Below are 57,671 nucleotides of genomic sequence, written 5' to 3'. Positions count from 1 at the left end.
TGGAAGGCAAAGCCATGCGCCACGCTCTGACCCCCGACAAGCGGATCATCAGCATCGATACCTACAAGACCATGCCGCATCCCCCGCAGCCCCTGACATGCCCGGGCATCGGGCCCGATGGCGCCCACTGCACCGCCCAGGCTGGCCCCAGGGCCATCGGCTCCCCCTACGTACGGCCCCACTTCTGGGCCAGGGGCCACATCGACGGATGTGACGAGGGCGCGGCCGCCACCACAGGCCGGCGCAGGGCGCGCCGTGACGGCTCCACCACCACGCGTACCAGGCACACTGGACCCGAACTGGTCATCATCGACCCAGATCCGACTAACTCACCCATGGACCCCAGGACCTCTACCCGCCCCAGCCCCGCGGCACGCAGGACCATGACCACAGCAACCCCTGCAAACCGCCGCTCCCGCCGCACCACCAGCCGCACCATGCGCCTGACCGCACTGCTCAAGCGCGCCATCAACAACCAGGTCGACCCCCGGGCCATCCTCGTGCTGCCTGACGGCACCAAGGGCCGCGCAAGCCGCATCCTCAGGCCGCTGAACACGATCACCGCCGCGGACAGTGGCCTGCACACCTGCCTGCACGGGCGCATCACCGGCTACCAGGAGTACATCGCCACCCGAAGCGTCTTCCTCCACATCCAACCCACCCCGGGCACGAGCCCCCGCCAGACGGCCGCCATCATGATCCGCGCCGACCAGGCCAGCGCCGTCCAGGACAATCTCGACACCAGCATCGGCAGCCTCGAAGGCCACCACGCCATCGCCATTGGCACCGTGCGCCTGGCCCGAACCGGCAGCCTCTACATCGAGCTGGACAACACCAGCTCCCTGGCACACCTGCCCAGCCGAGGCCCTGTAAACCGCTAACACCCCTCAATGGCCGCGACAACAACCGAGCGGTCCCACAGCTCACCCGGCACGATCGACAGGAACAACGCAGGCTCCAGGCCGCCACTATCGGCCCAGTCCCACGCCGCCCTGATCGCCTCCAGGCTCGGCATTCCGGGCACGCCGAAGAAGCCCTCATCCAAGCGGAAGTCATCACGCCGGACATCCTCAGCGAACCAGTCCTGCCCCGACGGCCACAGCCCCGCCACTGCGGGAAACGGAACCGAGAAATCGTTCTCCCAAGGAACGCACAGTGGACGCATCCACTCCGGTAACACCGGATACGCCTCAACCCGCTCACACCAGGCCTTCCAAGCTATGGCCAGAATTAAACAAGATCGTGTGCTGGCGTGATGTTTGGGAGGTGTTCGAAGTCGTAGTCGAAGGTGCGGGTGTTGATGTAGCCCATGAATGCGGTGTAGGTCTCCTCGGGGGTGTCTCTCTGGATGTTCGCGATTGTGCCTTTGGCGGTGTTCCAGACGTGCTCGACCGGATTGTGGTCGGGTGCGTAGGGCGGCAGGTAGATGAGCTTGAGGCTCTCGAGCCGGCCTCCGGGCTGAAGCTGCTCTCTTAGCGCTTTGGCGTGGTGGAACCCGGCATTGTCGAGAACCACGGCGATCTTGTCGTTATCGGTCTCGCGCACCAGGCGAGTCAGGCAGGAGAGGATCTTCTCGGTGTTCTGGTTGCCCTCGATGGGGTAGACCTTGACCTTCTTGGATCTCAGGGACAGTGCGCCGAAGAAGGAGCAGGCGTTGCGGGTGCGGTCCACGTAGATCTTCGTTCGTTTACCCTGGGGCAACCACATGCGGCGGGTCTCAGCCTCGTGCTCCACGCGCACCTCATCGGCCGCGTACACCTCCCACCCGTCGCTCAGGAGGTCTGCGACCTCGTCTTGGATCTGGGCCATCCGCTTGGTGATGGCCTCCTCGTCGCGGCGCTTGTCAAAGGGGTCGGGCAGCTTGAAGCTCATGCCCGCAAAGTGCATGAGCAGCCGGTAGGAGGAGTCCGACTCGTACTCCACGTCGAATCTGGTCCTCACCACGTCAGCCAGGGCGGGAACATCCCAGAAGTCCGCCTTGATGCCGGACTGTGACGGTGGCCGGCTCAGAACCTCTTTGAGCTGCTCCTTCTGCTCGCGGGTGAGCTTGGCCGCATTCTGATTTCCCTTATGACCGGTGACCACCGAATGCAGACGGCTGACACGCCAAGACGCCAACCACTCCTTAACAGTCCTCACCGTGCGCCCCACCATCTCCGCAATGAAATCCAGGTCAACGCCGTGCGAGGCGTAGAGAATAGCCTCAGCTTTCAACCGGATGAGAATGAGGGAGTCACCTCGCTTCTTCCACCTGATAAGGACCTGCTGCTCCTCGTCTGTCACAACCACGTGCATGAAGAAATTCTACAACGAAAGGTGCCGTCATATCCAGCCCAGAAAGCCCCGGAATACGGTTTTGTTTAATTTCGGCCATAGCGCCACATCTCCCACGCCTGTCAATCCCACCGAGCCAAATACTCATCATCCACACCAGCACCGTCTTCAGATGCTTCAGATGGTCAACCACCCAGCCCTCAACAACCTCAGCACCCATCACCGCACCCCAACCGGCGATGGCGCCGGCGCCGTATGTGCCGGGCATGCAGAAGGCCTCGGCACCTGCTGGTGCCGAGGCCCCTGGTCTCGTAGCGGGGACAGGATTCGAACCTGCGACCTCCGGGTTATGAGCCCGGCGAGCTACCGAACTGCTCCACCCCGCGTCGGCCCGGCCAACGTTACCGGCCCGAGAGCAGCCGATCAAACCCGATCGGCGTGCCCTTGCTCACCCACCTAGCTCACCCCGCTCGCTCACGAGGCCGCTGCGAACTGCTGCGAGCAGTGCCGGCCACTGGGGCGCCACTGGGGCGACCGCCCAGCAGGCCCCGGGGCCGCGCCCGCTGGCGCCTCCCCGGGGCCCCGGATGCGGTCAGCCTCCGTTCTGGATGCGCTCGCGCGCCTTCGTCGCCCGATCAATGGCATCGCTGAGCCGCTGCTGAGCCTCGCCATACGCCGTCCAGTCGCCCTCCTGAAGCGCCTTGTCCGCGTCGTCGATGGCGGTCTGGGCGTCGGACAGCGCCGTGTCCAGGTCGGCCTGGGGGTCACCCGAGCCCCCCGCATCGGAGGCAGGCGCACTGGCAGTGGCCGAGGGCGATGGCTGAGCGGCCGTCGGGCTCGGAGTGGGCTCGGCGGTCGCCCCGCCCGCGGTCGGATCGGAGCCGTCGGTGGCCTGACTGGTGTCATTGGCGGCCGCCGCATCGCCATCGACCGCCTCCTCACCGGTGGTGGCCCCCGAGTCCCCTCCGAAGACCTGGTCCAGCGCCCCGGACAGCGTGTCGGCGAAGCCCACGCTGTCGCCGAAGGACACCAGCACCTTGCGCAGCAGCGGGTACTGCGTCCCCTTGGAGGACTGGACGTAGACCGGCTGGACGTAGAGCAGTCCACCACCCACCGGCAGTGTCAGCAGATTGCCCTTGATGACCTCCGATCCCTGCTGCGAGAGCAGGTTCAGGGTCTGGGAGACCTCAGGATTGGAGTCGAAGATGTTCTGCACCTGACCCGGCCCCGAGACATTCGATGATCGCGGCAGCTCCAGGAGTCTGAGCTTGCCGTAGCCGGGATTGCGCTGGCCCGGCTTTCCCGTGGCGGTCTCGGAGTCCACCGCGAGGAAGCCGGTGAGCACGTTCCTGTTGGTATTGCCTCCGATGATGTACACGCTGGACAGGGAGAAGCTCGCCTTGTCCTGTCCGGGCATCTTCAAGGTCAGGTAGTAGGGCGCCTGGACATCCTCCGCCGAGGTGGTCGGGTCGTCGGGCACCTTCCAGAAGTCGCCCCCGGAGTAGAACTCGGCGGCATCCTTGACGTGGTAGCTGGCCATGATGGTGCGCTGGACGTTGAACAGGTCCTCGGGGTAGCGCATATGGGCCATGAGATCGGCGCTCATCTCGCTCATCGGCGTCACCGAGCCGGGGAACACCGAGGACCAGGCCTTGAGGATCGGGTCCTTGTCATCCCACTCGTAGAGCGTGACCGATCCGTCGTAGGCGTCGACGACGGCCTTGACCGAGTTGCGCACGTAGTTGGACTCCTCGGGCGCCCCCAGGAGAGAGGATTGCGGGTTGGCGGTATTGACCGCCTCATCCAGCGACTCGTGCTGGGAGTAGGGGTAGTTGTTCGTCGTGGTGTAGCCATCCAGAATCCACTTCACCCGCTTGGGGGTCTTGGGATCGTCGTCGTCATCGACAACCGCAGGATAGGGGTTGCCGTCCAGGGTCAGCCACGGCGCCACCTTCGCCACCCGCTGGGCGGGGTCGCGGTCGTAGAGGATCTGGGAGCCGTCGCGCACCTCCTGGGAGAAGAGGATGTTGGCCTGCTGGAACTTCACCGCGTACAGGAGGCGGTTGAAGGGGTTGGAGACACTCGGCCCGCCATTGCCGGCGAAGGTCGTGTTGACCTGCCCGGTCTTGGACTCATCGTCGGGGTAGTCCAGCTCGCGGGGCTTGCCGCCGTCGTCACCGCCCACAATGGAGTACGACGGCGAGGCCTGGCCGAAGTAGATCCGCGGCTCGTACTCGCCCAGGTCGCCGCGCGAGGGGATCCCGCCCTCCCAGAAGGAGGGGTAGCCGCCGGAGGCCACGGTGTTGCCGTAGGCGGTGACCACGCCGTAGCCGTGGGTGTACACGGTGTGCTCATTGACCCAGGTGCGCTGCCCGTCCCCCAGGCCACCGAGATTGAGCTCGCGCACCGCGATCACCGTGTCACGGCTGGCCGAGTCCACGGTGTAGCGGTCCACGTTCAATGAGTTGGGGAAGGAGTAGTACTGCTTGTTCTGCTGGAGCTGCTGGAAGGTGGGCGAGACGAGGCCGGGATCCAGCAGGCGGATGGAGGCCGTGGATTCCGCATCGGACTGGAGCTGGCCCGCCTCAGCGGTGGTGGCGGCGTCATAGGCGGTGGTCTCGATGCCGTCCAGGCCGTAGGCCGCCAGGGTCGCGTCGATATTGCGCTGGATATAGGTGGCCTCCTGGCGCTGGGCATTGGGGTCGACGACGAACTTCTGCACCACGGCCGGATAGGCGTAGCCCACCAGGAGGGCGGAGACGATCATGACCGCCACCCCCGTGATGGGCAGGCGCCAGGAGCTGGAGCGCACCGAGGCCGCGAAGAGCACGGCCACGGCCACGGCGATGGCCGCCAGGATCGCCTGGGACGGGATCACCGCATTGACATCGGTGTAGCCGGCGCCGTCGAACTTCGGGTTGGAGGCGTACAGGGCGGTGTACCGCCCCAGCCAGTAACTGGCCGCCTGCATGAGCACATAGGCCGTGAGGAACACCGTCAGGTCGATGCGCGCGGCCTTGGTGAAATGCGGGTTGCGGGTCAGGGAGATGCCGCCGTAGAGGTAGTGGACGGCCACGGAGATGAGCCCGGAGAAGACCACCACATTCGACAGGTAGCCCAGCACGGTGAGGATCACCGGGAGGATGAACACGTAGAAGGAGATATCGATGCCGAACTGCGGGTCCTTGATCCCGAAGGACTCCGAGTTCATCGCCAGCATCACCTCCTGCCACTTGGGGGCCAGCTCCCAGGCCGAGCTCAGCACCGCCAGCACCGCCGGAACGCCCCAGGTCAGCCGGCGTCGCATCGGCTCGATCGCCGTGCGGTAGGCCTCCAGATTGCGGGCCGACTCATCGCCGGGAATACCGATCTCGCGGGCGCGATAGGCCCGGGAGATGGCGCCGAGCACGACGCCGAACATCACGCCGAAGCCCACCAGGAACAGCACGGCGACCGAGATCCACCACGTCCAGATGACCCGGGCGAAGCCGACCTGGTCGTACCACAGCACCTCCGTCCAGGTCTGAGAGGCCGCGGCGATGATGAGGCCGACGGCGACCAGGATGATGATCGTCAGCGCCAGCGGGCCTGGGCGGCGCCTGGAGCCCCCGGTGGTTCTGGGCTTGCTCGGCGGCCGGGGAGGGCGCGGTGAGCGGAAGAAGGAGCCCTTGGCCTGCCGGGCGGCGCCCTGGCCGCTGGGCTTATCGGGGGGTGAGGTGCGCTCGGTGTTGTCGTTGGACTCGTCGTCGGGCCGGGTGCTCACGATCACGCTCCGTGTCTGGCTGGGTCATGACACTTGCCGGCCTGAGGCGACCAGCAGGGCCTATCGTCCCACAGCACCCTCCTGCCTTCGCAAACCGGGGGCGAGACGACGGGAGAATGATGGGAGGATGGAGTCATGAGCCACCGCCTGCCCCCGCATGATGACCCTGCGGCCCCGCGCCTGGCCGCCCTCGCCCGGGCGGTGGTGGACACCGAGGAGCATGTGGCCGCGGGCGGCTGGGACGCCCCGGCGAGGGTCTTCGCCCTGGTGCGCACTCGCGCGGCCCTGGAGGCGGACCCTGACCTGGCCGATCTCCTCGATGAGGACACCGTCCGCGCCGCCGCCCATGACGCCGAGCTGCTGACCGTCGTCGAGCAGGAAGATCTGCCCGGCGGCGAGCTCGAGGACCTCCTGGCCCAACTGGCCTGGCCGCATACGGTGGACGGGGTGGCGCTGAGCGTGGAGCGGATCATGCTGCCGCCCGCCGCCCAGGAGGAGGCCATCGCCCTTCCCGACGCCCACCAGCGGCTGGCCTTCCTCGCCGAGCACCCCGACCGCCAGGACATCCGCATGGTGGTGGGAGTCCTGCGCTCGGGCGAGGCCTGGTGCGCGCTGCGCTCGCACTCCCACGACTCCCCCTCGGATGTCTATCAGGGCGCTGACCTGGTCCCCGGCCTGATCGAGGCGCTGGCCTCCACTCTGGACTAGTCTGGCCTAGACCGGCCCGGCGCGAGCTCCGCGCGCCTCAGGCGCCGGCGCGCTCCCAGGCACGGCCCCCGCGGGAGTGCCCTCAGCCCTGTGCCTGCTCCTCCGGCCCGGGTCCGTCCTCACTGGCTCCGCCCTCATCGTCCTCGTTGGATTCCTCGCGCTCCTCGCGCACCCCGTCGGCATAGCCGAGCGTCCCATCGAGCAGGGAGGCCAGATCCGCATCCATCTGGGCGTCCATGTCCTGGGCCATGCGGCGCATGGTGAGGAAGTCCTGAGGATTGGCCAGCTCGGCGGCGGTGGGCATGACATCGGGGTGGCTCCAGAAGCCGTCGCGCTCGGCGCCGCCCGCCTCGGCGCCCAGGTGGGACCACAGCTCGGCGGCCTCCCGGGCCCGACGGGGCCGGAAGTCCAATCCGATGAGGCGGGCGAAGACCTGCTCGGCGGGCCCGCCCCTGGCTCGGCGCCGTCGGATCATCTCCGCCAGGGCCACCGCATGGGGCAGATGCGGGGCCACGGCCTGCGCGGTGACGACCTCCACCCAGCCCTCGACCAGGGCCAGGAGGGTCTCGAGCCGCTCCAGGGCCTCGCGCTGGGAGGCCGTCTCCTGGGGCGAGAACATCCCGCCCTCCAGGGCTGCGCGCAGCGCCTCGGGATCGTGGGGGTCGACCTGGGCGACGGCCGACTCCATGGCCTCGGTGTCGATGCGGATCTCGCGGGCATAGGCCTCGACCGCGCCCATGACCTGGCCGCGCAGCCAGGGGACATGCGCGTAGAGGCGGGCTGTGGCGGCCTCTCGCACCGCCAGGAACATGCGAGCCTCGGAGTGGTCGATCTCCAGCCCATCGGCGAAGGCCTCCACATTGGCCGGCAGCAGGGCCGTGCCCGGCTCGCGGGTCAGGGGAAGGCCGGTGTCGGTGGCCCCCACGGCCTCCTTGGCGAGCTCGCCCACCGCCTGGCCGACCTGCAGGCCGAAGGCGGTTCCGGCCATGGTTCGCAGGATCGAGCCGAGCGCTCCCATCTGCTGGGCCTCCCGGCCCAGCTCGGCGGGCATCTCCCGGATCTGCTTCTCCAGGGCGGCCGCCAGCGAGGAGGTGACGGCCTCGGCCACAGGGGCGCAGACCTGCTTCCACACCGGCAGGGTCCGCTCCACCCAGTCCGACCGGCTCCAGGCCTCCCGCTCCCCCGGGGCGGGCATGACGTCCGTGGCCGCATCCAGCCAGAGGTCGGCCACCTGCAGGCTCTGGCGGATGGTGCTGGCCTCGGCCGCGGTCACCGTGGGGTCGCCGTCGCTGCGCGCCCGCTGCAGGGCGAGGTCCTGGCCCATGGACCAGTTGACCGGCTCGGCCGGGGAGGCCTGGAACATCTGCTGGAACTGGGCCCGCATGGCCAGCAGCTGACCCGGGCTGAGCTGGGAGATGTCCCCCATCCCGGGCATCTGGGCGAGGGTCTGGGGGTCGACGCCGGCTGATCGCAGCGCTCCCACGGCCTCGGCCGCCATCGTGGGGCCGAACAGGGAGGCCAGCGTCTTCTCCAGCTCGTCGAAGGGGTCCGGGTCCTCGCTCATATGGCTCCTCTCGCGGTCAGGTCTCCGATGCGCCAAGGCCGTGCGGCGCGCGTCTGCTCGGGCAACACCCCGATTCTCTCCGGCATTCCTGGCCACGGCAATGGGCCGCCCGCACCCCGCGGCCTTCGCGTCGGGGCCAAGGGCGACGGCGTCGGCCCCGGCTCAGGGTACCGGTCTCGTTTCCGGCCCCGGAGTCAGCGGCGAGCGCGGGGGAGCCCAGGACTGCAGGGGATCGCGGGGGCTCGCAGGGCGGCTGCGCATGGGAGGTCACCCACACATGGGAGCGAGCATTGCGCTTCTCCCAGGCGGATGGCCCATGATGTGGGGTGTGACCGAGCCTGACCGCAACGAGCCGAGCCCGCAGCCCGCCGCCAGTGCCGAGCCGTCGGCCGATGAGATCGCCGAGAGCGCGGAGAACGCAGAGAGCACAGAGAACGCGGACAACGCCGAGAGCGCCCCGACAGCCCCGCCCAGGCGGCCGTGGTGGCGCAGGCGCCGTCGTCTCCTGGTGCAGCTGGGGGCCCTGGCGGTGGTGGTGGGGCTGATCGTGGCCGCCTTCACCGTCCCCATCAACCAGGTGGTCATCCAATCCCCCGGCCCCACCTGGAACGTGCTGGCCGACGGATCCCAGGAGGGCTCGGAGGACCTGCTGACCATTGAGGGCATGGAGACCTATCCGGCCAAGGGCGAGCTGCGGATGACGACGGTCACGGTCGCCGGCTGCCCCGGATACCCGGTTCACACCGCGGATGTCATCGCGGCCTGGTTCTCCTCCTCCAAGGCCATCCTGGACCGTGAGCAGGTCTGCCCCTCCAATGTCACGGCCGAGGAGATCGAGGCCACGAACCAGGCGGCCATGACCTCCTCCCAGGACTCCGCCGTGGTGGCGGCCCTCAGCGAGGCGGGGGTGGAGAACTCCATGACGCTGTCGGTCAACGGGGTCAGCGAGGAGCAGACCACCAGTGATCTCCAACCCGACGACGTCCTGGTGGCCCTGACGCCCCAGGGCGGCGAGCGCACGGCCATCACCTCATTCGCCCAGCTGCGCGAGCTGATGACCACCATCCCCGCGGGCACCCAAGTCACCCTCGACATCCTGCGCGACGGCAAGGCGACCACCGCCTCCCTGACCACCATCGAGCGCCCGGAGCCCGCGGACGGGCAGGAGACGCAGGGGCAGACCGGCGGATCGATGCTGGGCGTCGCCCTCCATATCGAGGTCAACTCCGATCTCACCGTCTCCTTCACCCTGTCCGACGTCGGGGGCTCAAGCGCCGGCCTCATGTTCGCCCTGGGGATCGTCGACGAGATCACGCCCGGGGACATGACCGGGGGCAAGTCCATCGCCGGGACGGGCTCCATCGACTTCGCCGGGCAGGTGGGGCCCATTGGGGGCATCCAGCAGAAGATGGCCGGGGCGGCCAACGACGGCGCCAAGTACTTCCTGGCCCCCGTGGCCAACTGTGACGAGGTCGTGGGCCATGAGCCCGAAGGCATGGAGGTCTACGCCGTCGAGACCATCCACGAGGGGACCACTGCGGTCAAGGCCATCGCCTCGGGCGACACCTCCGGGCTGTCGACCTGCCAGCAGCGCCTCGACGAGAAGGGCTGAGTCGCCTCACCCCTCTTCCTCCCCTGCCTCCACGCTCCTCCCGCGACCGAGTTATCCACAGGCGGGCCTAAGCGGTGGCCGGAGCGGTGCCGGCATGCCAGGCTCATGATGCGCCCCCGAGGGCGCGCAGGAGCGGGCAAGGAGGCCAGATGAGAATCCGCGGAGACAGTGCGGTGCTGTGGCGCCGGCAGGGCGAGTCCCAGATCGGCACCGAGCCGGGGAGCACCACCGTCCTGGAGCGCCTGAGCGACGCCGAGCAGCAGTTCCTCGACCAGCTGCCCGCCGCCCTGCGCTCGGGCAGCGTCTATCAGGCGGCTCGCCGATCCCGGATCCCGGTGGCGCGCGCCCGTGAGATCACCCGGGAGCTGGAGGAGCGTGGCGATCTCATCGGGGGCCCGCGGGTCGAGCTGCGCAATGATGACGACGCCTACTGGGATCGCCTGGGGGCCGATGCCAGGTCTCGCGGCTCGGCGCTGAGCAAGGCCGTGGTCGGCGTCGATGGGACCTGCGCACTGACCCAGGAGATCGCCCTGTGCCTGGCTGAGGCCGGGGTGGGCACCATCCTGTGTCCTCACGATCCCCGCAGCGGTGGTTTCAGCGAGCTTCTGTCTTCGCGATTCCCGGCTGTCAGCACGCGCGCCCAACTGCGGGTGCGCCCTGATGTCATCGCGAGCATTGAGCCCCATGTCATCGAGCCCCTGCGGGCGCGGCGCCTGGCCCAGGAGGGAGTGGCGCATCTGCCGGTGCTGGTCCGTGAGGTCAGCCTCAGGGTCGGGCCCGTGCTGTCCGCCGAGTCGGGCCTGTGCGCCACCTGCCTGGACCTGTGGGAGCGCGACGCCGACCCCTGCTGGCCGGCACTGGCCACCCAGATGCGCATCCTGGAACCCCCGAGGGTCGAGCGCCTTCTTCTCCACCAGGCCGCCACCATCGCGGCGCGCGCCGTGCTGGATATCCTCCTGGCCGACGGCGCATGCCGCTCAGGGCCGCCCGGCCCCGACTGGGGCTCGCACAGCGTGGAGATCACGGGCCTCGATCCGGTGGGCCTTCAGCGCTGCTGGCAGGCCCACCCCGACTGCCTGTGCTCCCAGCTGGCCTGACTCCGGCGCCACTCCCCCGGGGCGCCTACTCCCCCGGGGCGGTGGCGCGCACCACCGCCAGGACCTGCCCCCCGTACTCCTGGAGCTTGACGGCGCCCACGCCGCGGATGAGGGAGAGCTGGGGAAGGCTGGTGGGCTTGACCGTGGCGATGTCGCGCAGGGTGGCGTCGGCGAAGACCGTGTAGGCCGGCCGCGAGCGCTCCTTGGCCGCCACCGCCCGCCAGGCCCGCAGCTCCTCGAACAGGGCCAGGGTGGCCGGGTCGGCGCTGGCCTCGAAGTCGGCGGCGGCCTGCTTGGCGCCGGTGCGTCCCTTGCCGGTGGCCCTGGCGGTGCCGGGGGCCTCGGCCTTGGGCCACAGGCCCTCGAGGAAGCGGGAGGGCTTGCGCGAGGCCCGCCCCCCGGCGTTGCGGGCTCGGGCGTAGGAGATGACCAGGTGCTCGCGGGCGCGGGTGACCCCGACGTAGAGCAGGCGCCTCTCCTCCTCGATGGCGGCGGCGCCCTCGGCCAGGGAGATCGGCAGCAGGCCCTCGCAGGCGCCGATGAGCAGGACGGCGTCCCATTCCAGGCCCTTGGCCGCGTGGAGGGAGGACAGGGTCACGCCCTCGACCGTGGGGGCGTTCTGGACATCGGCCCTCTCGCGCAGCTCGGTGTGGAAGGCCTCCATGCTCGCGCCGCGGGTCTGGGCCAGATCGTCGGCCAGGGCGACGATGGCGTTGAGGGAGTCCCAGCGCTCGCGCACCGCTCCGCGCTGGGCGGGGGGCTCCTGGCTCCAGCCCTCGCGGGACAGGACCATGCGCACATCGGCCCCCAGGTCCCCGGTCAGGGACTCCTTCTCGGTGCGGGCGGCTCCCAGGATGGAGACCATGGCCCGCTTGACCTCCTGGCGCTCGAAGAACCGCTCGCCTCCGCGCACCAGGTAGCCGATGCCTGCCGAGGCCAGGGCCTGCTCGATGACCTCGGACTGGGAGTTGGTGCGGTACAGGACCGCGATCTCGCTGAGCGGCACCCCGGCCGAGCGCAGGCGCTGGACCTGGGTCACGACGCCCTGGGCCTCGGAGACGTCGTCGTCATGGGCCTCGAAGCGGACCGCTGGGCCGCTGGGCCGCTGGGCCACCAGCTCGACGGCGCCGGTGGGCAGGCGCAGGGCGCCGCCGCGACGGGATCGGGCCAGGACCTGGTTGGCCAGGGAGACCACCTGGGGGGTGGAGCGGTAGTCGCGGGTCAGGCGCACGGTGCGGGCGCCCTGGTAGCGGCTGGTGAAGCCGGTGAGGTAGTCGGGGGTGGCCCCGGTGAAGGAGTAGATGGTCTGGGAGACGTCCCCCACCACGCACAGCTGGCGGCGCCGGCCCAGCCACAGGTCCAGCAGGCGCTGCTGGAGGGGTGAGACGTCCTGGTACTCGTCGACCACGAAGTGCTTGTACTGGCTGCGCACCTGGGAGGCGATGTCCTCGCGGTCCAGCAGGATGCCGATCTGCAGGAGCAGGACGTCCTCGAAGTCGATGACGCCGCGCTCGGTCTTGGCCTTCTCGTAGAGGGCCAGCACCTGGGCGACGGTTGCGGGCTCGATCCCGGCCACGCCGGTCCTGCCGGCGGCGATGGCGGCCTGAGCGTAGTCCTCGGGGAGGGTGAGGGTGACCTTGGCCCATTCGACCTCGGCGGCCAGATCCCGCAGGGTGGCCCGGTCGGTGGCCAGGCCCAGGCGGCGGGCGGCGGCTCCGACCAGGGGCGCCTTGCCGGGCTGGATCTCGGGGCGGCGCCCGCCGATGGCGGTGGGCCAGAAGTAGGTGAGCTGGCGCAGCGCCGCGGAGTGGAAGGTGCGGGCCTGGACGCCGGGCACGCCCAGGTCGGCCAGGCGCGAGCGCATCTCCCCTGCGGCGCGGGAGGTGAAGGTCACGGCCAGGACCTGGGTGGTCTGGTAGGCGCCTGAGGCCACGCCGTGGGCGATGCGGTAGGTGATGGCGCGGGTCTTGCCGGTGCCGGCTCCGGCCAGGACGCACAGGGGGCCCTCCAGGTGCTCGGCAACCTCTCGCTGGTCGGGGTCCAGGGCGTCCAGGAGGCGCGCGGCCTGGCCGGGGCCCAGGGTGATCGGCGGGTCCGGGGCGGGGCGGGGGGCGGTCGGGCTCATCGGGGCACAGCCTGCCACGGCCCGCTGACATCCTCCCGCCGGCCTGATCCGCGGCTCGGCTCACGGCCCCGCCGGAGGCCTGGCCGGCCCGGGCCTCCGGCGGAGGCGGGCTGGGTGGGGGCAGGGGCCGGCGGGCTCAGGAGGCGGGTGGGGCGGGAATGGGGCCGCCGTACCAGTCCTCAATGAGGAGGCGCCCGATGGAGGTGGGGCCGGGCAGGATGATGCGGCGCTCGGCCACCGCCTGGGCGAGCTCGTCGCGCGAGACCATGAGGGCCCCGGTCACCTCCAGGCCGTCGGGGCGGGCGGCCTGGTCCCCCGGCTCCAGGTGGGCCCGGTAGCCAAGCATGAGGGAGCGGGGGAAGGGCCAGGGCTGGGAGGCGACGTACTCCACGTCGGTCACCGTCAGCCCAGTCTCCTCGGCCACCTCGCGGGCCACGGCGGCCTCCACGGTCTCCCCGGCCTCGACGAAGCCGGCGACCACGGAGTAGCGCCGCTCGGCCCAGGCGGCGTCGTGGACGAGCAGGAGGCGGTCGTCCTGATCGCGCGCGGCGACGATGACGGCCGGGTCGGTGCGGGGGAAGTGGGTGGCTCCGCAGCCGGTGGGCTGGGGGCAGAGCCGGGCCCAACCCGATTCGGTGATGAGGGTGGTCCCGCCGCAGGCCGGGCAGTGGGCGGAGCGGGCGTGCCAGGAGGCCAGGGCGGTGGCGGCGGTGGCCAGTCCGGCGTCCCGGTCGCTCAGTCCGGCGCCCACGGCGCGCAGCGCGGACAGGGGGTGGGTCTCCAGCAGCTCGCGCAGGTCGGGATGCTGCTCGGCGGCGCCCTCGGCGTCCGCCCCCGAGGTGGGCTCTGCGGCGGCCTCCGGGACCTCGAGGGCCGGCGGGACGACGACGGCCAGCCACTGGGCGCCCTCCTGCCCGCAGGCCTCATGCTCGCACCCCAGGTAGAGGGTGGTCAGGCCCGTCATGTCCAGGGCGGCGGCGGAGATGTCGGGGAGCCGGGAGGCGGCATGCCCTGTCCCCTCCCAGACATCCTGGGCGCCGGGGGCACGGGGCGGGGCAAGTCCGTCGTCGGGCAGGTCGGGGTGCACGGCCGGCTGGGCCAGGGACACCCGGCCGCGGGCGTCGACGAGCAGGATCCTGGTGTCGGGGTCGGCCGCGAGGGCGAACAGCAGCCCCGGGTCGCTGCGGCGGGTGGCGGCCCGGTCGGTGGTCGAGCGCGCCAGGGCCAGGCGTTGGTTCTGCATGCCGCCACCCTAACCCCGCCCCTCTGGGAGTCGGCCTGAGTGATGCTGTTACCCACCTACGAGATGGAGTCCTGCTCAGCGGCGCTAGGGTGGGAGGGTGCCGATCCCTGAGCGCGTCTACCTCGACCATGCCGCCTCCTCCCCCGTGCGCCCGGAGGTGGCCGCGCAGGTCGCCGAGGACCTGGCCGGGGGGCTGGGGGCCTGGGCCAATCCGAGTGCGCAGCATGCCTCGGGGCGGCGGGCCGGGGCCCTGCTGTCCCAGGCCCGGGCCCGCCTGGCGGCGGCGCTGGGGGTGGATCCCCATGAGGTGCTCTTCACCTCGGGGGGCACGGAGGCTGACGCCCTGGTGGTGGCGGGGAGGGCGCGCGCGGTTCCCGGGGGTCGGGTGGTGGTCAGCCCGATCGAGCACCCGGCGGTGGCTGATTCCGCGGCGGCTGCGGCTGCGCATCTGGGGGCGGAGGTCATCACACTGGCGGTCGATAGCGCCGGGCGGGTGGAGTTGGAGTCAGTGGCGCAGGCCGTGGCGGCTTCGCCCGGGCGGGCGGGGGCGAGCCTGGTCTCGGTGATGGCGGCCAACAATGAGACCGGCGTGGTTGAGGATGTGGCGGGGATCGTGGAGCGCGTGCGGATGGCGAGCGGGGCGGGGCCCGGCCAGGAGGGGCATGTGCCGGTCCACAGTGATGCGGTGGCGGCCGTGGGCAGGGCTCCTGTGGATTTCCATGGCTGGGGCCTGGATGCGATGAGCCTGTCCGGGCACAAGCTGGGGGGCCCGGTGGGGGTGGGCGCCCTGGTGCTGCGGCGCGAGACCCTCCTGGTGCCGCCCACCGGTGGGGGCGGCCAGGAGCGGGGGGTGCGCTCGGGGACGCAGGACGTGGTGGCGGCCCGGGCCCTGGCCCTGGCCGTGGAGCTGGCGGTGGCTGAGCAGGAGGCGGAGGCGGCGCGGCTGGGCGGGCTACGGCGCCGGCTCCTGGAGGGGGCCTGCGCCGTGGAGGGTGCGCATGCAACTCTGCCCGACGACGCTGTCTGCCTGCCCTCCACGGCTCACCTGTGGTTCGAGGGCGTGGATGCCGAGGCGCTGCTCATGGCGCTGGATCTGGCGGGAGTGGATGCCTCGGCGGGCTCTGCCTGCCATGCGGGGGTGGCCCGCCCCAGTCATGTGGCCCTGGCCATGGGCCTGGATGAGGAGGCCGCCCGGGCCACCCTGCGCTGCTCCCTGGGGCCCACGACGACGCCCCAGGACGTGGAGCGCTTCCTGCGGGTTCTGCCGGAGGCGGTGAAGGCCGCGAGGCGGGCAAGGGCGTCGCGGGGTTGAGGGAAGGTTCCAGTTCGTCGGTGCTCTGCTGAGCGGACCGCTGCTGCTGCGTGTACCCGACACTCACGGCGCGCTTGCGCGGCCGACGCCGAGGCCTTCTCCGCTGACGCACAACGGTTCGATCACGGTGGCTCGGCGCCACGACGAAGCAGTCATTTGTGTCGGTGCCCTGACCTAATCTTTGTCTGTCTCCAAGGAGGGAGCCCCATGAGCCTGTCCATTGCCGCCCAGCGCGTGTGGGCGAAGTCCGGCTATGACCCGGAACGCCAGCGATGGCTGCCTCTGTGGCTGCACCTGCTCGATGCTGCTGCAGTGGCGGAGCACCTGGCCCGTACCTGGATCGCTCCTGCGATCGCCGACCTGTTGGAGCGGGAGTTCTCCGGCTCCCAGTCCACCCTCTCACCCGCCGACGAGTTCTGCCTCCTCGCCTCCTGGCTCGCAGGCATCCACGATATCGGCAAGTGCACGCCCGCATTCTCCATGCAGGTCGGAGGTCTCGATGACCGCATGACAGAGGCAGGCCTGAGCCACGAAGCCATTGACCCCATGGAACGGCGCAAGGTCCCGCATGCCCTGGCCGGCCACCACATCGTGGAGTCCTGGCTCGTGGAGGATCTGGACTGGAACGTCGATTCAGCCCAGGCGCTGGCGTCGATCGTCGGGGCTCATCATGGCATCCCGGCAACATCCTCCGCCTTGAACGATCTCAAGGCCCGTCAGCCCCTTCTGGGTGGCGAGCGCTGGAGCCAAGTTCAACGCGAGTTGTTGGACCTGGCGACTGAGCGCACCGGAGCAGGCCCTCTCCTGGCGCATTGGGCACAGCGGAGGTGGTCGCAGACCTTCCTCGTCGAGCTCTCCGGCCTGGTCATCGTGACTGACTGGATCGCCTCCTGCGAGGACTACTTCCCGCTCATGCACCTGGATGACCTGGGCCTGGAGCACTTCCTGCCGACAGCGCACTCAGGTCGCGCCGCCCGAGGGATCGCCCGCCTGGAGATCCCCACCCCGTGGCGGCCACGCGATGACGGTGAGACCGCCGACACTCTCCTCGCCTCGCGCTTCAGCCTGCCGCCGGGAGCCAAGGCCACCGATGTCCAAGAACGCGCTGTCGATGCCGCTCGCTCGATGCCCCTCCCTGGGATACTCATCATTCAGGAGTCCACCGGTGGCGGCAAGACTGAGGCCGCCAAGTTAGCGGTCGAGATCCTCGCGGCTCGTACTGGCCGCTCCGGAGCCCTCTTCGCTCTTCCCACCCAGGCGACGACGGACGCCATGTTCGCGCGCGAACTCGACTGGCTGGAGCGCATTGAGGACGCGTATGCCGCAGACGGGGCGCCCTCCACGTTCGCTGTCAGTCTCCAGCACGGACGGGCTCGCCTCAATCGGCAAGCGGGGGCTCTGCGCCGCGCAGGGTGGCAGATTCACGACCGTCTCCTTGGCGGGCTCGGCGGCGACGCTCCGGATCACGGTTCCCCTCAACCGCGGGACATCGGCCGTGACGAGGACGCCGCGCGTCTTTCTCATGGGGATGCAGGAGTCCCGGGACGCCAGCGCGCGGATCTCGCCATCCTCGCCTGGTTCGCGGGCAGGAAGAAGTCCATGCTCTCAGACTTCGTCGTCACCACGGTGGACCATCTGCTCTTCGGTGCGATGCGCGCACCGCATCTCGCCCTCAGGCACCTCGGCCTGTCCCGCAAGGTCGTCATCGTCGACGAGGTCCACTCCTACTCCACGTACATGAACACCTACCTAGACCGTGCGCTGACGTGGCTGGCCGCATACGGGGTGCCCGTGGTGCTCCTGTCAGCCACGCTCTCCGAGGCACGATGCGCTGCCATGGTGGACGCCTATCAGCGTGGCCTCGAGCTCTCGGCGGGGAGGAAGCCGCCGAGGACGCCCCAGCCCAAGCCGATCAGCACACCCTTCCCCTGTCTCGTCACTGCTGGAACATCCGAGGTCCAGGTCATGCCCACGAATGCCTCCGGCCGCCGCAGCACGGTGCGCCTCAAGCGCCTCACCAGGGAACTGGACCTGCCCCTCCTTTTGAACGACGCCCTGGCCGACGGCGGCTGTGCGCTCATCGTGCGCAATACGGTCCGGCGTGCACAGGAGACATACGAGCATCTCCGCGAGGCCTTCGGCGAGGAGGTGAGTCTCCACCACGCCCGTTTCACCATCGGCGACCGGATGGCCAAGGACGCCGATCTGCTCCGCCGTTTTGGTCCACCGCGCTCTCACCCCGAGAGGCCTTACCGGTCGATTGTCGTGGCCACGCAGGTGGTGGAGCAATCCCTGGATGTTGACTTCGACCTCCTCATCACCGATCTCGCCCCCATCGATCTCATCCTCCAGCGCATGGGGCGCCTCCATCGTCATGATCGTTTGCGTCCACAGCGGTTGAGCACAGCCACTTGCTACATCGACTGGCTGCCGAACACGGGGAATCCAGCGCCGCGAATCGAACCCGGCGCGAAGGCCATCTACGGCGAACAGGACATGCTTCTCACGGCGGCCGCGCTGAACGCCATCCTGGACGGAACCGGCACTATCACTACTCCTGATGATATCCACGATCTCATCGAGGCCGTCTATGGGCTGGAAGTCTCCATACCACCCGCGTGGCAGGAGGCCGTCGTCACCGCCCGAGAGGCTGCAGCACGGGAACTCGCAGCCAAGCACGACGCAGCCAAGGGGTTCCTCCTCGGTGAGCCCAAACCCTCAGGCAGGAGGGCGGACCTGGTTGGCTGGTTGCACACCGCTGCCAGTGACAATGAGGAGAAGGGGCGCGCCCAGGTTCGCGATGGCGAGGACTCCCTGGAGGTCATCCTGGTCGACCTTCACCGCCTGGGCGGCCAGGAGGAACTCCGCACACTCCCGACCGCGGCCGAGGCGCCAGGGGTGATCATCCCCACCGACAGGAAGCCTGACCGCGATGTTGTGCGTGCCATGGTCATGTCGACGGTCCGGCTTCCCGCCGGCGTGACACGAGGGGCGAGCTTTGATCGGGCGATCGCTGAGCTCGAGATTCATGTCGTACCCCCTTGGCAGGATGATCGTGATCTGAGGGGGCAACTGGTCCTCCCCCTCGTCGACGGGCGCACCGAGCTCGCCGGAACACTACTGGAGTACGACTCATCAACTGGACTCAAGGAGATCCGCCCATGACATCGACCTTCAACCTCCTGGACGAGCCTTGGATCAAGGTCGTCCGGATAAACGGCACTCAGGATGAGGTCTCACTGCTCACCGTGTTCGCAGAAGCGGAGACCATCGCGGGTGTTCATGGCGAGATCGCCTCCCAGGATTTCGCGATCCTGCGGCTTCTGCTCGCCATCTGCCACCGCGCCATGGAAGGGCCTGCCGACCTCGATGCGTGGATAGAGCACTGGGATGACCCCTCCACTCTTGGCGAGGCGGCAGCGAGCTACCTCATGCGGTATCGAGACCGCTTCGACCTGCGTCACCCGACTCATCCCTTCTTCCAAGTGGCCGGGATCCATGCTGCCTCGGGCAAGACCTCTGGGCTGGAATCACTGGTCGTTGATGTTCCTAACGGTCACCCGTTCTTCACCACTCGCATCTCCGAGGGCTTGGATCGGATGACGTGGGCGGAGGCCGCCCGCTGGCTCATCCATGTCCATGCTTTCGATCCATCCGGGATCAGGTCGGGTGCCGTCGGCGACCCACAGGTCAAGGGCGGAAAGGGATATCCCATCGGGCCAGGATGGACCGGGCAGATCGGTGGGATCCACCTCGAAGGCAGCAACCTCGCCAGAACGCTCCTGCTCAACACGACCGCGACGGAACTCGTTCCTGATCTTGAGGACGTTGACCCCGACGCCGACCTACCGCCCTGGGAGCGGGATCAGGACGGGCCGGCCGGCACCGCAGACCTCCCCCTGAACGGCCCAGTCACCTGCTACACCTGGCAGACCAGAAGAGTGCTTCTTCATGGCGACGACACCTTCGTCACAGGCCTCTTCCTCGGCAACGGTGACAAGGCGACGCCGCAGAACCGCTACTCGTCGGAACCCATGACGGCATGGCGCTACTCTGATCCGCAGACGAAGAAGTTCAGGGCAACCGTCTTCATGCCGAGAAAGCACCCAACTGATCAAGCCTTCTGGCGAGGTCTTCCCTCCCTCGTATCTCAGCTCAGCCCCACCGTGTCAGTCAAGGGCAAGGAGGTCACTCGCTACCGCTCCCCCGGAGTCGTGGTTTTCTACCAGGAACTCATGCGCCGGAGGATCACGCCCAACTCGGGCTTGATCCCGTTGCATGCTGTTGGTATCACCTACGGGGCGCAGGAGGCTGTCGTCACTGAGCTGGTCGACGATGCTCTCAGCCTTCCTGCAGCGCTGCTCGATCCCGACTCGCAGGAGAGCCGCCGTCTGGCCGTCATTGTCCGCGACGCCATGGAGGAGACGGAGCAGGTGGCTTACGCCCTTCGTCGACTCGCCTCCAACCTTGACCTCGCCAGCGGCGGAAGTCCGGACACGGCATCTGCGGCAGGGGATCGTGCGCGTGCTGCCTTCTACCAGGTCATCGACGAGGAGTTCCCCCGCTGGCTCGCCCTGCTTGACGAGAGGGACCCGAACCGATCTCGCGAGGAGTGGCGTGACTACCTGCGTCGCGAGGCGCTTCGTCAGCAGAACGCTCTCGCCAACACGGTTCCGGAGACCGCGTTTGCCGGTCGAGGTGAGGGAAACGGGCGCATGGACGTCAGCCGCGCCCTGCTCTTCTTCCGACTGGCGCTCACCAAGGTCCTTCCCCGACCGCCCAGCTCCGCATCATCCGACCACCGCACAGAAGGGACACCCGCATGACAGCGCTAGCCACCAGTACCCCTGAGGAGATGGCGGGGGCCGCCCCACCGGGGAAGCACCGCGCTCGTGCCCTTGGTTCGGTCGGGAGCTTCGTCGCCGAGCAGATTGATGGCCCGCGCGGAATTCAGGCTCGCTACTTGAGGGACGAGTCCTCGGGCCGCGCTGATGTTGCCGCGCTCCGCCGCGCATCCAGCAAGGCTCCCGGTGAGATCGCGGAAGTGTGGACGCTCACCCAGGTGAAGGTGCCAGACTTTGCCGGCGACGAGCCCACCTGGGAGGAGGTTGCCGTCCATACCGCCATGACCTTGTATGCCGTTCACCAGCAATCCCGCACCACGGGGATGTTCCGCCGTGGGATGGGCCTTGGTCATGCGGCACGAGACCTGATCGGACCTCCAGACCAGGAGAATCCCTCCGCACGATCCCGATTCAACGCCCTTGTCACGGCCACCACGGTTGCCGAGCTGTGTCGGCACCTGCGGACCTTCGTCTCCCTGCTGCGCGCACACGAGATCCCTCTCGACCACGCCATGCTTGCCGACGATGTCGTCGGCTTCCAGCGACCGGGGGGCGCGAGGAAGGTTCGCTTGACCTGGTCACGACAGTACTCCCGGAGTCACAGCGCGGAGCTCGCCTCCCATGAAGCCGCATCTGACGGCGACCACAGCACCAGCACCTCATCCACTACACAATCGGAGAACTGATCATGAGTACTTTCGTCGACATTCACGTCATCCAGAGCGTCCCGCCGAGCTGTGTGAACCGGGATGACTCCGGATCTCCCAAGTCAGCGGTCTACGGCGGCATCCGCCGTCTGCGTGTGTCCAGCCAATCCTGGAAGCGAGCCACCCGGCTTCACTTCCAGAATCACCTCGATGCGACCGACCTCGGCACCCGCACCAAGCGAGTCGTCGAGGTTCTCGCCGCCAGGATCGCAGCGGAAGCACCGGACCTCGCCGAATCCGCCGTCGGCTTGGCAGAGGACGTGTTCGGTGCGGCCAAGATCAAGCTCACCCCACCGCGCAACAAGAAGGACGCGCCTAAGGAATCGGGGTACCTCATCTTCCTGTCCTCCAGTCAGATCTCGCGGCTCAGTGAACTCGCCATCGCCTCTGCCAGCACTGGCGACAAGCTGGATCCCAAGCAGGTCAAGAAGATCTTCAAGGAGGAGCACGCTATTGATGTCTCCTTGTTCGGACGGATGGTCGCTGACGACACCGACCTCAATGTGGATGCCGCCTGCCAGGTGGCCCACGCCATCTCCACCCACGCTGCTGAGAACGAGTACGACTTCTTCACCGCGGTGGATGACGCCAAGTTTACCGCTGAGGAGCAGGAGGACGCAGGTGCGGGCATGATGGGAACAGTGGAGTTCTCCTCGGCCACCATGTACCGCTACGCCACTGTCAACCTGGACATGCTGCGAGAGAATCTCGGCGACGATGAGGCCGTGATTCGCGCATTGGAGGCCTTCATTAACGGCTTCTGCCTGTCAATGCCCACCGGCAAGCAGAACACCTTCGCCAACCGCACAGTACCGGATCTCGTCACCGTGCAGATCCGGAACGACCAGCCGGTCTCACTTGTCGGTGCCTTCGAGGACGCTGTCACCAGGAAGGAGGGCGAGGGGTATGTGGCTCAGTCCGTGGAGGCGCTGGCCTCCTACGCCGCCAACGTCGAGCGCGCCTACGGTCTCGCTCCCTCACGCTCCTTCGTCGTCAGCCTCAAGGACTCCGATGCAGTCAGCTCACTGGGCGAGCGCGTCGCCTTCCCCGACCTGCCGTCCCGGGTGCGGAACGCAGTGACGCCAGGAGTGCTCGGACAGGAGCAGTCCTGATGGCTGTACTGCTCCTGCGCCTCGCAGGCCCCATGCAAGCCTGGGGGGTGAAATCGCGCTTTACCGTCCGGGACACCGAGCACGCGCCGTCCAAGAGCGGGGTCATTGGCATGCTGGCCGCAGCCCTTGGGCGTCGCCGCACGGACCCGATCGAGGATCTCTTGAGACTGCGCTTCGGAGTGCGCAAGGACCAGCCCGGCACGATCATCCGGGATTTCCACACGGCACGGACCCTAGACGGCAGGGAATCCATGCCCCTGTCCGAGCGCTACTATCTGGCTGATGCTGTCTTCCTTGCCGGCATCGAGGGCGACGAGGCCTTGCTGACCGGTCTCGATGAGGAACTCCGTCACCCGGTCTTTCCGCTCTACCTCGGGCGCCGGTCGTGCCCGCCCACGCAGCCGGTCTCCTTAGGGCTCCGTCAAGAGCCCCTTTTGGAGACGCTGCAGGATGAGCCCTGGCTGGCCTCGTCATGGTTCCGACGCCGGCATCGTGAGAGTTTCATGGCTGAGCTGCTGATCGACCAGGACGCTCTTCGTGAGGAGGAGAGGCCGGGAAGTCCGATCGGTCATCGGGATGTTCCATTGGCCTTTGATCCCAGACGCCGCGACTACGGCTTCCGCAAGGTCGAGCGCCTCCTGGTCTCCCTTGGTGGAAACGACGGCCAGAAGATCATGCCTGAGGATCCGCATGACCCCATGTCGGAACTGGAGGTTGCCTGACCATGTTCCTGACCAAGATCGATCTTGATCCCGAGCGCCGTCTGGCCCGTAAGTATCTCGGCTCGCCTCAAGCGATGCACGCAGTCGTCATGAAGGCGGCCTCGGCCACTAGTCCTGTATCTGATGGTGGTACCGGCCGGGTCTTGTGGCGTGTCGACCAGGGGGCCTTCGGAACCTCTCTGTTCATCGCTTCTCCTGCCGAGCCTGACACTGCGCAGCTCGTCGCAGATGCAGCGCCCCTGGGCGCTCAGGCACGCGTCGGCGATTACGAGCCCTTCCTCAACCGTCTCGCGGCGGGACAGGTGTGGGCATTCCGATTGGCTGCCAACCCGTCTCGTTCAGCTCCCCGGGGACCCGGAGTTCGCGGGAAGGTCTATGGACATGTGACGGTGGAGCAGCAGCGGCAGTGGTTCCTCACCAGAGCCTCAGGGCACGGCTTTGAGCCCTTTGCCGGCTCTGATAACCCGGGAGAGGAGTCTGTTGTGGTCGTGAGACGAGAACGCCCTGTCTTCGGAAGAAACGACCCGCACTCCCAGCGCCGGGCACAGGTGACGATCAATCGGACGGTCTTCGAAGGGCTGCTTCGGGTCACTGACGCTGAGGCACTGCGCACGACACTCGTGTCAGGTCTTGGTCGTTCCAAGGCCTACGGCTGCGGCCTCATGACGCTGGCTCGACCACAGACTGCGTGACATGGCCAGGATGCTGCCGGTTCCAGTGACCGCACTACCCCGTGTAGCGGATCGCATGTCCTTCCTCTACCTGGAGCACTGCGTAGTCCACCGCGAGGATGGTGCCTTGACCGCCCGCAACGATCAAGGCACCATCCGGGTGCCAGCTGCGTCGCTTGTGGCTGTACTTCTCGGGCCGGGAACCTCCGTGAGTCACCAGGCGATGAGCCTTCTTGGCGAGTGCGGAACCACAGCTGTGTGGGTGGGCGAACGCGGAGTGCGCTACTACGCACACGGACGCTCCCTGGCCACATCCACGCATCTACTCATCGAGCAGGCAGCGCGGGTGTCGTCCCCGCAGAAGCGCCTCAAGGTGGCGCGGCAGATGTACTGCTGGCGGTTTGCTGGTGAGGATGTCGAGGGACTGACCATGCAGCAGTTGCGTGGCAGAGAAGGAGCGCGAGTACGCGAGGTCTATCGGGAGAACTCCAGGCGCACAGGCGTGCCGTGGATAAGGCGTGATTACCGACCCGACGATTTTGAGGCCTCTGACCCGATCAACCAGGCGCTATCAGCGGCGCACGCAGCACTGTACGGGGTGGTGCATGCCGTGATCGTGTCACTCGGCTGCTCACCGGGGCTCGGCTTCGTTCACACCGGGCACGAACGGTCCTTCGTGTACGACGTCGCTGACCTGTATAAAGCCGATATCACAATCCCGGTCGCCTTTGACGTCGTGGCCGAGGGCATGGAGGACCTGACGGGCACGACTCGTCGCCGAGTGCGGGACAGGATCTTCGAACTCAAGGTGATCGAGCGCGCCGTCAGAGACATCCATGCGATGCTCGAGGTCGAAGAGTCGGAGGATCTGGCGATCAACGTCGTCTCACTGTGGGACTACCAGAGGAAGGCTGTCGAGGGCGGATCGAACTACGCCGTGCTGGACGCTGAGGAGGCTGGCGCATGGTAGTGCTGGTCCTCTCCGCAGCGCCCGCGCAACTGCGCGGTTCGATGACAAGGTGGCTGATGGAAGTCGCGCCTGGAGTGTTCGTTGGTCATCTGACAGCTCGGGTACGCGAGCAACTGTGGGAATTGGTACGGGCCTACATCGGCGACGGGCGTGCGCTTCTCATCTGGTCGACACGCTCCGAGCAGCGCTTCGCAGTGGCTTCGCTTGCGCACGACCGGGAGCCCGTGGACATCGAGGGCTGCCTGGTGATGAGGACCCCGTACCGCCAGATCGAGGCGGCGCACGCCATCCCTGGTTCCGTCAAGCCAGCGAAGGAGTCGTGGTCGATCGCCGCTCGACGACGCCGCTACCGCAACTCGGCGGAGCGGGCGCTAGGTCACGAGTGAAGGTAAACGACCCCTGGTAGACTAACGGACCGTTGGGATTCCAAGGATTGCCAAGTGTAAACCCCGCGCACGCGGGGATGATCCCTTCGCCGTAGTGGGGGTGGTTCATGACGGGTTGTAAACCCCGCGCACGCGGGGATGATCCGCGGTCCGCCGCTCGGTGGGGACCTCGTTGCGCGTAAACCCCGCGCACGCGGGGATGATCCGCGGCTGATGGCGACGCGCTTCCTGTGCGATCCGTAAACCCCGCGCACGCGGGGATGATCCCCCATGGACAACCCCAATCAAACCCATCACAACGTAAACCCCGCGCACGCGGGGATGATCCGCCCATTGAGATTCAGGGGGCTGAGAGTCGAGTGTAAACCCCGCGCACGCGGGGATGATCCGCCGAGACCTATTGAGGCGATACCCCCGGCGTGGTAAACCCCGCGCACGCGGGGATGATCCGGTTCAGGCCCCCACCGATCTTCGCCGGCCACGGTAAACCCCGCGCACGCGGGGATGATCCGTGCAAGTTCTTGTGCGTGCACCCGTCCACTGGGTAAACCCCGCGCACGCGGGGATGATCCCAGCCTTGCGCTCATGATGCAGGAGATCGCGCAGTAAACCCCGCGCACGCGGGGATGATCCGCCCGCCTCCCGCAGCACGTGCAGAACCAGGGAGTAAACCCCGCGCACGCGGGGATGATCCGCCGGATTTGTGTGACGTGCACCATCGAACGAAGTAAACCCCGCGCACGCGGGGATGATCCCAGGAAAGGACAGTGGTTCAATGAGTAACGAACGTAAACCCCGCGCACGCGGGGATGATCCCGAACCTCGTGGCGTCGTCAGCTGTCTTGATCAGTAAACCCCGCGCACGCGGGGATGATCCCAAGACGCCACTCTCCCCTGCACCGTAGGTGCAGTAAACCCCGCGCACGCGGGGATGATCCCGTACCAATCCGGACTATCCAGCGGGAGCGCATGTAAACCCCGCGCACGCGGGGATGATCCCGTCAGAACGCTTGATGCGCTACGCAGGTACGGGTAAACCCCGCGCACGCGGGGATGATCCCCACCGACGGGGGGTTGGCTGCACTGATAGGCGGTAAACCCCGCGCACGCGGGGATGATCCCGGGCACCTGGAGCACCACGCCGTCTCGCCCGAGTAAACCCCGCGCACGCGGGGATGATCCCCACACCAAATGTCCGAACAAAACAAGACGTTCGTAAACCCCGCGCACGCGGGGATGATCCGGGCAGCCAGGATGGAGGTCTCAAGCGCGTCGCGTAAACCCCGCGCACGCGGGGATGATCCGTCCTAGAGAATCAGTTAGGTCACCCTCACCTCGTAAACCCCGCGCACGCGGGGATGATCCCGCACGCGCACACACGTACGCGCGCCCCCACGCGTAAACCCCGCGCACGCGGGGATGATCCGCCGTAGGGGCGATAGCCCCCAGGCCGATCAGTGTAAACCCCGCGCACGCGGGGATGATCCCCCCGGCCCGCTGAACCACCTACGGGGGGGGTTGTAAACCCCGCGCACGCGGGGATGATCCCATTCGTTCGATGGCGCACGTCACACAATCCCGGTAAACCCCGCGCACGCGGGGATGATCCCCGGCCGACCCAGTCCTCCCAGTGCTCGTCGGGGTAAACCCCGCGCACGCGGGGATGATCCCACCGAGTACGGTGGAGCAAACATCACCACGGGGTAAACCCCGCGCACGCGGGGATGATCCGCGGCCGACTGCTGTGCACCTCCCGGGCGATCCGTAAACCCCGCGCACGCGGGGATGATCCGTCCCAAACACCCCCTGTCTACTCCATCACACCGTAAACCCCGCGCACGCGGGGATGATCCCATCATCGGCACCACCTGGCTGCTGGCAGGGGGGTAAACCCCGCGCACGCGGGGATGATCCGGGAGAGCTCCCCCTCCTATGCTGGTCTCAGTCGTAAACCCCGCGCACGCGGGGATGATCCCATGTGTTCGTGGGTTGTTGAGGGTTGGATTAGGTAAACCCCGCGCACGCGGGGATGATCCCACAAAGCCGAAAACCGCGACACATAACGAGACGTAAACCCCGCGCACGCGGGGATGATCCCGCCATCGACGCCACCTGGCTGCTGGCAGGGGGGTAAACCCCGCGCACGCGGGGATGATCCGTCCCGCATCCAGTTCAGAGACTGCACGCCCATGTAAACCCCGCGCACGCGGGGATGATCCGTCCCACGCCTCCCCTAGGACCAAGGGCCCAAAGTAAACCCCGCGCACGCGGGGATGATCCGTCCTAGAGAATCAGTTAGGGCAGCCTCACCTCGTAAACCCCGCGCACGCGGGGATGATCCCGGATGTTCGAGCTAGATCGAGGTGAGACCACAGTAAACCCCGCGCACGCGGGGATGATCCGACAAAATCCCATCCGCGACGATATTGCAGGCCGTAAACCCCGCGCACGCGGGGATGATCCCAGCAACGCATAACGAGACCGCCATCACAACCAGTAAACCCCGCGCACGCGGGGATGATCCGTCCCACGCCTCCCCTAGGACCAAAGACCTAAAGTAAACCCCGCGCACGCGGGGATGATCCGGTGGTGGCGGTGATGTTGTCGATCAGGCTGTTGTAAACCCCGCGCACGCGGGGATGATCCCGCGCTCCTGGAGCACCACGCCGTCTCGCCCGAGTAAACCCCGCGCACGCGGGGATGATCCCCTGCCTGTCCATCGGGGTGGTGGCCCTCTCTCGTAAACCCCGCGCACGCGGGGATGATCCCTAGGCCAAAGAATGTACGCATGACTCTCTCCTGTAAACCCCGCGCACGCGGGGATGATCCCTGCTCAACCCAGTCCTCCCGGTGCTCGTCGGGGTAAACCCCGCGCACGCGGGGATGATCCCATCCGGAAGCAGCTCACCGCGCCTCTCCTCTCGTAAACCCCGCGCACGCGGGGATGATCCCAGTTCCGTCCCAGTACCTGACTGGCACCTCACGTAAACCCCGCGCACGCGGGGATGATCCTCTCTCGCCATCCTCGCCGTCCCAGAGCCTGACCGTAAACCCCGCGCACGCGGGGATGATCCTGACTGGCCCCCAATCCTCGCCGAGGCCGGCTAGTAAACCCCGCGCACGCGGGGATGATCCGTCTCCCACCATGTCTGCGACCCACGGGTCGACGTAAACCCCGCGCACGCGGGGATGATCCGGCCCGGAGGAGGGGAGTCTGATGCTGACAGCAGTAAACCCCGCGCACGCGGGGATGATCCGCCGTCAGGATCGCGCTAGCCAGCTCGATGTCCGTAAACCCCGCGCACGCGGGGATGATCCCCGGTCGACCCAGTCCTCCCGGTGCTCGTCGGGGTAAACCCCGCGCACGCGGGGATGATCCCTGTGCGTCCGCACCATCACGCGAGTAAAAGGTGTAAACCCCGCGCACGCGGGGATGATCCTCCTGGGGCGCAGCTCCCGCACGAACCGGTCGAGTAAACCCCGCGCACGCGGGGATGATCCGCCACAGGTTGTTCACCTTGTAGACGTAGCCGCGTAAACCCCGCGCACGCGGGGATGATCCCCTATCGACCCAGTCCGCCCGGTGCTCGTCGGGGTAAACCCCGCGCACGCGGGGATGATCCGCCACGACACGCCCGCACGCGCACACGCGCGCAGTAAACCCCGCGCACGCGGGGATGATCCCGAGGTTTTGGCTCGCCTCCCTGACGGCATGGAGTAAACCCCGCGCACGCGGGGATGATCCCCCCCGTCGGTGGTTCAGCGGGACGGGTTGGAGTATGGCCGAAATTAAACAAAACCGTATTCCGGGGCTTTCTGGGCTGGATATGACGGCACCTTTCGTTGTAGAATTTCTTCATGCACGTGGTTGTGACAGACGAGGAGCAGCAGGTCCTTATCAGGTGGAAGAAGCGAGGTGACTCCCTCATTCTCATCCGGTTGAAAGCTGAGGCTATTCTCTACGCCTCGCACGGCGTTGACCTGGATTTCATTGCGGAGATGGTGGGGCGCACGGTGAGGACTGTTAAGGAGTGGTTGGCGTCTTGGCGTGTCAGCCGTCTGCATTCGGTGGTCACCGGTCATAAGGGAAATCAGAATGCGGCCAAGCTCACCCGCGAGCAGAAGGAGCAGCTCAAAGAGGTTCTGAGCCGGCCACCGTCACAGTCCGGCATCAAGGCGGACTTCTGGGATGTTCCCGCCCTGGCTGACGTGGTGAGGACCAGATTCGACGTGGAGTACGAGTCGGACTCCTCCTACCGGCTGCTCATGCACTTTGCGGGCATGAGCTTCAAGCTGCCCGACCCCTTTGACAAGCGCCGCGACGAGGAGGCCATCACCAAGCGGATGGCCCAGATCCAAGACGAGGTCGCAGACCTCCTGAGCGACGGGTGGGAGGTGTACGCGGCCGATGAGGTGCGCGTGGAGCACGAGGCTGAGACCCGCCGCATGTGGTTGCCCCAGGGTAAACGAACGAAGATCTACGTGGACCGCACCCGCAACGCCTGCTCCTTCTTCGGCGCACTGTCCCTGAGATCCAAGAAGGTCAAGGTCTACCCCATCGAGGGCAACCAGAACACCGAGAAGATCCTCTCCTGCCTGACTCGCCTGGTGCGCGAGACCGATAACGACAAGATCGCCGTGGTTCTCGACAATGCCGGGTTCCACCACGCCAAAGCGCTAAGAGAGCAGCTTCAGCCCGGAGGCCGGCTCGAGAGCCTCAGGCTCATCTACCTGCCGCCCTACGCACCCGACCACAATCCGGTCGAGCACGTCTGGAACACCGCCAAAGGCACAATCGCGAACATCCAGAGAGACACCCCCGAGGAGACCTACACCGCATTCATGGGCTACATCAACACCCGCACCTTCGACTACGACTTCGAACACCTCCCAAACATCACGCCAGCACACGATCTTGTTTAATTCTGGCCATAAACCCCGCGCACGCGGGGATGATCCCGGCCTCTCGCGCGTGTGCGCGTGCGCGTGCAGGTAAACCCCGCGCACGCGGGGATGATCCGGCGTGGAGGAGGGGGGTCTGATGCTGACAGCAGTAAACCCCGCGCACGCGGGGATGATCCACAAGCGTTCGATGGCGAGCGTCACACAAATCCGGTAAACCCCGCGCACGCGGGGATGATCCCCCAAACCCAAAACCAAAACCAAAAACGAGACCGTAAACCCCGCGCACGCGGGGATGATCCCTACCCACGAACACATGTTCACACCAATCAAACGTAAACCCCGCGCACGCGGGGATGATCCCGGGGGCATCTAGTGCCGCCCGGTCCCCGCGCAGTAAACCCCGCGCACGCGGGGATGATCCCGCGTCACACCCCAGTCACCCCAACGAAAAGTCGTAAACCCCGCGCACGCGGGGATGATCCCTCGCCCCGCTGGTCCAGGCCCCAGATGAGGTCGTAAACCCCGCGCACGCGGGGATGATCCGCGCACCAGTGTGAAGAAAGAGTACCTGATCAAGTAAACCCCGCGCACGCGGGGATGATCCCGGCCTCTCGCGCGCGCGCGTGTGCGTGTGGGCGTAAACCCCGCGCACGCGGGGATGATCCCCAAGCTCCGCTGCGGATCTCTACCCGGTCACCGTAAACCCCGCGCACGCGGGGATGATCCGGTGACGTTGATGATGTTGTCGATCAGGCTGTTGTAAACCCCGCGCACGCGGGGATGATCCGCAACTGGTTAGCAGCCCGATCATCTACCGCTGGTAAACCCCGCGCACGCGGGGATGATCCCACGGGCAGGGAAGCGCAGGGCATCCGGCACAGGTAAACCCCGCGCACGCGGGGATGATCCGAACAGGACGTCCCCGGGGCGAAGCCCCTGAGTGTAAACCCCGCGCACGCGGGGATGATCCCCTCAGCCTCAATCAGGGCCGCCAGTGCCGCTTGTAAACCCCGCGCACGCGGGGATGATCCGTACTTCGCCCGGATCGACCAGTTCGTGTGCTTGTAAACCCCGCGCACGCGGGGATGATCCCCGGCAGCCCTCCACTGGGCAGCAAGCCAGTCCGTAAACCCCGCGCACGCGGGGATGATCCGTCCCAGGAAATCCCTTAGGCCACCCTTACCTCGTAAACCCCGCGCACGCGGGGATGATCCTCCACTTAGGCAAGCCTCACCTCTAGGACCAAGGTAAACCCCGCGCACGCGGGGATGATCCTGCTGCTTGGTCACCCCAGTAGGTGAGGGCCACGTAAACCCCGCGCACGCGGGGATGATCCGGAACCGGCGCCATTGCTCACCAGGATGCTCCCGTAAACCCCGCGCACGCGGGGATGATCCCCGGGGGGGGATCTCAGGCCGTCAGGATCGCGTGTAAACCCCGCGCACGCGGGGATGATCCGCAATCAGACAGGGCACCCAGTGGATGGGTGCAGTAAACCCCGCGCACGCGGGGATGATCCACCACGCGAATGAGAATCGTTCTCACCCGAGGGGGTAAACCCCGCGCACGCGGGGATGATCCCCGGGGCTGGGCTGCACTGATAGGCGGGCGGGCGTAAACCCCGCGCACGCGGGGATGATCCCGTCCCAAACGCCCCCTGTCTACTCCATCACACGTAAACCCCGCGCACGCGGGGATGATCCGCCACATCCACGCCGCACGCATCCACCGCACCTGGTAAACCCCGCGCACGCGGGGATGATCCGACCCAAACACCCCCTGTCAAACGCATCACACCGTAAACCCCGCGCACGCGGGGATGATCCGTCCCAGAGATTCAGTTAGGGCACCCTCACCTCGTAAACCCCGCGCACGCGGGGATGATCCATGCTCAGCACTGAGGCATTCCCCCCATCCCGGGTAAACCCCGCGCACGCGGGGATGATCCCATGCGGTCTGTCACGTCCCCCTGGTACAGGTAGTAAACCCCGCGCACGCGGGGATGATCCTCTGCCGTCATCTCGGCGACCCACGGGTCAACCGTAAACCCCGCGCACGCGGGGATGATCCCTGGTGGCCTTTGAGTCGGCCCTCCAGGGTCACGTAAACCCCGCGCACGCGGGGATGATCCGGATCACGGCCCCCGGGCTTGACCCGGGGGCCGGTAAACCCCGCGCACGCGGGGATGATCCCGATTGGGTCAGCACTGACTGTGATCCGACGGGGTAAACCCCGCGCACGCGGGGATGATCCCCGGTGTCCGTGTAGACCTCATAACTCTCTGCGGTAAACCCCGCGCACGCGGGGATGATCCGCACCACAACCACTCCGCTTGACACTCACCACCGTAAACCCCGCGCACGCGGGGATGATCCTAACAAGTACATAACGCACCACCGAGTCCTGCCGTAAACCCCGCGCACGCGGGGATGATCCCCGCACGCTCTAGTGGGTACAGGACGGCCACGTGTAAACCCCGCGCACGCGGGGATGATCCGCCTTCACATCGATTGGCATGACCGCGGCGATGGTAAACCCCGCGCACGCGGGGATGATCCTCTTCAGCGTGTCCAGGTTGGACTGGAGAGCGAGTAAACCCCGCGCACGCGGGGATGATCCGAGCGCAGTGCGTATCCGCAGCGGTCTCGGCGAGTAAACCCCGCGCACGCGGGGATGATCCCTTGCGCCGCGGCCGGGGTTGGTGTCCTATATAGTAAACCCCGCGCACGCGGGGATGATCCGATCTCACTGCCGGGGGAGTGCACGATGCGGGCGTAAACCCCGCGCACGCGGGGATGATCCCTCCCGGACCGTCACCTTGACGGCGTTGGCGACGTAAACCCCGCGCACGCGGGGATGATCCGTCGGGATGGTCGAGGCGCTCGGCGAGGCGCCGGTAAACCCCGCGCACGCGGGGATGATCCGCCGGAGATGCCCGCGGTGATCTCGTTGATTTTGTAAACCCCGCGCACGCGGGGATGATCCGCACACCCTGGCCGCCATCTGCAAGGTCACACAGTAAACCCCGCGCACGCGGGGATGATCCGGAGGAGCGCAAGGCGATCAAGACCATCCGCACGTAAACCCCGCGCACGCGGGGATGATCCGCGCCCTTGATGATCAGCCTGATCGGCTAGCGCGTAAACCCCGCGCACGCGGGGATGATCCGCCCGCGTCCAAGCGGAAGTCCTCATGGGCGTCGTAAACCCCGCGCACGCGGGGATGATCCGGCGGAGCCGACGGCGGTCCGCAGCGTCTCGCTGTAAACCCCGCGCACGCGGGGATGATCCGAGCCGTGGCCGGTGATACGTGCCGCCAACACCGTAAACCCCGCGCACGCGGGGATGATCCCGGTGGAGGGGGCACTCCGGGGCGTCGTGCTCGGTAAACCCCGCGCACGCGGGGATGATCCCGACGGACCTGTGCTTGTCGTGGCTCCGCTGCGGTAAACCCCGCGCACGCGGGGATGATCCCACCAACCCAGAAGGGAACAGAAATGTTCAGCGGTAACCCCCGCGCACGCGGGGATGATCCGTCATGCGGTCAATCTCGTCGCTGAACATTTCTGTAAACCCCGCGCACGCGGGGATGATCCATTGCGGCGCGGACTCTACGGGGTACCGCGCCCGTGTAAACCCCGCGCACGCGGGGATGATCCGGTCACGCCAGTGATGTGCTTGTCGCTGTCGTCGTAAACCCTGCGCACGCGGGGATGATCCCAGGCAAGACACCACAAGGTCGTCATCCACGGCGTAAACCCCGCGCACGCGGGGATGATCCCCCATTGATACTGCTGATCATCGACCACATGTAGTAAACCCCGCGCACGCGGGGATGATCCTATGAGACTCGCGTACAGGATCATCGCTGGGATCGTAAACCCCGCGCACGCGGGGATGATCCTGTGTTCTACCCGGATCTGAACCGTTACTGGGTGTAAACCCCGCGCACGCGGGGATGATCCCGGCCTCTCGCGCGTGGGCGCGCGTGTGCGGGCGTAAACCCCGCGCCCGCGGGGATGATCCGGGCGGGGTCGGCAAGACCTCAACGACCCTGGCGTAAACCCCGCGCACGCGGGGATGATCCCAAGTTCACCATCGGCCAAGGCGCCAGCCCCGAGTAAACCCCGCGCCCGCGGGGATGATCCCCTGGGGACGGCGATCAACGCCGTCGTCCCGGCGTAAACCCCGCGCACGCGGGGATGATCCCTACCTCAAGCAGTTGCAGCTTGGCATCAAGCGGTAAACCCCGCGCACGCGGGGATGATCCCAAGCCTGCGTTGGCACTGGATTTGATGGAGGAGTAAACCCCGCGCCCGCGGGGATAATCCGCATGGCGGCAAGCAGTAAGCCCCGCACACGCGGGGATGACCCCGGGGCTCGGATGACGCCAATCTCTCTGCGGCAGGCATGAGTCGGGTCCAGGACTGCCCCACCGAGAATCGATGGTGTCTTCTGGACCCAACCGCCACGGTACACCGATCCGACTACCAGTGCCAGAGTAAACCCCGCGCACGCGGGGATGATCCCAGGCCAGCGGTAGGCTCGGCGATCATGCGGGCGTAAGCCCGCGCACGCGGATGATCCAAGCTGATCAGCGGGCAAGGTCGCTGGACCTTCCTCGCCAGGGGCAGGAAGGATCACTGAGTCCTGAGCTGAGGGCGGCGGCACGGATGTCGTCGAGCGGCACCGACGCGTTTGTCCACCGTGAACAACTTTAAGACTTTCCGCCACTTACCGCAATAGTAAACGCGCAGGTCAGAGCATATTTCCAGTGCAGGACCTGCGAGCGGAGCTAGGTAAAGTTGTTCACGGTGGACAAAACTGGCGCGGATCACCGGCCGGTCCGCTGCCAGCGGGCCGATGCCAGGACGACATACTGAGCATGGCCGCACTCCCCCGGATCAATCATCTAGGCTTCTCACCCGGGCCGCGCCCTGCGCCGTCGGCCCTGAGCCGCTGCCCATCACCCCCAAGGAACCCTCATGCGCGTCCTGGCCGCCCTGTCCGGCGGCGTCGACTCCGCGGTCGCCGCCGCGCGGGCGGTTGATGCCGGCCATGAGGTCGTCGGGGTTCATATGGCTCTGACCCGCAACCGCGCCCAGACCCGCTCGGGCTCCCGCGGCTGCTGCTCCATCGAGGACTCCGGGGATGCGCGCTGGGCGGCCGAGCTCCTGGGCATCCCCTTCTACGTGTGGGACCTGTCGGAGGAGTTCGAGGAGCGAGTGGTGTCGGACTTCCTCTCCGAGTACCGCGCCGGCCGCACCCCCAACCCCTGCGTGCGCTGCAACGAGCGGGTGAAGTTCGACGCCCTGCTGGAGCGGGGCCTGGCCATGGGCTTCGACGCCGTGGTCACGGGCCACTACGCGCGCCTGAGCGGAGGCGCCGCCGACGGCCACCCCGGCGACCCCTCCAACCTTCGCCTGGCCCGGGCGGCCGACAGGGCCAAGGACCAGTCCTACGTCCTGGCCGTCTCAGGCATGCGGGGACTGTCGCGGGCCCTCTTCCCCCTGGGAGACGCCCCCTCCAAGGCCGCCGTCCGCGCCGAGGCCGAGGCCCGGGGCCTACCGGTGGCCGCCAAGCCGGATTCCTACGACATCTGCTTCGTGGCCGACGGCGACACCCGCGGCTTCCTCGAGCGCTCCCTGGGCAGCCGGCCCGGCCCCATGGTCTCCCCCGACGGCCAGGTCCTGGGCCACCACGACGGCTACTTCGGCTTCACCGTCGGCCAGCGCAAGGGCCTGGGCCTGAGCCGCCCCGCCGCCGACGGCCGCCCCCGCTACGTCCTGGAGACGCGGCCCGCCACCAATGAGGTGGTGGTAGGCCCCGAGGAGCTGCTGCGGCGCACCAGCATGAAGGCCACCGACCTGGTTCTCCTGACCGAGCCCGGCCACGAGAGCACATGGCCGCAGGTCAGCCTCCAGGTGCGCGCCCACGGCCGCCCCGTCCCCGCCACGGTGACCATCGACGAGGCCGCCGCAACGCTGAGCGCCGAGCTGCACGAGCCCCTGCGGGGCGTGGCCGCCGGGCAGAGCGCCGTCGTCTACGGCGGGCCCGACGGCGACCAGGTCCTCGCCCAGGCCACCATCGCCTGAGCCCTCACACCACTCATCGCCGCATGGCCGCAGCACTGCGGCCACGCGGCGCGCACGTACTCGGCCCGCGAGTCGGCCACCCGCGCTCACGGCCGCCGCCTCCGCGCCCTCACGCTCTGCGCACCCTCCCAATCTCCGCAAGGGCCAGACCGCTCTGGCAGAGGCACCAAGCAGCACCCCAGCGACAGGCCGCCTCGCCCCGCTCGGCTTGACACCTCACCCCACTTGTGTCACTGTACTAGTGCAGTAATACAGATGGTCCGACGAGGCCCTCTGACTGCGCTCATGAGCCCACCGTCCGTCCAACACCGAGGAGCCCCATGAACCGAGACGACTCCCGCCCCATCTGGGTCCAGCTGGTCGACGACCTGCGCCACCGAATCGTCTCAGGCCACTGGACTCCCGGAAGCCGGATCCCCAGCGTGCGAGAGCTCGCCGTGGAGGCCGGCGTCAACCCCAACACCGTCCAGCGCGCCCTGGCCGAGCTCGACCGCCAGGGACTGACCCTCACCGAGCGAACCGCCGGACGCTTCGTCACCAGGGACGCCACCACCCTGGCCTCAGCGCGCAAGCAGCTCGCCACCGGCGCCACGGACACCTACATCACCGCATTGACCGCCATCGGCATGGATCTGGACCAGAGCACCGCCCTACTCGCGGAGCGCTGGCACCACCCCGCAGGCCACGGCGAACCAGCACCAGGAGACGCATCATGAGCGCACCACCACTGACCGCCCCCGTGGGCACCATCCCCTCCCTGGATGGCAGCGACCCACTGATCACCACCCGGGGCCTGACCAAGGCCTTCCGCGGCAGGCCCGCCCTCAGCGGCCTGGATCTGGAATTGCCGCCCGGCCGCATCGTCGGCCTCATGGGCGCCAACGGCTCGGGCAAGACCACGCTGCTGAAGATCCTGGCCGGAGTCCTGTCCGACTACGACGGCCAGGCCACAATCGCCGGGCACGCCCCCGGACCTCAGTCCAAGGCCCTGACATCCTTCCTGCCCGACGCGAGATTCCTGTCCACCCACCTGACCCCAGCGGCAGCCATCGCGCAGTACTCCCGGCTCTTCGCCGATTTCGACGCGGCCAAGGCCGCCGAGCTCGTCCGCTTCTTCCAACTGCCCACCGACCGCACCATCAAGGAGATGAGCAAGGGCATGGGCGAGAAGCTGCGGATCAGCCTGACGATGTCGCGGCGCGCACGGGTCTACCTCCTCGATGAGCCCATCTCCGGGATCGACCCTGCCGCCCGGGACGTCATCCTCAACGGGATCCTGCGCGACTTCGACGAGCAGGCCCTCATGCTGATCTCCACCCACCTCATCGCCGACGTCGAGACCATCGTGGACTCCGTCATCTTCCTCAAGGGCGGGCGCCTGCTCCTGGCCGGCGACGCCGACGACCTGCGCCAGAGCCACGCCACGAGCCTGGACGCCCTGTTCCGCAAGGAGTACAGCTGATGCTCACCACACTCATCACCGAAGAGTTCCGCACCCAGGCTCCGCGCAACGCGGTGCTCGCCGGGATCATCCTGCTGGTCTCCGCCGCCTCACTGGGCCTGGCCTCACTGGAGATCCCGCTTCTCTCCCAGGTGCTCATGCTCCTGGGCCTGCTCGCCGCAATGGCGCTACCGCCGGCCGTGGGCATCCAGATGGCCATCGAGTACTGGCAGACCATGAGCGGGGACCGCGCCTATCTCACCATGTCCCTGCCGGTCAGGGGCCGCAGCGTCTTCGCCGCCAAGATCACCTACGCGGCCCTCATCATCCTGGTGTCCACGGCCATCAGCATGGCGCTCTTCCTGTGGTGGCTGGCCATTCTCGCCGAGCAGACGGGATCCTCCCTGACCGAGATCCTGACCCCCATGCGGGAGGCAGTGGGCACGACGATGCTCACCTACTTCATCGTCGTCGTACTCCTTGGCCTGGTCGCCAAGGCTGTCCAACTGGGCTCGATCATGAGCATCGGGGCCCAGGGCCGCTGGAACCACCTGGGCCTCGGCGCGCCGGCGATCGGGCTGGTCCTGCTCTACGTCGCCTCCCAGGCGCTGGCCCTCGTCCTGCTCGTGCTCATCCCCTTCTCCTACGACCTGACAACCGGCTCCATCGTGTGGGAGTGGATGCTGCCCAGCTTCATCGAGTCGGTGACCGCCGACGCCGAACCCACGGTCATCGGGCTGGGGGTGGCGGCCACGGATCCGCTGATCGCCGCGGGGCTGGCCTGGTGGGCAGTCCACTCCATCGAGCGGCACACCTGCCTGCGCTGAGCGCGCGCTGGGACCGGTTCTGCGCCGGGGCCGACTGCGACAGTCGGCCCCGGCGCAGAGACGGTTCTGATCGGCCGGCCCTGATCGGCTGCTCCTGATCAGTCGGTCCTGAGCGGCGGTCCTGATCAACGCCGGTGCCAACCGGGCGCGGCGACCAGGGCCTGCGGTCAGCCGCGCAGGCGCTCCAGCTCCTCGACCAGCTGAGGGACCACCTCGGTGACATCCCCGACGACGCCGTAGTCGGCCATCTCGAAGATCGGCGCCTCGGAGTCGTCGCAGATCGCCACGATCGTGCCGGCCCCCTGAATGCCGGAGGTGTGATGGATGGCCCCGGAGACACCCAGGGAGATGTACAGGCGCGGGGAGATCGTCTCCCCCGTCTGCCCGATCTGCGCGCTGCGCTCGATCCATCCCTCATCGCAGGCCACACGGGTCGCCCCCACGGCAGCCCCCAGGGGCTCGGCCAGCGAGCGGACCAGATCGAAGTCGCCGTCCACTCCGCGACCGCCCACCACGACGGTGCGCGCCTCGCCCAGGGCCGGACCGGTGGCAGCAGAGGCGGACTCCCGCGAGACCAGCTCCACGGCGGCAGTCTCGGCAGCGGGCTCAACGGCGAGGGCCTCGGCCTCCAGGGGCGCGGCGCCGGGCTGGGCCTCAGCCTCCACGGCGCCGGGGCGCAGGGCGATGATCGGGGTCCCCTCGGCCTGAGGCGCCACGGAGACGGTGGTGGACCAGGACCCGGACAAGACGAGCTTGGAGGCGCGCAGCTCGCCGTCGACCTCCTCCAGGTCGGCCGCGTCCGAGACGGCGACCGACCCCAGCAGCACCGAGGCGCGGCCGGCCAGCTCCTTGCCGCGATAGTCACTGACCACCAGGATCGCGCCAGGCCCCACGGCCCGAGCGGCGGCGACAACAGCGTCAGCGGCATCAGCCGCCAGCGCCGAGCGATCCCCCAGCTCGGCCACGAGCAGGCGGCTCGCACCCGCCCCGGCGATGGCCGCGGCGCCCGGGGCATCGGGGGCGCGCAGGCACAGGGCGACGACGTCGCCGCTCAGACGGCGCGCAGCGGTCAGCAGTTCGAGGGCGGGGCCGGTGGGCGCGCAGGCTCCGGCCTGGTCCTCCAGGTCGATGAGAACAAGCACAGGGGCGTCAAGCATGATGGTCGACTTCCTTCACGAAGATGGTCCGGGGGCTCAGGCCGTGGGAATGAGCTTGTTGTCCACCAGCCAGGCGGCGAGCTCGGCGCCGGCCCGCCCGGAGTCGGTCACGATGGTCCCGGCCTCGCGGGCGGGGCGCTCCTGGGTGTCGACAACCGCCACACCCGGGCCGGCCTCGAGCTCCAGGCCCAGATCCTCGCCGTCCCAGAACTCGACGGGCTTCTTCTTGGCCGCGCGCATGGCGGCGAAGTTGGGGTAGCGGGGCTCATTGGCCTGGTCGGTCACGGAGACCAGGGCCGGCAGGGGGGCGCGCAGCTCCTCCCGGATGGTTCCCACGGTTCGGGCGATGGTCACGACGCCGTCGGCGACCTCGAGGCTGTGGGCCAGGGTCAGCGCCGGCCGCCCCAGCGCCGCGGCCAGCGCCCCGGGGAGCATGGAGGTCATGGCATCCAGGGAGGCCATCCCGGTGATGACCAGATCCGCCCCGCCGATCCGCTCGATGGCGGCGGCCAGGACGCGGGCGGTGGTCACCACATCGGCCCCCGCCAGGGAGTCATCGGCCACGACGACGCCGGAGTCGGCCCCCATCTGCAGGGCGCGGCGCACCCCGTCCTCGGAGTCCTCGGGGCCCATGGTCAGCACGACCACCTCCCCATCCGACTCCTCCGCCAGGGACACGGCAGCCTCCACGGCATTCTCATCGAGCTCGTTGAGGACGTCCTCCTCCCCGCGAACCAGGCGACCGTCCTCCAGGCGGCGCTCGGACTGCAGGTCAGGGACGTGCTTGATGCAGACCACGATTTTCATGCGGCCAAGATTGCCATAAATGACCCCGGACCTTCAGCCCGGCCGCCCAGTGAGCGCCAGGTCATCCGGCCCGCAGGCCCGCATCGCCGGCATATGCGCAGATCACAGGCCGAACCGCTCGACTCAGAGAGTGAGACTTCACTGCCTGAGCGGTTGGTATCGTTAGCCGAGCGCCCCGAGAATGGGCCTTATGTCCCCGACGCCTGCGATCACCCCCGCCCCACGCGCTGAGCACGATGCCATCATCCGCCACGCATTCGGTGCGACCCTGCGAGGTGACGGCGCCGACTTCGTGGTCCACGCAGCCCACGCCGAGGCCGTGGACCTGTGCCTGTTCACCACCGACGCCGCGGGGGCGATCCTCGAGGAGACTCGCATCGGCATGCACGGCCCGCACCAGGGCGCCTGGAGCGCGCATGTGCCCGGGATCCGCGCGGGCCAGCGCTACGCCTACCGGGTCCACGGCCAGTGGAGGCCCCGGGAGGGACTGCTCCACAATCCCCACAAGCTCCTCCTGGACCCCTACGCCCGCGCCCTGGACGGCACGGTCACCCTGGGACCCGAGCTCTACGCCCACGAGGTCACCGAGGACCTCGCCCCCACCTCCCACGAGTGGCGCCTCTCCACCCTGGACTCGGCGGGCAGCACGGTGCTGGGGGTCGTCACCGGGCAGAGCTTCGCCGTCGTCGCCGGACCCCGCGTGCCCCGGGAGCGCACCGTCATCTACGAGGCCCACGTCAAGGGCCTGACCCACGACCTTCCCGGTGTGCCCGCCGAGCTGCGGGGGACCTACGCGGGAATGGCCCACTCGGCCACCGTGGACCACCTCAAGAAGCTGGGCGTGACCAGCATCGAGCTGCTGCCGATCCACGCCTCCTTCACCGAGCCCTTCCTGGCGCAGAAGGGCCTGACCAACTACTGGGGCTACTCCACGCTGAGCTACTTCGCCCCCGAGCCCTCCTACGCCACGGCGGCCGCCCGGGCCATCGGCCCGCAGGCGGTGCTCGACGAGGTGCGCGGCATGGTCTCCATCCTCCACGAGGAGGGCCTGGAGGTCATCATGGACGTGGTCTACAACCACACCTGCGAGGGCGGCATGGACGGCCCCTCCCTGAGCCTGCGGGGCCTGGACAACCTCGACTACTACCTGCACGGCCCCCACCGCCCGGCCCAGTACGTGGATGTCACGGGCACGGGCAACACCGTGGACTTCCGCTCCACGCGCGCCGTGCAGCTGGCCATGGACTCCCTGCGCTACTGGGTCACCGAGGTCGGGGTGGACGGATTCCGCTTCGACCTGGCCGTCACCCTGGGGCGCAACGCCTCGGAGTTCACCGCCCGTCACCCCCTGCTGGTGGCCATCTCCACCGACCCGGACCTGGCCGGGGTCAAGCTCATCACCGAGCCCTGGGATGTGGGCCCCGGGGGCTGGCGCACCGGGCAGTTCCCCGAGCCCTTCCAGGACTGGAACGACCACTTCCGCGACACCGCCCGCTCCTTCTGGCTCCACGACGCCTCGGAGATGTCCAAGGGGCGCCTGGGGTCGGATCTGCGCGACCTGGCCACCCGCCTGTCGGGCAGCGCCGACCTGTTCGGCTACGGGGAGTACCCCGGAGGGCGCGGCCCCCTGGGCTCGGTCAACTTCGTCACCGCCCATGACGGCTTCTCCCTGCGGGACCTGGTCACCTACGACCACAAGCACAACCTGGCCAACAAGGAGGACAACCGCGACGGCACCAACAACAACCGCTCGTGGAACCACGGCCATGAGGGCCCCACCGTCGAGGGCCTGAACCTGGGGCCGATCGAGGTGCTGCGCCGTCGCTCCATGCGCAACATGCTGGGCACGCTCTTCCTCAGCGCCGGAACGCCCATGCTCCTGGGAGGCGACGAGCTGGGGCGCACCCAGGAGGGCAACAACAACTGCTACTGCCAGGACTCCCCCCTGTCCTGGGTGGACTGGGACCTGGAGACCTGGCAGCGCGACCTGACCGCCACCACGCGCTTCCTCATCCACATGCGCCAGGCGCACCCGGTGGTGCGCCCGGACCGCTTCGCCACCGGCCGGATCCTGGAGGGCGACACCATCGCCGACCTGTCCTGGTTCGGCGGCGACGGCGAGCCGATGGACTCGGCGTCCTGGCACGATCCGCATATCCGCGTGGTCCAGATGCTGCGCTCGGGCCGCCTGTGGAACGACGACGACCTGCTCGTGGTCATCAACGGCTCCCTCGACCAGGCGGAGGTCCTCCTGCCCGAGGGCCACGGCGCGGACTGGCACGTGGCCTGGGACTCCTCCTGGGCGGTGCCCCAGCCCCACACCTCGCCCTTCGCCCTGGCCCGGCGCGTCAACCGGGGCATGCCGGAGAAGGAGGCCCGCTCCCTGGCCTCCCAGGAGTCCTCCAGGGAGCGGCCCTGCCGCCAGGACCGGCCCGGGGACACCACCTCCATGGACGCCCTGTCCCTGCGCGTCTACTTCTCCGGCGAGCCGCTGGAGACCCTGAGCCGCATCCGGAACTGAGGTGCCGGGGACGGGCGAGGACCGCGACTGCCTTAGGATCGCTCTCATGACGCACACCGATTCGACCGCCTCCCAGGCCACGGCCCCCGCCCCCTCCGCCGAGGAGGCCCTGGCCACCTCCACCTCAGAGGCCTCCCTGGCGCGCTCGATCGCCCGCAGCCGCGAGATCGAGGCTGATATGCCCGCCAACCCCGGCCGCTACCGCATGCTCACCGGCGTGCGCCCCACCGGCAATATGCACCTGGGGCACTACTTCGGGACCATGCGCACCTGGGCCCCGATCCAGGACATGGGCATCGATACCTGGATCCTCGTGGCCGACTACCAGGTGATCACCGATCGCGACGGCGTCGGCCCGATCCGCGAGCGCGTCCTGTCCCTGGTGTGCGACTCCCTGGCCGTGGGCGTGGACCCACAGCGCTCGACGATCTTCGCCCACTCGGCGGTGCCGGCCGCCAACCAGCTCGTGCTGCCCTTCCTGTCCCTGGTCACCGAGTCCGAGCTGCACCGCAACCCCACGGTCAAGGCCGAGCTGGAGGCCACCGATGGTCGCGCCATGAGCGGCCTGCTGCTGACCTACCCCGTCCACCAGGCCGCCGACATCCTCTTCTGCCAGGCCAACCTGGTGCCGGTGGGCAAGGACCAGCTCCCCCACCTGGAGCAGGCCCGGCTCATCGCCCAGCGCTTCGACAAGCGCTACGGGCGGGCGGACAAGAAGCGCCCGGTCTTCCGCCGTCCCGAGGCCCTGCTGGGGCAGGCTCCCCTGCTGCTGGGCCTGGACGGGGAGAAGATGAGCAAGTCCCGGGGCAACACGATCGAGCTTCGCATGAGCGCCGATGAGACCGCCAAGCTGCTCAAGAAGGCCAAGACGGACTCCGACCGGGTCATCACCTACGATCCCGCCTCCCGCCCGGAGGTGGCCAACCTCCTGACGCTGGCCTCCCTGTGCGGGGCCGGAGAGCCGGAGCAGATCGCCGAGCGCATCGGCGACGGCGGTGCGGGAGCCCTCAAGACCCTGACCATCGAGGCGGTCAACGAGTACTTCGCCCCGATTCGCGCGCGCCGGGCCGAGCTGGCGGCCGACGAGGCCTATCTGCTCAGCGTGCTGCGCGCCGGCAACGAGCGGGCCACCCAGGTCGCCACCGCCACCCTGGATGCCGTGCGCGCCGCCATGCACATGGACTACTGAGCGCCGGCCTATAACCCGCCGAGGTAGACATTGTCCGCCGAGATAGACGCATTCACCGTCTACCTCGGCGGAAAATGTCTACCTCGGCGCAGGGGGCGGCCCGCCGGAGCGCAGGGGCACAGGGCGCAGCGCAGGGGACGGCGCGAGAAGAAGAGCACCGTGGATGTGACGCGGAGGAGCCGAACACCGTAGGCTTGGACTGTGACCGCGAACACCACGCGCAGCGCCGCGTCCCAGTCCTCTGCCCCCACAACCACTGCCCCGATCCCGGCACCCTACGCCCCGATCGGTCGCATCCCCGTCACCGAGGTCTTCCCAGTAGTGGAGGACGGCCGCTGGCCGGCCAAGGCGGTGCCCGGTGAGGTCATCCCGATCCGCGCCACCGTCTTCCGGGAGGGCCATGACCGCTTCGGCGCCACCGCCGTTCTGGTGCGCCCCGACGGCACTGACGGCCCCAGCGCCCGCATGCGCGAGATCGCCGTAGGCCTGGACCGCTACGAGGCCCGCCTGGCAGCCGACTCCCCCGGGGCGTGGTCCTTCCGCGTCGAGGGATGGTCGGACCCCTACGGCACCTGGGCGCACGACGCCGGCATCAAGGTGCCCGCGGGGGTCGACGTCGAGCTCATGCTGGAGGAGGGCGCCAGGGTCCTGGAGCGCGCCGCGGCCGTGCCCGGGCGCGACGAGAACGACGCCTCCGCCCTGACCTGGGCGGCCGGGGCCCTGCGCGACGCCGGCCAGTCCCCTGAGGAGCGCTTGGCCACGGGCCTGTCCACCCAGGTCACCGACGCACTGGAGCGCCTGCCGCTGCGCGATCACGTCTCGCCGTCGGCCACCTACCCCCTCCAGGTGGACCGCTCCCGCGCCCTGACCGGCTCCTGGTATGAGATCTTCCCGCGCTCCCTGGGGTCCGGGGCTGACGAGCACGGCAACTGGCACTCGGGCACGCTGCGCACCGCCGCTGAGCGCCTGGAGCGCATCGCCGCCATGGGCTTCGACGTCCTCTACCTCACCCCGATCTCCCCGATCGGCCTGACCAACCGCAAGGGCCGCAACAACACGCTGACCGCCCGCCCCGGGGACCCCGGCTCCCCCTACGGCATCGGCTCGGCCGATGGCGGGCATGACGCGATCCACCCGGACCTGGGCAGCTTCGAGGACTTCGACGCCCTGGTGGCGCGCTCCCGCGAGCTGGGCATGGAGGTGGCCCTGGACCTGGCCCTGCAGTGCTCCCCCGACCACCCGTGGGTGGCCGAGCACCCCGAGTGGTTCACGGTCCTGGCCGACGGCTCCATCGCCTACGCGGAGAACCCGCCCAAGAAGTACCAGGACATCTACCCCCTGAACTTCGACAACGACCCCGAGGGCATCTACGCCGCCATCCTGGAGGTGGTGCGCACCTGGATCGCCCACGGCGTGACCATCTTCCGCGTGGACAACCCCCACACCAAGCCCCTGCCCTTCTGGCAGCGCCTCATCGCCGAGGTGCGCGAGGAGTCCCCTGATGTCCTCTTCCTGGCCGAGGCCTTCACCCGCCCGGCCATGATGCGCACCCTGGGGATGATCGGCTTCCACCAGTCCTACACCTACTTCGCCTGGCGCAACACCAAGGCGGAGATCACCGAGTACATGGAGGAGCTGAGTCGGGACACGGCCCACGTGCTGCGCCCGGCCTTCTGGCCCACCACGCACGACATCCTCACGCCCTTCATGACCAACGGCAAGGTGCCGGCCTTCAAGCTGCGGGCGGTCCTGGCCTCCACGCTGAGCCCCACCTGGGGCATCTACTCGGGCTACGAGCTGGCCGAGTCCACGCCCAGGCCGGGCTACGAGGAGCAGATCGACAACGAGAAGTACGAGTACAAGCCGCGCGACTTCGCCGCGGCGCGTCTCAACGGCATCGAGGATCTGCTCACGCGCCTGAACTCCGCGCGCGCCGCCCACCCCGCCCTGCGCCAGCTGCGGGACATCGTCTTCCATCCCACCAGCGATGATGCCCTGATCGCCTACTCCAAGCGCGTGGAGGCCGCTCACAGCCCCACGGGGGCCGAGGACGTCGTGCTGACTGTGGTCAACCTGGATCCGCATGGGGCCCGGGCCGGGGAGGTCTACCTGGACCTGGAGGCCCTGGGCCTGCCGGAGGGCACCGACGGCTCTCGCCCGGTGGTGCGCGTGACCGATGAGCTGACCGGGGAGTCCTATGAGTGGTCGGGCCAGAACTACGTGCACCTCGATCCCTTCGCCGGGCGCAGCGCCCACGTCTTCTCCGTGGAGGCTCTGTGAGCGCCGCTCATCCGGCTGGGCCCGAGGCGGTGGCGGGGCTGGCCGGCTCCCCCGTCGCCCCGGCCGCCCCCTCGGCTGGGCCCGAGGCGCTCACCGCCCCGGCGGTGGCCACGACCTCGGGGTCGATCCCCGTTGTCCGGGCGCCCCTGACCGCGGGCGGCCTGCCGGCGCCGATGACCATCACCCCGGCCATTCCCGGGGTCCCGGTCCTGCCCGCCCAGGAGCGCCCGGGCGTCAGCGCCGACCCCCAGTGGTTCCGCACCGCCGTGTTCTACGAGGCGCTGCTGCGCTCCTTCGCCGACTCCGACGGCGATGGCGTGGGGGACCTGCCCGGCCTGATCTCCCGCCTGGACTACCTGGCCTGGCTGGGGGTGGACTGCCTGTGGATCCCGCCCTTCTACCCCTCCCCCATGCGCGACGGCGGCTACGACATCTCCGACTACACGGCCATCGACCCGCGCTACGGCACCATGGAGGACTTCCGCGAGCTGGTCCACCAGGCGCACCAGCGGGGCATCCGCATCGTCATCGACATGGTGCTCAACCACACCTCGGACGCCCACCCCTGGTTCCAGTCCTCCCGCTCCGACCCCGAGGGCCCCTACGGGGACTTCTACGTGTGGCGCGATGACGACTCCGGCTACCCGGGCACGCGCATCATCTTCGTGGACACCGAGGAGTCCAACTGGGCCTACGACGTCGAGCGCGGCCAGTTCTACTGGCACCGCTTCTTCTCCCATCAGCCCGACCTCAACTACGACAACCCGGCCGTCATCGAGGCCGTCCATGATGTGGTGCGGTTCTGGGCCCGCACGGGCGTGGACGGCTTCCGCCTGGACGCCATCCCCTACCTGGTGGAGGTCGAGGGCACCAACTGCGAGAACCTGGGGGGCACCCACGAGGTCATCGCCGGCATCCGCGCCATGCTGGACCGGGAGTTCCCCGGGGTCATCACCATCGCCGAGGCCAACCAGTGGCCCCATGACGTGGTGGAGTACTTCGGCACCGATGAGGCCCCGGAGTGCACCATGTGCTTCCACTTCCCGGTCATGCCCCGCATCTACTACGCCCTGCGCGCGGAGTCGGCCACGGCCATCCGCTGGGTCCTGGAGCGCACCCCCCAGATCCCGGCCCATGGCCAGTGGGGGACCTTCCTGCGCAACCATGATGAGCTGACCCTGGAGATGGTCACCGACGCCGAGCGCGAGCAGATGTACGCCTGGTACGCCCCCGAGGAGCGCATGCGCGCCAATGTGGGGATCCGGCGGCGCCTGGCCCCCCTCCTGGACGCCTCGCGGGCGGAGATCGAGTTGGCCCATGCCCTGCTCATGAGCCTGCCGGGCAGCCCCTGCCTCTACTACGGCGACGAGATCGGCATGGGGGAGAACATCTGGCTGGAGGACCGCGACGCGGTGCGCACCCCCATGCAGTGGGATGACTCCCCCAACATGGGCTTCTCCACGGCCGTGGACCCCGGCGCCCTGACCCTGCCGGTCATCCAGGCCCCGGGCTATGCGCATCTGACGGTGGCCACGGAGATGGGCCGGCCCGACTCCCTGCTGCACTTCACCCGCCGCCTGCTCCACCTGCGCCGGGCCCACCCGGTGCTGGGGCGCGGGGACTTCCGCCTGCGCGACACCAGCGATGAGGCGGTTCTGGCCCACACCCGCAGCGATGACCCCGAGACCGCCGATGGGGAGACGCTGCTGTGCGTGGCCAACCTGTCGGCCGTGCCGCGCTCGGTGCGCATCGAGGTGCCGGAGCTGGCGGGGATGTCCACCCTCGATGTCTTCGGCGGCACGGCCTTCCCCGACATCGATGACTCCGGACTCCTGACCCTGACCCTGGGAGCGCGCGGCTACTACTGGCTCGCCGTCGCCCCTGGCCCGGACGCGAGCCCAGCACCCGAGGGCGAGGACGCGGGCAGCACCGGCGCCCCGGCCCAGGATGACCAGGAGGGCGCATGACCACCACCCCGCCCACCGGTGCCGCGACCCGGGCCACTCAGGACCGCGCCGCTGCCTCGTGGCCCCAGGACGCCGAGCTCCTGGCGGCCCTGGAGCCATGGCTGCTGAAGCGGCGCTGGTTCCCCCTCAAGGGCGAGGCCGCCCCGGCGCCGGGCACCCTGAGCATCCTGGCCTGCCAGGAGCCGGCCCCCGGCGTGCGCAGCCTGCTCATCGCCGCGCCCCGTGACGGGCAGGGCGAGCCGGTGATCCTCCAGGTCCCCCTGGTCCTGGAGGAGGCCGACGCCCTGGAGGGCTTCGCCACCCCCGGCCAGGCCCCCGGCGCCCACGGGCTGATCGCCCAGACCCCCACGGGGGAGGTGGCCCTGGTCGACGGCGCCCATCACCCCGCCTTCTGGCGGGCCTGGGCCGCCGGGGCGCTGGAGGCAGGCACCGTGCTCGATGAGGCGGGCGCCCGAGCCATCATCCAGCGGGCCGAGCGCCTGCGCGTGACCACCGGCGAGCAGTCCAACACCTCGGTGATCCTGCCGGCCCCCGGGCCCGAGGGAGCCGCGGGCCGCCAGGATGGCGCCACCGGCGATCTCATCGTCAAGCTGCTGCGGGTGCTGGCCCATGGGCGCAACCCGGACGTGGAGGTCTCCGTGGCCCTGGCCCGCCAGGGCTGGGACCGGGTGCGCACCCCGGTGGCCTGGTCCCACCTGTCCTGGATCCAGCCCGATGGCTCGACCGCCTCCACGGACTCGGCGGTGGCCTGCACCTTCGTGCCCCGGGCCGACGACGGCTTCGAGCTGTTCTGCGAGTTGGCCGCCACGGATGACGCCAACGGCCCGGTGCGCGATCGGGCCCTGGCACTGGCCCGGGACCTGGGGGCCACGACGGCCCAGATGCACGGCCACCTCGCCGCCGCCCTGGGCAGCGCCGAGCCCGCGGCGCCCGATGACCTGGTCGCCGACCTGCGCCAGCGCTGCCGGTGGGCCATGACCGAGGTCCCCGAGCTCGGCAGTCGCGTCGAGAGCCTGGCCGAGGGCGTGGAGCGGATGCTGGCCGACCTGGCTGCGCTGCCCGCCCTGGACCGGGCCACCCGCGTTCACGGCGACTACCACCTGGGCCAGGTCCTCCACGAGATCGGGGGCGCCGAGCGCTGGTACGTCCTGGACTTCGAGGGCGAGCCCCTGCGCCCCCTGGCCCAGCGCAGCCAGGCCGATCAGCCGCTGCGGGACGTGGCCGGGATGCTGCGCTCCTTCGACTACGCCGCCGCGGTGGGCGGTGCCGCCCACGCCGACTGGCTGGCCGCGATGCGCTCGGCCTTCGCCCAGGGCTATGAGGAGGCCGCCCCGGCGCGCGATGAGCAGGGCCGGGCCGCGGCCGGGGTGCTGCTGGCCTGCCTGGAGCTGGACAAGGCCCTCTACGAGGCCGTCTACGAGGCCCGCAACCGCCCCGATTGGCTGGATATCCCGGTGGCGGCCATCGCCTCGCTCCTTCAGGGCCCCTCGGCCGGTCAGGAGGCGCCCAGCGAATCACCCTCATGAGCGCCGTCGGCGCCGCCGGCCATTGATCGCCCAAACCCTCCCCCGAACCCACCTTCGCATGGAAGAGTTGCCGCATGACAGACTCCACTACCCCTGAGCCCGACGACGTCCCCGACTCGGCCCCCTCCGGACCGTCCCCCATCCACGTGGAGCCGTGGGTGCTGTCCGATATCGCCTATGCGCGCCACCACAACCCCCACGAGATCCTGGGCGCCCATGTGGGCGAGCACGGCGTGACCGTGCGCACGGTGCGGCACCTGGCCGACGCCGTCGTGGTGGAGACCGCGCAGGGCTCCTACCCCGCGACCCACGAGCAGGACGGGGTGTGGACCGCCCTGCTGCCCGGCCAGGAGATCCCCGACTACCGCCTCACCGTCACCTATGGCGAGGAGAGCGTGACGGTGGATGATCCCTACCGCTTCATGCCGACCCTGGGCGAGATGGACACCTATCTCATCTCCGAGGGCCGCCACGAGGAGCTGTGGGAGGTCCTGGGCGCCCACATCAAGCGCTACTCGGGCCCCATGGGCGAGGTCGAGGGAACCGCCTTCGCCGTGTGGGCCCCCAATGCCCGCGCGGTGCGCGTGGTCGGCGACTTCAACTACTGGGACGGCACCGCCACCGCCATGCGCTCCCTGGGCTCCTCGGGCGTGTGGGAGCTGTTCATCCCCGGCGTGGGCGTGGGCGCCCGCTACAAGTTCGAGCTGTGCTTCGCCGACGGCTCCTGGCACCAGAAGGCCGACCCCATGGCCCGCGCCACCGAGGTCCCCCCGGCCACCGCCTCGGTGGTCACCGACCGCTTCCACGAGTGGCAGGACCAGGAGTGGATGGACAAGCGCGCCGCCACCGACCCCCACAGCGGCCCCATGAGCATCTACGAGGTGCATGTCGGCTCCTGGCGCCAGGGACTGGGCTACCGGGGGCTGGCCGAGGAGCTGGTGCCCTATGTCAAGGAGGCCGGCTTCACGCATGTGGAGTTCCTGCCCGTGGCCGAGCACCCCTTCGGCGGGTCCTGGGGCTACCAGGTCACCGGCTACTACGCCCCGACGGCGCGATTCGGCACCCCTGACGACTTCCGCTACCTGGTGGACAAGCTCCACCAGGCCGGCATCGGCGTCATCCTGGACTGGGTGCCGGCCCACTTCCCCAAGGACGAGTGGGCGCTGGCACGATTCGACGGCACCGCCCTGTACGAGGATCCCGACCCGCACCGCGGCGAGCACCCCGACTGGGGCACCTACGTGTTCAACTTCGGGCGCAACGAGGTGCGCAACTTCCTGGTGGCCAACGCCCTGTACTGGCTCGAGGAGTTCCACGCCGACGGCCTGCGCGTGGACGCGGTGGCCTCCATGCTCTACCTGGACTACTCCCGCGAGGACGGCCAGTGGCACCCCAACCAGTTCGGCGGGCGGGAGAACCTCGAGGCCATCAGCCTCCTGCAGGAGTCCACGGCCACCGCCTACCGCAAGCACCCCGGCATCATCATGGCCGCCGAGGAGTCCACCGCCTGGCCGGGCGTGACCGCCCCCACCGAGTACGGGGGCCTGGGCTTCGGGCTGAAGTGGAACATGGGGTGGATGAATGACACTCTGCGCTACCTGGCCGAGGACCCGGTCAACCGCCGCTACCACCACGGCGAGCTGACCTTCTCCCTGGTCTACGCCTTCTCCGAGCAGTTCATCCTGCCACTGAGCCATGACGAGGTCGTCCACGGCAAGGGCTCGCTGCTGTCCAAGATGCCAGGCGACGCCTGGCAGGAGCTGGCGGGGCTGCGCGCCCTGTACGCCTACCAGTGGTCCCACCCGGGCAAGCAGCTGCTGTTCATGGGCCAGGAGTTCGGCCAGGGCGCGGAGTGGAACGCCGACCACTCCCTGGACTGGTGGATCCTGGACGACCCCGGCCACCAGGGCCTGCTGACCCTGGTCAGCGATCTCAACCGCCTCTACAAGGACTCCCCCGCCCTGTGGACCGAGGACTTCTCCCACCGGGGCTTCGAGTGGATCGAGGCCGGCGACGGCGACCACAACGTCCTGTCCTACCTGCGCAAGGGCACCGACGCCGAGGGCCGCGAGGACCTCGTGGTCTGCGTGGTCAACTTCGCCGGCACCCCCCACGAGGGCTACCGGGTGGGTCTGCCCTTCGCCGGTGACTGGGACGAGGTGCTCAACACCGACTCCCAGACCTATGGCGGATCGGGCGTGGGCAACCTGGGTCGCGTCGAGGCCGAGGAGCTGCCCTGGAACGGCCGCCCGGCCTCGGTGCGCCTGCGCGTGCCCCCCATGGGCGCGGTCTTCCTGCGCCCCAGCCGGGACTGAAGTCCTATCGCTTGGCCTGAGCGCCAGCCGCTGATCGCCCGTCGGACACCGTTCCGGCGGGCGATCGCCGCTCTGGTCGAGCCTTGTTGGGGCATCGTCACACGCCCTGCCGTGTCCCCTGCGGCGCGGAGAGGGTAGGCTGCTGGCGGTTCCTGCAAGATTCTTGCAATCGAAGGATCATGCAGCCGCTGTCATCGCCGTCCCATGAGGAAAGAAGTCATGCCACAGAACCTGGTCACAAGCGCCCCCGCGCAGGTGCGCGCCGTCTCCGGCCGCCCCGCCGCCGCCGCAACCCCCATGGAGGCATGGCAGGGACTGTCAGCCGCCGTCGTCGACGCCATTGCCGATAACTGGTACGCCACCTGGCAGAAGTACAACGCCGGGCGCCAGGAGCACTACTTCTCCGCCGAGTTCCTCATGGGCCGCGCGCTGCTCAACAACCTGTCCAACCTGGGCCTGGTGGAGGAGGCCGGCCAGGCCGTGAGCACCTTCGGCCAGAGCCTGACCGAGGTCCTGGAGCAGGAGCCCGACGCGGCCCTGGGCAACGGCGGCCTGGGCCGTCTGGCCGCCTGCTTCCTCGACTCCTGCGCCACCCTGGACCTGCCGGTGACCGGCTACGGCATCCTCTACCGCTACGGCCTGTTCAAGCAGCTCTTCGAGGACGGCTTCCAGACCGAGCACCCCGACCCCTGGATGGAGGAGGGCTACCCCTTCGTCGTGCGCCGCGAGGAGGCCCAGCGCCTGGTCCACTACCAGGACATGGATGTGCGGGCCATCCCCTACGACATGCCCATCACCGGCTACGGCACCAAGAACGTGGGCACCCTGCGCCTATGGAAGGCCGAGCCGGTCCGGGAGTTCGACTACGACGCCTTCAACTCCCAGCGCTTCACCGAGGCCATCGTCGAGCGCGAGCACGTCTCGGACATCTCCCGCGTCCTCTACCCCAATGACACCACCTATGAGGGCAAGGTCCTGCGGGTGCGCCAGCAGTACTTCTTCTGCTCGGCCTCCCTGCAGCAGATCGTGGAGAACTACGTCGAGCACCACGGCTCGGACCTGACCGGCTTCGCCGACTACAACGCCATCCAGCTCAACGACACCCACCCGGTGCTGGCCATCCCCGAGCTCATGCGCATCCTGCTGGACGAGCACAGGATGGGCTGGGAGGAGGCCTGGGAGGTCGTCTCCAAGACCTTCGCCTACACCAACCACACCGTGCTGGCCGAGGCCCTGGAGACCTGGGAGGTCTCCATCTTCGAGCGCCTCTTCCCGCGCATCATGGAGATCGTCCGCGAGATCGACCGCCGCTTCCGCGCCGACATGGCCCAGCGCGGCCTGGACCAGGGCACCATCGACTACATGGCCCCCCTGTCCGGGGACACGGTGCGCATGGCCTGGATCGCCTGCTACGCCTCCTACTCCATCAACGGCGTCGCCGCCCTGCACACCGAGATCATCAAGCGCGAGACCCTGGGCGAGTGGCACGCCATCTGGCCCGAGCGCTTCAACAACAAGACCAACGGCGTGACCCCGCGCCGCTGGCTGCGCCAGTGCAACCCGCGCCTGTCCGACCTGCTCGATGAGGTCACCGGCTCCGACGCCTGGGCCAAGGACCTCTCGATCCTGGACCGCTACACCGACGCGGTCGACGAGTCCGTCTACGACCGCCTGGCCCAGATCAAGCGGGACAACAAGGCCGACTTCGCCGCCTGGATCGCCCAGCGCGAGGGCGTGGAGATCAACCCCGACGCGATCTTCGATGTTCAGATCAAGCGCCTCCACGAGTACAAGCGCCAGCTGCTCAACGCCATCTACATCCTGGACCTCTACTTCCGGATGAAGGAGGACCCCTCGCTGGAGGTGGCGCCGCGAGTCTTCATCTTCGGCGCCAAGGCCGCCCCCGGCTACATCCGCGCCAAGGGCGTCATCAAGCTCATCAACGCCGTCGCCGAGCTGGTCAACAACGACCCCGTGGTCTCCAAGACCCTCAAGGTGGTCTTCGTCCACAACTACAACGTCTCCCCAGCCGAGCACATCATCCCGGCTGCGGACGTCTCCGAGCAGATCTCCATGGCCGGCAAGGAGGCCTCGGGCACCTCCAACATGAAGTTCATGATGAACGGCGCCCTGACCCTGGGCACTCTCGACGGCGCCAATGTGGAGATCCTGGAATCCGTGGGCCAGGACAACGCCTACATCTTCGGCGCCACCGAGGACGAGCTGCCCTCCCTGCGCGAGACCTACAACCCGGTGTGGCACTACGAGAACGTCCCGGGCCTCAAGCGCGTCCTGGACGCCTTCACCGACGGCACCCTGGATGACAACGGCTCGGGCTGGTTCGCCGACCTGCGCCGCAGCCTCCTGGAGGCCTCCAACGAGCCCGCCGATGTCTACTACGTGCTGGGCGACTTCGCCGCCTACCGCGAGACCAAGGACGCTATGGCGGCCGACTACGCCGATGCCCGCGCCTGGCAGCGGCGGGCCTGGGTGAACATCACCCGCTCGGGCCGCTTCTCCTCGGACCGCACGATCAGCGACTACGCCCGTGAGGTCTGGAAGATCGAGGCCACCCCCATCGACTGATCCCCTCCACGGGATCGATCGGGCTAAGCCCCGCGAGGCCGGTTGCCGTCACTGCGGCAACCGGCCTCGCGCCCTGTCAGAAGGGGTTAGCAGAGTTCAGTAGAGGTCAGTAGAGGATGCTGGCCAGCTGGCGGCGGGCCCGGCCGACCTCGGGGGCGTCTGCGCCGATGACGTCGAAGAGCTCCAGGACGCGCAGCCGCGCGGTCTCGCGCTCCTCGCCGGTGTGGCTGCGCACGGCCTCCAGGGCCCGGCCCAGGGCCGCGTCGAGGTCCCCCAGCGCCAAGGCGGCGTCGGCGCCGGCCAGGGCCGCGTCGAGGTCCTGGGGCGCGGCGTCCGCCGCGGCCAGGAGCGCGGTGGGGTCCTGGCCATCCAGGCGGGCCAGGAGGCGGACCTGATTGCGGGCGGCCTTGAGGGTGTCGTCGCCCGGGCTCTGGTTGATGGCCCGGGTGTAGACCTCCTCGGCGGCGGTGAAGTCGCCGGCCTCGATGGCCTCGCGGGCGGCGCGCTCGACCTCGGTCTCCTCGGGCTCGGCCGGCTCGCCAGGAGCGGCCTGGCCCTCGACGGCGATGGTGCCGGTGATGCCGTTGGAGGCGGCCAGCTCCAGGAGCTGGTCCAGAACGGAGCGCACCTGCTCCTCGGCTGCGGAGCCCTGGAAGATCGGCACCGGCTGGCCGGCCAGGAGTGCCATGACGGCGGGGATGGCCTGGGCCTGGAGGGCCTGGGCGACCTCGGGGGCGGTATCGACGTCGACCCGGGCCAGTTGGAAGCGCCCGGAGTACTCGCCGACCAGGCGGCCCAGGAGCTCGACGAGCTCGGTGGCGGCCTGGCTGCGCGTGGAGTGGAGGACCACCAGGACGGGGACCTGGGTGCTGATCTCGGCGACGTCGCGCAGGGTGGTGGCATCGACATCGACGATGAGCGGAGCGGGCAGGCCTCCTGAGGCCTGGGCGCCAGCCGCTGCCGGACGGGCGGGCGCCGGCGCACCGGTCGCGGCCCCCGGGCCGCCGGCTCCTGCCGGCCCGGTCTTGGGGGCGAGGCTGGACAGGTCAACGGCTCCGAACATGCTCATGGGTTTGCCTTCCTCGGGCCATGCCCGCTCGACGGCGCGGCACTGGGCCGCTGATCAACGCGGGACATTGTGTCACCACACCCCCAAGGGCTATGCCGCTGACCGGCTCGACTCCGCTACGGGCCAAGTGCGACGCAGTGAGCCGCCCGATCCCCACTGGGGACAGGGCGGCTCACACGGGGTCCGCTGGGCGCTGGCCGCTCAGCCGGTCGGTGTGGCTGTGGGCGCGGGCGTCTGGTTGTCGTCGCGCTCGACCTTGGCCAGGACCGTGTCCGCGCCGAGGGCGACGGCCTTGCCGTCCCCGCCCTGGACTGGGATGAAGAAGGCGACCATGGCCTCGTAGGTGGCGGTGACGGTGCCCACAACAGCCGTGTTCTCCCCCAGCAGGGCGCCGATATCGCTGTGGACGTTGAGGGTCGCCCCATCGACGGTCCGCTTGAAGACGACCGTGTAGGTCAGGGTGGTCACGGCGATGGCTCCGCCGTCGGCGACATGCAGGCCGAGCAGACCGTCGCTGCCGGCCGCGGCCGTCACCTTGACCTCTCCCAGCCCGCCGAAGTCCACGCCTCGCTGAGCCGCCACCTGCTGGCGCAGCTGGTCGTCGGCGAAGGCCTTGCCGTTCTCGCCATCAGGATTGTTCAGGGCGTCGATGTAGGACTCCAGGACCGCCTGGGGGGTGGCCACCAGACCCTCGGTGTCGGCGACGACCTGCTTGGAGCCCTGGAGCAGGTTGTCGATCGGAGGAACCTCCGCGCCGGGGAAGAGCTGGACCCATGCCCACAGCTGGAAGTTGTCGCGCGCCGTGTTCTGGCGCATGGTCATGAGGAAGGGGGCGACGTTCTCAGAGGGCTCCTCGGTGACATTGATCGCCACTCGGGGGAAGTCCAGGGTCACGCCGGCCGAGCTGGTCTGACTGGTGGTGGCGGGCAGCACCTGGATGTGGGAGTCCTCCTTGGTGGCCGTGGCCAGGGCGTACTCAGCCTGGCGGAAGCGCGCCGCGGGGTTCTCCAGGAAGCCCTTGAGGAGCTCGGGGTCCTTCTTAGCATCAGCCGCGTCCATGCCGGTCTTGATCCGCTTGAGGACCTCCGCGAGCTTCTCGGGAGTCAGGGCGGACTGGGGAGCGGCGGACTCCGTGACCGTGGGGGTCGTGGGGGCCTTCTCCTGAGAGCAGGCGGCCAGGGTCATGGCGAGGGCCGAGGCGGTGCCTCCGGCCAGGAAGGCTCTGCGACTGGTCATCGTGCGTGCTCCTCATGCATCGGGTCCTGTGAGACGGGGACTGCGTTGGCGGCGTTGATCTCCTCGGCGGAGACCGTGTAGTCCTCCAGAGCGGCGCCGGGGGCCGTGGCCGGGAATCCTGCAGCCGGGGTGCCCTGGGCCACCGGTGCCGGGCCCGCAGGTGCGAGCGGCTCGGGGGTGGCAGGAGCCTGCGGCACGGCGAAGGCCCCGTGGGTGTCCTGGACCTGCGGGGCAGGCCACTGCGGGTCGTGCCCGGTGGGCACGGCAGCCTGATCCTGGCCGAAGGCCGCGTGGTCCTGGCCCCAAGTCTGCTGGCCCTGATCCCAAGCCTGCTGGGGCTGGTCCCACGTGCCCGTCGCTGCGGCGGTCGGGTCCTGGCCCCAGGCCTGCTGGCCCTGATCCCAGGCATCGGTCGCGCCGGCGGCCGGCTCCTGACCCCAGGACTGCTGAGCAGCCTGCTGCCCCTGATCCCAGACGTCAGTCGCACCGGCGGCCGGCTCCTGACCCCAGGACTGCTGAGCCTGCTGGGGCTGGTCCCACGTGCCCGTCGCTGCGGCGGTCGGGTCCTGCTCCCAAGCCTGCTGGCCCTGGCCCCAGGTGCCGGTCGCGGCAGTGGCTGGGTCCTGGCCCATCTGCTGACC

At 68.7% G+C, this 57,671-nt stretch carries 37 protein-coding genes, 1 tRNA gene and 2 CRISPR repeat arrays (1 of these 40 only partly in view); of the genes, 25 read left to right on the top strand and 13 right to left on the bottom strand.

Annotated features, from left to right (window positions below):
- Positions 1-383 precede the first annotated feature (383 nt).
- A complete protein-coding gene (locus tag EL266_RS13730; protein ID WP_232011974.1) occupies positions 384-881 on the top strand; it encodes a hypothetical protein in 498 nt (165 codons plus the stop codon).
- Here the strand turns inward: EL266_RS13730 and EL266_RS06875 are convergent.
- The 5 genes from EL266_RS06875 to EL266_RS06855 form a co-directional block, all read right to left on the bottom strand.
- Positions 878-1,180: a hypothetical protein gene (locus EL266_RS06875; protein WP_126412251.1), complete on the bottom strand. Its 303-nt coding sequence runs from the start codon at positions 1,178-1,180 to the stop codon at positions 878-880. The genes EL266_RS13730 and EL266_RS06875 overlap by 4 nt on opposite strands.
- 50 nt (positions 1,181-1,230) lie before the next feature.
- Complete coding sequence (locus tag EL266_RS06870; protein WP_126412021.1) at positions 1,231-2,295, bottom strand: IS630 family transposase; 1,065 nt, start codon at positions 2,293-2,295, stop codon at positions 1,231-1,233.
- Complete coding sequence (locus tag EL266_RS06865) at positions 2,234-2,542, bottom strand: hypothetical protein (RefSeq protein ID WP_126412249.1); 309 nt, start codon at positions 2,540-2,542, stop codon at positions 2,234-2,236. Before EL266_RS06865 ends, EL266_RS06870 begins: the two co-directional genes overlap by 62 nt.
- 44 nt (positions 2,543-2,586) lie before the next feature.
- Positions 2,587-2,660, bottom strand: a tRNA-Met gene (locus EL266_RS06860).
- 206 nt (positions 2,661-2,866) lie between these two features.
- On the bottom strand, positions 2,867-5,857 hold the full coding sequence (locus tag EL266_RS06855; protein ID WP_408608496.1) for a UPF0182 family membrane protein: 2,991 nt from the start codon (positions 5,855-5,857) through the stop codon (positions 2,867-2,869).
- Positions 5,858-6,172: 315 nt separating this feature from the next.
- On the opposite strand from EL266_RS06855, the gene EL266_RS06850 reads away from it, so the two are divergent.
- On the top strand, positions 6,173-6,745 hold the full coding sequence (locus EL266_RS06850) for a PPA1309 family protein (RefSeq protein WP_026428206.1): 573 nt from the start codon (positions 6,173-6,175) through the stop codon (positions 6,743-6,745).
- A gap of 82 nt (positions 6,746-6,827) precedes the next feature.
- On the opposite strand, the gene EL266_RS06845 is transcribed toward EL266_RS06850, so the two are convergent.
- Positions 6,828-8,309: a zinc-dependent metalloprotease gene (locus EL266_RS06845; protein ID WP_026428207.1), complete on the bottom strand. Its 1,482-nt coding sequence runs from the start codon at positions 8,307-8,309 to the stop codon at positions 6,828-6,830.
- A 328-nt stretch (positions 8,310-8,637) separates the two neighbouring features.
- On the opposite strand from EL266_RS06845, the gene EL266_RS06840 reads away from it, so the two are divergent.
- Together EL266_RS06840 and EL266_RS06835 are read left to right on the top strand one after the other, a co-directional pair.
- Positions 8,638-9,921 carry a YlbL family protein gene (locus tag EL266_RS06840; RefSeq protein ID WP_232011973.1) on the top strand — a complete coding sequence of 428 codons (1,284 nt, stop codon included), beginning with the start codon at positions 8,638-8,640 and terminating at the stop codon, positions 9,919-9,921.
- A 149-nt stretch (positions 9,922-10,070) separates the two neighbouring features.
- The gene (locus EL266_RS06835; protein WP_026428209.1) at positions 10,071-11,018 is read left to right on the top strand and encodes a hypothetical protein; all 948 of its coding nucleotides are present in this window, start codon (positions 10,071-10,073) and stop codon (positions 11,016-11,018) included.
- A 25-nt stretch (positions 11,019-11,043) separates the two neighbouring features.
- On the opposite strand, the gene EL266_RS06830 is transcribed toward EL266_RS06835, so the two are convergent.
- Positions 11,044-13,143, bottom strand: coding sequence for an ATP-dependent helicase (locus tag EL266_RS06830; protein WP_026428210.1), 2,100 nt, complete (start codon positions 13,141-13,143; stop codon positions 11,044-11,046).
- A gap of 136 nt (positions 13,144-13,279) precedes the next feature.
- Positions 13,280-14,386, bottom strand: a complete 1,107-nt coding sequence (gene nudC / locus EL266_RS06825) for an NAD(+) diphosphatase (RefSeq protein WP_026428211.1) — start codon at positions 14,384-14,386, stop codon at positions 13,280-13,282.
- A gap of 103 nt (positions 14,387-14,489) precedes the next feature.
- Here nudC and EL266_RS06820 point away from each other — a divergent pair, with 103 nt between their 5' ends.
- From EL266_RS06820 to EL266_RS06755, 14 genes are all read left to right on the top strand, one after another.
- Complete coding sequence (locus EL266_RS06820) at positions 14,490-15,698, top strand: cysteine desulfurase family protein (protein WP_026428212.1); 1,209 nt, start codon at positions 14,490-14,492, stop codon at positions 15,696-15,698.
- A 207-nt stretch (positions 15,699-15,905) separates the two neighbouring features.
- Positions 15,906-18,863 carry a CRISPR-associated helicase/endonuclease Cas3 gene (locus EL266_RS06815; protein WP_026428213.1) on the top strand — a complete coding sequence of 986 codons (2,958 nt, stop codon included), beginning with the start codon at positions 15,906-15,908 and terminating at the stop codon, positions 18,861-18,863.
- Positions 18,860-20,524, top strand: a complete 1,665-nt coding sequence (gene casA, locus EL266_RS06810) for a type I-E CRISPR-associated protein Cse1/CasA (RefSeq protein WP_034515901.1) — start codon at positions 18,860-18,862, stop codon at positions 20,522-20,524. The genes EL266_RS06815 and casA overlap by 4 nt, the downstream gene beginning before the upstream one ends.
- A complete protein-coding gene (gene casB, locus EL266_RS06805) occupies positions 20,521-21,228 on the top strand; it encodes a type I-E CRISPR-associated protein Cse2/CasB (RefSeq protein ID WP_026428214.1) in 708 nt (235 codons plus the stop codon). The genes casA and casB overlap by 4 nt, the downstream gene beginning before the upstream one ends.
- A gap of 2 nt (positions 21,229-21,230) precedes the next feature.
- Entirely contained in the window at positions 21,231-22,361 is a 1,131-nt protein-coding gene (gene cas7e, locus EL266_RS06800; protein WP_026428215.1) for a type I-E CRISPR-associated protein Cas7/Cse4/CasC, read from the top strand.
- A complete protein-coding gene (gene cas5e, locus EL266_RS06795) occupies positions 22,361-23,083 on the top strand; it encodes a type I-E CRISPR-associated protein Cas5/CasD (protein ID WP_026428216.1) in 723 nt (240 codons plus the stop codon). The genes cas7e and cas5e overlap by 1 nt, the downstream gene beginning before the upstream one ends.
- Before the next feature lie 2 nt (positions 23,084-23,085).
- Positions 23,086-23,775 (top strand): type I-E CRISPR-associated protein Cas6/Cse3/CasE, encoded by a 690-nt coding sequence (gene cas6e / locus EL266_RS06790; protein WP_084501228.1) that lies wholly within the window; start codon positions 23,086-23,088, stop codon positions 23,773-23,775.
- A gap of 1 nt (position 23,776) precedes the next feature.
- On the top strand, positions 23,777-24,724 hold the full coding sequence (gene cas1e / locus EL266_RS06785) for a type I-E CRISPR-associated endonuclease Cas1e (protein ID WP_026428217.1): 948 nt from the start codon (positions 23,777-23,779) through the stop codon (positions 24,722-24,724).
- Positions 24,718-25,110 (top strand): type I-E CRISPR-associated endoribonuclease Cas2e, encoded by a 393-nt coding sequence (gene cas2e, locus EL266_RS06780; RefSeq protein ID WP_026428218.1) that lies wholly within the window; start codon positions 24,718-24,720, stop codon positions 25,108-25,110. The genes cas1e and cas2e overlap by 7 nt, the downstream gene beginning before the upstream one ends.
- Before the next feature lie 56 nt (positions 25,111-25,166).
- A CRISPR array of direct repeats spans positions 25,167-28,855; the repeat unit is 28 nt; unit sequence GTAAACCCCGCGCACGCGGGGATGATCC.
- 113 nt (positions 28,856-28,968) lie between these two features.
- Positions 28,969-30,033, top strand: coding sequence for an IS630 family transposase (locus EL266_RS06775; protein WP_126412247.1), 1,065 nt, complete (start codon positions 28,969-28,971; stop codon positions 30,031-30,033).
- A gap of 7 nt (positions 30,034-30,040) precedes the next feature.
- A CRISPR array of direct repeats spans positions 30,041-34,284; the repeat unit is 28 nt; unit sequence GTAAACCCCGCGCACGCGGGGATGATCC.
- A 715-nt stretch (positions 34,285-34,999) separates the two neighbouring features.
- Positions 35,000-36,109 carry a tRNA 2-thiouridine(34) synthase MnmA gene (gene mnmA / locus EL266_RS06770; protein ID WP_026428157.1) on the top strand — a complete coding sequence of 370 codons (1,110 nt, stop codon included), beginning with the start codon at positions 35,000-35,002 and terminating at the stop codon, positions 36,107-36,109.
- Between the two features lie 320 nt (positions 36,110-36,429).
- On the top strand, positions 36,430-36,825 hold the full coding sequence (locus EL266_RS06765; RefSeq protein ID WP_026428156.1) for a GntR family transcriptional regulator: 396 nt from the start codon (positions 36,430-36,432) through the stop codon (positions 36,823-36,825).
- The gene (locus tag EL266_RS06760; RefSeq protein ID WP_026428155.1) at positions 36,822-37,571 is read left to right on the top strand and encodes an ABC transporter ATP-binding protein; all 750 of its coding nucleotides are present in this window, start codon (positions 36,822-36,824) and stop codon (positions 37,569-37,571) included. Before EL266_RS06765 ends, EL266_RS06760 begins: the two co-directional genes overlap by 4 nt.
- Positions 37,571-38,377 carry a hypothetical protein gene (locus tag EL266_RS06755; protein ID WP_026428154.1) on the top strand — a complete coding sequence of 269 codons (807 nt, stop codon included), beginning with the start codon at positions 37,571-37,573 and terminating at the stop codon, positions 38,375-38,377. Before EL266_RS06760 ends, EL266_RS06755 begins: the two co-directional genes overlap by 1 nt.
- A 167-nt stretch (positions 38,378-38,544) precedes the next feature.
- On the opposite strand, the gene EL266_RS06750 is transcribed toward EL266_RS06755, so the two are convergent.
- Positions 38,545-39,534, bottom strand: a complete 990-nt coding sequence (locus EL266_RS06750) for an electron transfer flavoprotein subunit alpha/FixB family protein (RefSeq protein ID WP_026428153.1) — start codon at positions 39,532-39,534, stop codon at positions 38,545-38,547.
- A gap of 36 nt (positions 39,535-39,570) precedes the next feature.
- Positions 39,571-40,341 (bottom strand): electron transfer flavoprotein subunit beta/FixA family protein, encoded by a 771-nt coding sequence (locus EL266_RS06745; protein WP_026428152.1) that lies wholly within the window; start codon positions 40,339-40,341, stop codon positions 39,571-39,573.
- Positions 40,342-40,522: 181 nt separating this feature from the next.
- On the opposite strand from EL266_RS06745, the gene glgX reads away from it, so the two are divergent.
- The 7 genes from glgX to EL266_RS06710 all read left to right on the top strand — a co-directional run bounded on the left by glgX (position 40,523) and on the right by EL266_RS06710 (position 54,725).
- Positions 40,523-42,862, top strand: coding sequence for a glycogen debranching protein GlgX (gene glgX / locus EL266_RS06740; protein ID WP_408608457.1), 2,340 nt, complete (start codon positions 40,523-40,525; stop codon positions 42,860-42,862).
- Between the two features lie 46 nt (positions 42,863-42,908).
- Entirely contained in the window at positions 42,909-44,051 is a 1,143-nt protein-coding gene (trpS, locus tag EL266_RS06735) for a tryptophan--tRNA ligase (RefSeq protein WP_051281487.1), read from the top strand.
- 201 nt (positions 44,052-44,252) lie between these two features.
- Positions 44,253-46,331 carry an alpha-1,4-glucan--maltose-1-phosphate maltosyltransferase gene (locus tag EL266_RS06730; protein ID WP_026428149.1) on the top strand — a complete coding sequence of 693 codons (2,079 nt, stop codon included), beginning with the start codon at positions 44,253-44,255 and terminating at the stop codon, positions 46,329-46,331.
- Positions 46,332-46,504: 173 nt separating this feature from the next.
- Positions 46,505-48,298 carry a maltose alpha-D-glucosyltransferase gene (treS, locus tag EL266_RS06725; RefSeq protein WP_084501203.1) on the top strand — a complete coding sequence of 598 codons (1,794 nt, stop codon included), beginning with the start codon at positions 46,505-46,507 and terminating at the stop codon, positions 48,296-48,298.
- Entirely contained in the window at positions 48,295-49,824 is a 1,530-nt protein-coding gene (locus tag EL266_RS06720) for a phosphotransferase (RefSeq protein ID WP_051281486.1), read from the top strand. The genes treS and EL266_RS06720 overlap by 4 nt, the downstream gene beginning before the upstream one ends.
- Positions 49,825-49,898: 74 nt before the next feature.
- The gene (gene glgB, locus EL266_RS06715) at positions 49,899-52,139 is read left to right on the top strand and encodes a 1,4-alpha-glucan branching protein GlgB (RefSeq protein WP_026428148.1); all 2,241 of its coding nucleotides are present in this window, start codon (positions 49,899-49,901) and stop codon (positions 52,137-52,139) included.
- A 219-nt stretch (positions 52,140-52,358) separates the two neighbouring features.
- Positions 52,359-54,725 (top strand): glycogen/starch/alpha-glucan phosphorylase, encoded by a 2,367-nt coding sequence (locus tag EL266_RS06710; protein WP_026428147.1) that lies wholly within the window; start codon positions 52,359-52,361, stop codon positions 54,723-54,725.
- Positions 54,726-54,831: 106 nt separating this feature from the next.
- Here the strand turns inward: EL266_RS06710 and EL266_RS06705 are convergent, their stop codons facing one another.
- From EL266_RS06705 to EL266_RS06695, 3 genes are all read right to left on the bottom strand, one after another.
- Entirely contained in the window at positions 54,832-55,794 is a 963-nt protein-coding gene (locus EL266_RS06705; protein ID WP_026428146.1) for a tetratricopeptide repeat protein, read from the bottom strand.
- 201 nt (positions 55,795-55,995) lie between these two features.
- Positions 55,996-57,030: a hypothetical protein gene (locus EL266_RS06700; RefSeq protein ID WP_026428145.1), complete on the bottom strand. Its 1,035-nt coding sequence runs from the start codon at positions 57,028-57,030 to the stop codon at positions 55,996-55,998.
- On the bottom strand, positions 57,027-57,671 hold the end of the coding sequence (locus tag EL266_RS06695) for a hypothetical protein (RefSeq protein ID WP_126412245.1). Its footprint extends 1,686 nt past the window's final position; only the last 645 of its 2,331 coding nucleotides appear in the window; its start codon lies off the right edge, out of view; the stop codon is at positions 57,027-57,029. The genes EL266_RS06700 and EL266_RS06695 overlap by 4 nt, the downstream gene beginning before the upstream one ends.

The organism is Actinomyces slackii, assembly GCF_900637295.1.
GTDB lineage: Bacteria > Actinomycetota > Actinomycetes > Actinomycetales > Actinomycetaceae > Actinomyces > Actinomyces slackii.
Note: the sequence above shows the minus strand (reverse complement) of the source record. Positions and strands in the feature narration are given on the sequence as shown.

Excerpts from the sequence above, each read along its gene's own strand:
- EL266_RS13730 (WP_232011974.1), top strand. The coding sequence starts at position 384 with ATGACCACAGCAACCCCTGCAAACCGCCGCTCCCGCCGCACCACCAGC.
- EL266_RS06870 (WP_126412021.1), bottom strand. The coding sequence starts at position 2,295 with ATGCACGTGGTTGTGACAGACGAGGAGCAGCAGGTCCTTATCAGGTGG.
- EL266_RS06865 (WP_126412249.1), bottom strand. The coding sequence starts at position 2,542 with ATGCCCGGCACATACGGCGCCGGCGCCATCGCCGGTTGGGGTGCGGTG.
- EL266_RS06850 (WP_026428206.1), top strand. The coding sequence starts at position 6,173 with ATGAGCCACCGCCTGCCCCCGCATGATGACCCTGCGGCCCCGCGCCTG.
- EL266_RS06845 (WP_026428207.1), bottom strand. The coding sequence starts at position 8,309 with ATGAGCGAGGACCCGGACCCCTTCGACGAGCTGGAGAAGACGCTGGCC.
- EL266_RS06835 (WP_026428209.1), top strand. The coding sequence starts at position 10,071 with ATGAGAATCCGCGGAGACAGTGCGGTGCTGTGGCGCCGGCAGGGCGAG.
- EL266_RS06830 (WP_026428210.1), bottom strand. The coding sequence starts at position 13,143 with ATGAGCCCGACCGCCCCCCGCCCCGCCCCGGACCCGCCGATCACCCTG.
- nudC (WP_026428211.1), bottom strand. The coding sequence starts at position 14,386 with ATGCAGAACCAACGCCTGGCCCTGGCGCGCTCGACCACCGACCGGGCC.
- EL266_RS06815 (WP_026428213.1), top strand. The coding sequence starts at position 15,906 with ATGAGCCTGTCCATTGCCGCCCAGCGCGTGTGGGCGAAGTCCGGCTAT.
- casA (WP_034515901.1), top strand. The coding sequence starts at position 18,860 with ATGACATCGACCTTCAACCTCCTGGACGAGCCTTGGATCAAGGTCGTC.
- casB (WP_026428214.1), top strand. The coding sequence starts at position 20,521 with ATGACAGCGCTAGCCACCAGTACCCCTGAGGAGATGGCGGGGGCCGCC.
- cas7e (WP_026428215.1), top strand. The coding sequence starts at position 21,231 with ATGAGTACTTTCGTCGACATTCACGTCATCCAGAGCGTCCCGCCGAGC.
- cas5e (WP_026428216.1), top strand. The coding sequence starts at position 22,361 with ATGGCTGTACTGCTCCTGCGCCTCGCAGGCCCCATGCAAGCCTGGGGG.
- cas6e (WP_084501228.1), top strand. The coding sequence starts at position 23,086 with ATGTTCCTGACCAAGATCGATCTTGATCCCGAGCGCCGTCTGGCCCGT.
- cas1e (WP_026428217.1), top strand. The coding sequence starts at position 23,777 with ATGGCCAGGATGCTGCCGGTTCCAGTGACCGCACTACCCCGTGTAGCG.
- cas2e (WP_026428218.1), top strand. The coding sequence starts at position 24,718 with ATGGTAGTGCTGGTCCTCTCCGCAGCGCCCGCGCAACTGCGCGGTTCG.
- EL266_RS06775 (WP_126412247.1), top strand. The coding sequence starts at position 28,969 with ATGCACGTGGTTGTGACAGACGAGGAGCAGCAGGTCCTTATCAGGTGG.
- mnmA (WP_026428157.1), top strand. The coding sequence starts at position 35,000 with ATGCGCGTCCTGGCCGCCCTGTCCGGCGGCGTCGACTCCGCGGTCGCC.
- EL266_RS06765 (WP_026428156.1), top strand. The coding sequence starts at position 36,430 with ATGAACCGAGACGACTCCCGCCCCATCTGGGTCCAGCTGGTCGACGAC.
- EL266_RS06760 (WP_026428155.1), top strand. The coding sequence starts at position 36,822 with ATGAGCGCACCACCACTGACCGCCCCCGTGGGCACCATCCCCTCCCTG.
- EL266_RS06755 (WP_026428154.1), top strand. The coding sequence starts at position 37,571 with ATGCTCACCACACTCATCACCGAAGAGTTCCGCACCCAGGCTCCGCGC.
- EL266_RS06750 (WP_026428153.1), bottom strand. The coding sequence starts at position 39,534 with ATGCTTGACGCCCCTGTGCTTGTTCTCATCGACCTGGAGGACCAGGCC.
- EL266_RS06745 (WP_026428152.1), bottom strand. The coding sequence starts at position 40,341 with ATGAAAATCGTGGTCTGCATCAAGCACGTCCCTGACCTGCAGTCCGAG.
- glgX (WP_408608457.1), top strand. The coding sequence starts at position 40,523 with ATGGGCCTTATGTCCCCGACGCCTGCGATCACCCCCGCCCCACGCGCT.
- trpS (WP_051281487.1), top strand. The coding sequence starts at position 42,909 with ATGACGCACACCGATTCGACCGCCTCCCAGGCCACGGCCCCCGCCCCC.
- treS (WP_084501203.1), top strand. The coding sequence starts at position 46,505 with ATGACCATCACCCCGGCCATTCCCGGGGTCCCGGTCCTGCCCGCCCAG.
- EL266_RS06720 (WP_051281486.1), top strand. The coding sequence starts at position 48,295 with ATGACCACCACCCCGCCCACCGGTGCCGCGACCCGGGCCACTCAGGAC.
- glgB (WP_026428148.1), top strand. The coding sequence starts at position 49,899 with ATGACAGACTCCACTACCCCTGAGCCCGACGACGTCCCCGACTCGGCC.
- EL266_RS06710 (WP_026428147.1), top strand. The coding sequence starts at position 52,359 with ATGCCACAGAACCTGGTCACAAGCGCCCCCGCGCAGGTGCGCGCCGTC.
- EL266_RS06705 (WP_026428146.1), bottom strand. The coding sequence starts at position 55,794 with ATGAGCATGTTCGGAGCCGTTGACCTGTCCAGCCTCGCCCCCAAGACC.
- EL266_RS06700 (WP_026428145.1), bottom strand. The coding sequence starts at position 57,030 with ATGACCAGTCGCAGAGCCTTCCTGGCCGGAGGCACCGCCTCGGCCCTC.